This window comes from Ruegeria sp. HKCCD7181 (assembly GCF_057221055.1).
Genome location: NZ_JBWVBC010000004.1, coordinates 1 through 57,671, shown reverse-complemented (window position 1 = coordinate 57,671; position 57,671 = coordinate 1). Strand labels below are relative to the sequence as shown.

Here is a 57,671-nt window from a genome sequence, read left to right as displayed (position 1 = left end):
ATGGTAGGCTCGGATCGGTCGTATTGACCTTGCTCCAGTATGGAATAACACGCTGTGGCATAAGGCGGGATTGTGGAGAGTTCCAACATCAATGCATCCTGAAGCAAACCACACAACCGTTTCCGCACCGCGGACAGTTTTTCATTCGAAGTCATGTCGCGCTCCTCTTCCGAACGGCAGCCTTGATGGCCCTGGCGGCCCTATATGCCAATGCTGACAATGTTAGAGTCGGGTTCGACGTCGCAATCGTTGGCATGGACCCAGCTCCGACCAGCCAAAGGTTGTCATGGTCCCAGGTTTGCATCACATCGTTGGTCACCGAATTGTGCCTGTCCGTGCCAATCCGGTGGGTGCCAACCAGATGGCCCGCACCGAATACCGTGTATCCACGACCGTCATAGGTGAAATACCCGGCATCAGACGGCTCGTAAGCCGAATTATTGCGGATACCCAACCGTTGAAAAATCTGCCCGCATGTGTCGTATGCCGCCGCTAATCCGGCACGCGAGTAATCGTCTATGTCATAACTGATCACCGGGCGATATTCGCCCATCGGCGTACGATAGGCCGGATCAATCGTCACGCGGTTTGTCGCACGTGGCAGTTGTTCGACCAGGGTCCCGATACGTACTTGCCGCTGAACGTCGTGATACAGTTTGTCTCGCAGAGCTTTGCCATAAAGATTCTCTTGTTCCACCAGACGCGCCACATCCGAGTTCGGCGCCCCCGTGGCAAAATTCCAGCCCCAGTTGCCAATCTCCAGCCTGAATGCGGCCGTCCGGTCGCGGAAAACCCCATCCCGGAAATTTGCGTAGCTGGATGTCGAGCCCGGCCCGCGAAACGGGCCGACGGGTTCGGGTGCCGCGCCCCACGTCATCATATAAGGGTGATCCATCAGGTTGCGTCCCAATTCGCCACTGGTTCGGCAAATCTCGGACGCCAGCGCCAGCGTCACATTCTCGACTGCGCCACCTGCAAGAACATATTGTTTGCCCTTGGCCCTGCGCAAATCGTACTGTGCGACACCTGGAAACGGGTATTTCTTGTAGACAATGCCCGATACGCGTCCGTTTTCACCCAGTTCGACCTTCGACGCTACGGCCTGCGTGATCGTCGTCATAAGATGCTTGCCGGTATGTTTGGCGTCCTCCAGCGTCTTCATCGCATTGTATTTTGCCTGAATCGGGCAGATCGGAATACAGCTTGAATTGCCCTCGCATCGCTGGCCCATATACGCAAATGGCCCCGTTGCGCCACGCGGGCGGAACTGACGCCTCGTCTCCCCTCCGACTGGGATCCCTTTGGCAATTTTAGGCTTGCGCGGGGTCGAATTCCGGCCCTGTGGCGTGCGTGAAACCTTTAGCTTGACGGTATTCCTTGCATCCTCGCCAATCTCGATCGGCATTCCATCCGCGCGGGCAAAAAAGTTGTCCACATAAGATGAAGGGACCGAGTGCATTGGAAAATCATAGCCCTTGGCGAAGTATCCTTTTTCGTCATGTGGGCCAGAGGTTCGAATTCCCAGCGCTTTAGGCGTCTGTTCTTCAGCGTCGGCGGAAACCCCGATCTCCCATTCGGCTTTTTCATAATCGGATCGAATTTCCTGATATCCAAACGGCCAATCGACCCCTTTGCCAAAACGGCTCTGCATTTCGAAATCCGCCGGCATCATTCGCAGACTTGTACCCAGCCAATGCAACGACGTACCGCCATAAGCACGCAGATAATTGCTGCCAAACGGCAGGGGACCTCGTTGGACAAAATACCCGTTAGTGTCGGGTTCGGTGCCCCGGACCGCCGTGATGTCCAGAACAGACGGCGATGGCAAAGTGGGCAAGTCCGGATAGGGTGAATTCGGCGTCTTCACCAAGGACAGGTAATACTGATCCAGATAAGATCGGTAGGTTTCCCAAGATTTGCCGTGATCTGCACCTGCCTCAAGGATCAGAACGGAATGACCTGCTGAAACAAGCTCTTTCGCCAAAATTCCGCCGGCAAATCCTGCGCCGACGATCACGACATCATAGGTGACGTCGTCGTCTGATATCGCATTCATTGATCCACCCCCCGTTTCGCCGGAGGTTCAAGACTCCACGCCCCAAAACCCTGTTGTTTTGCACCCATTGGGTGGGCACCGATGGCGTCCCAGACCAACCCTTCCTTGTATGCGCGCGTCGAGATGATCTTGACCACGTCAAACCGCGAGGCCCCGTAACTCTCGCGCCATTCCTGCGAAAGCGGAACCCACTGCCCAATATACCAAAGCTGAATAAGCGAGCGGGCAACCGGGCCAAGACATCTGTCGGATAGGTATATCTTGCGGATAACCCCATCATCATCATTCTGACCAAGCGCCTGAGCATGGGACAGAAACTGGTTCAGTATTTCTGCGGGCAGCACCTGTCGGAACTGATGCCAGTATTCCCCTGCGCAGCCTGTGCCCTGCAACTCGGCGCTGTCATATCCTGTCAACACAGCGCTGATGGTCAAAAAGGCCTGATAATCGGGCGATTGATCATGCGTGGTCATGGCGATCTCCATCGATGGCGTCCACGTAGAACCCGCGCGGCTCGAAACAGGCTGGCGGGCTTTCGAAGACCTGCACCGCGACGGGTGTCATGTCGGTAAACAACCTGCGCATGTCACGCGTCATCGGAAAATCGTTGTCACCAATCCTCAGTTCAAAGGTCTTGGCAACGCGTTTGCCGTCCTTGTTGGTCAGCATCGCGGTTTCGAACAGGCCCGAGATTGTCCATCTGGTCCAGACGGTCCGGCCAAGGCCTGTAGCAAATTCCGGTATTGGGGTGCAGTTTGTCGTCGTCCACTGATGGCCCATCAATTTGCCTAAATCGGCTTTCAGGTCGTAGACCATTGTCTGGGGATCATCGGGGTTCACCAACTGTATCCACCATTTTTTCGGGGAAATTGGCGGATTGCCTTTCATTTGGGCATTCAGCGAGGGAACTTTGTAATTGAACTGCCCCAGAAATTTGGGTTCGCCAAAAGCCTCGCGACCAGCCTTAACTGCCATGGCATTGTCTGCGGCGACGTGAACCCGCAAATGACCTATCGTTTTGGTCTGATCCCGACCGTGCAGGTACTCGGTCAGGGTCATTTTGGGCACACCGGGCACTCGGTTCGAGGGGTAGGCCAGCAGATTGAATTCTACCTCGTTCACAGTGCCCAGCGAATTGTCGTAATGCGCGGTGTAGCGTTGAAAATTCAACAGTATTACGGCCTTGTTCTCGCCGTTTTCATCGGGAAATTCGGCAACACACAGACCTGTACCCTTAACGAAGGGTTTGGCCGCTTCGACGGATGTGTACCAGTACATCCATTGGCATTGCAGTGAGGCGTAATAGAAAGGGAATGTATCGAACTGCTTAGGCAGTTTTGGCATCACACCGGTGACATCAGTCTGATGGCAACGGTCACCTTTTGATTTTTTCTTTGTCATAATGGTTGTGGCCTCCCCACACGCGTTGAATATGTTGATTAATTCAATTTTCTTCCGATGAACTCTCCGTCACTTCTGGCGTCAGTTTTTTTAAAATGGCGTCTGCCTCGAGCAGATCTGGAATGTCGGTCCCTGCATTGTCGACGACACCCTTTACGGCCTCTGCAACCATTCTCAGGCATTCGGGCGTCGAACTGAGTTCGGCCAGTTCCTTGATCGTGCTCAGCAACGGGCCAAAATGCCCAAGATCCAGCGCCAGAGATGCTGCGTTTTTAATATGGCGAATTCCGTCTTCTTCTTTGCCATGGGCAAGTGCCAGCTTACCCCTTAGACGCGTCAGTCCGACGATCCAGAACTGTTCCCCACTGCCCTGTGCGAACTGTTCTGCTTCACTCAGCACCTCTTCCGCCAACTCGAGCTGTCCATGCAAAATGGCGGCATCCGCGTAGAGGCATAGAAAGAAACTCAGACCCAGCCGGCACCCGGTATCCCGCCATTCGCGCAGACCCAGTTCGATTTCATCCAGCGACTTCTCACCCAATTCGTTCCGGCGGGCCCACCCATTCATGATCCGCGCCCATCCACGCCAAAACTGAAACGAATACTCCTCGGACAAAGCAATCAAGGTTGCAGAGCTTTCCTGCACCGTCGCTTCATCGCCGCGGAATTGGGAAATCCAGCCCAGGAAAGCGTTGGCAAAGGATTGGCTAAAGGGATGCGCGGTTTCTTCCGCGTGGATCAGGGCAGCCCTAATCGCATCCAGCGCGCTTGCCGTGTCGCCCGACAACCAGCTGGACAATGCCCGGTACCCCTGTAGCGCGACTGACAGGTCAACAACGTCGTAATCCAGGCCCACGAACCGATGCTCAAGCGATAAGTTGACCTCGATCCCGGCTTCGAGATGTTTCAAGGCATCCAGCGGGTGGCCCAAATAGGTTTGCAGCGCCCCGTGCGACCTTTCAGCGGAAACCAAAGCAAGCGGGCTTTTCAGATCCTGGCACAGCGATACCAGGCGATCCGCATTCTGTTTGGAAATGGCGTATTCCCCGCCCAGCATTGTTGACCGGAACTGCCCGTAGACGACCTTGAACAGACGTTCCGATTCACCGTATTCGCGACACAGCGTCTGCGCCCGGGCATAGGCGGACAGAACAGAAGCGTGCGCATAGCCCTGCACAAAAGCCAAAGGCACAGCGATCGTGATTTGTAGGTCGATCTCGCGCCGATCCCGTTCCTGAGAGGGCGGTAATTCCTGCAAGCATTCCAGCGCGTGTTGCAAATGCGTTATCGCTTCGACATTAGCCGAATGATCCAGAGCCTGGCGGGCGGCGGTCATCAGGCAGCGTTCGGCCGCAACATAATCGCCTGCACGCCGATAGTGATGACCCAGGATTTCCGGCTCGCGCTTGACCGTTTCCTTGTATTTTTCTTCGAGGATTCGAGCGATCTGCCCGTGCCATCTGGAAGCTGTTGAACGCAGCATGGATTGATAGGCCGCATCCTGTACCAGCGCATGACGGAACCGATAAGTGTCTTCATCACCTCGCAGCCCCGCCGGCACGATCAACTCGGTTTCCAGCAGCTGCTCCAACGCACTGGCAATGTCCTCCTCATTCCATTTAAGGACATGGCTCAGCAGATTTCTTTCAAAATTACGTCCGATTGCCGCGGCGACTTGCACGATTTCGCGGCTGGCAGACAACCGATCCAGTCGGGCCATCAATGAATCTTGCAGGGATTCTGGGATTGCCAGGGACAGCTCGGCTTGACTTTGATCCCGGCTGGCCAGCAACCCGGCTTCCATGGCCATTTTTGTCAGCTCTTCGACAAAAAGTGGTACGCCGTCTGTTCGGTCCGCCAGTTGACTCAGGATCTCCTCCGAGGGACGGACACCCGAAATACTCTCAACCAGCTTGAAGATGTCGCGGCGCACCAGGCGGTTCAGCTCAAGAGTTGTGACGTGAGACTGGTTCCGCCAAGGTGATTGAAACTCGCTGCGGGCAGTCATCAGGATCAGGCAGCGCCGGCTTGACAATTGCTCGACCCAGCCGTTGACAAATTCCAACGTCGAGGCATCGAACCAATGCACATCGTCTAACAGCAGCAGCAACGGCCAATTCTGTTCCAGGCCGGCACACAGGCGCAGCAAGGCCTCGATCAGTGCACCTTTTTCCCGCTCCGGAGCCATCGGTTCGACCGGTGCCGAGTTGCCTTTCAAGTCCATCAAACGCAGGATTGGCACAGTGCAGACTTCGTCGTCCAAACCCAGGTTCGCAAGAAAATCGATAACTTTTGCTTTGCTGCTCTCAGGCGTCTCGTTTGGGGACATGCCGGTTAGCGCCGTCAATGCATTTTTTACTGGATAAAAGGCGCTGCTTTGATGAAGCGGGGACCCGAACAAAACGAACTGAGATGAGTTTTCGTCAGTCAAATCATCCCTGAGGCCAAAGGCAATTTTGGATTTGCCGACACCGGCGTCACCGGTCAGCAGCAACACCTGCCCTTCACCTTCCAACGCGCCCTCCCATCTTGACCGAACCAGCGCGATTTCTGCGGCTCGTCCGATGGTCGGCGTCGTATCATGCGAAAAGTCCTTGCGGGCAGATTCAAACCCCGCAACCTTCCGTCGGACCTGAAACAGCTCCAGCGGTGTGCTGACACCCGCCAGTGGCGGGCTGCCAAGCGGGATGAAATCGAGACGCTCGCCGATCAACCGGCGTGTTACCTCAGACACCACCACCTGCCCTACATCGGCAACGGACTGAATTCGCGCAGCCACGTTCGGCGTATCACCAAACAACCACATCTTTTCATCTAGCGAAGAGCTATTGGCAGTGCCGACTACAACGGGTCCGGTGTGGATCCCGATGCGCACATTTGTTGAAACAGACTGGCTTGAGAATCCCGCGTCGATGTCTCGTGCCGTGCAGGCGATATCAAGCGCGCACAGCGCTGCGTTGTAATGACTGCCCTCTTGTGCAATCGGGTAGCCAAAGACAGCGATTACACCATCACCTGCATAGTTCGCTATCTCGCCGCCAAATTTGGCGACCGTGCTTCCGACCAGATCACGATACCGGGTAATGAGATCCCGGTAATCTTCGGGGTCGAATTTTTCGGACAAGGCGGTTGAGCCAACCAGATCGCAGAACAAAACGGTCAACTGGCGCCGTTCAGCAACACTGTCTGAGGCTTGCGTCGGCGGCGCGGCTTTGCTCACTTCCAGTTGGTCGTTGCCCGCTGATCCCACTTTTGACCCAGACAAAGACGACCCGCAGGCCGTACAGAACTTTGCGCCTGGCACGGTCAGTTCTCCGCACGCCCCACACGTCAAGGTCTGGGCGCGTCCACAACTGTTGCAAAATTTTGATCCGGCAGGATTGGCCGAACCACATTCTGGGCAATTGACCTCAGGACTTACCAATCTGGCCGCCTCTATCTTTTTAGACAAAACACGTCTTATCTTGAAACAACAATATGAATATGAAACCTTTGGTAGCATACTATGGACAATACGTCGCCCATCAATTCCAGTTGGTTGTGTCGAACAGTCTTTTATGACCGATACAGGCTGACTATCGGTATGCCCCTTGTCTGGGCATTGGGCGGATCATAGTTTCGAAGTACCGCCGATTATCCCTTCCTCCATTCACCGTGCGATGAGACTAGCGAACGGGCCACACAAATGGTTGTTGCCGCCTGCGCGATCACGCTGGTTCCGGGAGAAGGTAGAATGAACCGCCCAGGTGCAGTCCGAAACCCAACCAACGCCTTCCCGAACGGCAACTCTGGATCGACCGAAGGACGACCAGAAACACGGAGATAAATGTCAGATCTACGAACAATTGACGCTACGCCCCAAATGCTGTGTTGGATATCGTATTTGAGCGAGAACTCAAGAAGCAGCGCCAGTCGCGCTTGGGATGTCCGTCGGCCTAACCACAATTTCACCAGCGGCTTGGGGTTGTGTGCGATCAGCCTTTCTCAGAACCGGCTTGGGGTCGCAGGAAGCCTTGAATGCGGTCAACATTCTGAACCTGGACGAAGGGGCTATCGCCGCCCGGCCCGACTTGGAAAAGATTGCCATGATCTGTCATAAACTTCGAAAAGACCGGGCCTTTCACGTGGTGAAGGAAGGCTTCTTTGTTCTTGTAGATTTCCACAAAAACAATGGTGCCGTCGCTGTTTGGCGGTGAAGAATCCCCGCCGCCGGAATGCACGAGATAACCCCATGTGTCCGGTTCGTTCTCTTCGACATCCTTGGCGAGCCGACGGAGCGCAGCAACGCCTTCAGATTGGCACTCTGGTTTCAAGTACCATGTTGCAATCGTGCTAAACAATTCATCTCTCCTTTCAAGGGTCAGGTCATAAATTCATATTTGTGTCCAACGATTGTGTTGCCTCAGCCTGATGGCAGCTTACCAACGAAGCAGCTTTGTGCTTCAGGTCGTGCAATGTCCGGCCGCAGGCGATTTGGAACAAGCTGGCATGGCTCTGAACAAAAGATAGGGTTCGTCTGATGTTAAGCCTGCATCGCATTCTGAAAATACATTAAGCGACGCTATATTAATCCGGCTTTCAATCTCCTTTGGCCGATGATGGCTGTTGTCTGAAAGTTGGCGGAGTCTCTCTGAGGACGTTTCCGGAGAAGTGACAATTGTCTCTTCAGGATGTCAGGCAACCTAAACCCAGATCAGTCACAGACTGTATTGCGAGGAATTCTAGTGTTGTACGAATTGCCGTAATCGTTACAGAAGCTACCGATCACCTCAAGGGGGCATGGTTGAACAGAACCACCGTCTCAAAAAAACCGGGTGCACCTTTTCGTTTGGGTCAATTGGCGCCCAGGCTCTGTGCGATTCAAAAGTCCACAAAGTTGGCGGCAAATCCAATTCATTCGCAACTTGGGTAAGAACTCATTCATTTCAGCCGCAAGGCTTGTCTTACTTGTCGATAGTCTTGCTCAAAGCTGCGCAACCCTTGCTTCGGATCTGCCTGGGAAGCAGCCACGACGAGGGCACGATCCGGCGAGACATTTATCCTCTGCATACTCAGACCCGATCTGAAAAATCACTGTTCAGAAAAATAGCGTCCCAGTTAGAGGCATAGGGCATACCGCCGCGGGGCAGAGCGTTTACGTGGCCAAGATTCCAGAAAAATTGACGTTCAAGCACGAAACTGGCACATTTATGAAGTCTATTTGACTACCAGCTGCGGGGTTTCTGCGATGCTGTGTGTAAGACCGATTGTTTGCATTCTGATTTGTTTTTTTGCCGGGCAGGCTGCGTCCCAAGACCTGCTGGAACTGCTGGATATCGGGCGAAAGGTCATCGACCTTAATGATCAGCCCCCGCAGCAAAAAGCGAATTCAAAAGCACAAGTTCAGCAACAGTCACCTGCGGCGTCACGCTCTGAAATCAGTGACTTACAGCTGCAGCTCGCAGAGCTCGGCTATGACCCCGGCCCCGCCGATGGCCTCATGGGTCAGCGGACTCGGGGGGCAATATCGGCGTTTGAGCGCGACCATGGGCTTCGGCTCACAGGCCAACCTGGCCAGCAGGTTCAGTCCGAAGTCGCGCAGGCCTGGGCTGCACATGTCGGGACGTATCGGCGTCTGCACGGCGAAACCCTGAGTGAGGAGCCAGTGACCGTGCCCCCACCCACGACGGGCCGAGCGAGTTTTGACTGTGAAAAGGCCTCCAGTCCCACGGAGAATACGATTTGTCAGAATGACACTCTCGCACATTTGGATAGCAGCGTCGCCGGCACCTACACGTCAGCCCTTGAGAGATTGACGCCGATCGAGAAAGACATACTTCGCGAGGAACAAAGGCGTTGGATCAAAGATCAGCGAGATCAGTGTTTTGCGTCCGAAGATTGCCTTGAAGCAACTTTGATTGACCGTCGTTTTTACCTGGCACGTATCGCGGCAGGCGCCCCTCCGGACTTTGGTAAAACGCCTGTCGCAGAGAGTCATTCCGAAGATATTTCCAAGCAGGACGCAGTGGCTGCTACCGAAACCACGTCACCTTCTGCTGAATTGGGCCGCTCTTCCCATAGCGGCTTAATCGACACGAGCTGCGCCGCCATCGCGAAAGACTTGCCTTTCGCGGCTCCGTCAGAAGCGACATCCACCATCGTCGACATTCCCGACCACCTCGAGGTGCCGCAAACGTTAGCACCTATAGAGGAAGGGAAATATCTTGAAGCGATTTGGACAAGTAAAGACGACCGCATTCTGATCGCGCCGGACGAATACGGCATAATGGGAATGGCCGGAGACGGCGATGATCTGATCTTGCTGGTCAATGGCGGGCGCCGCACCGTTGTATCAGGCGGAAATGGAACGGATATTTTGCATATCTGCTCGTTCGAAAGCAACTACGCCAGCCTGACTCTCGGATCTCCGCAGGGTATTGTAGCGGACAGTATACCCGACACACTCGTTATTCATCAGGATGCACTCGAAGACGCTGAGCGTCTCGGTGGGGTGCAACTAATGTTGTCCGATTTTCGCCCGGAAGTTGATCGGATAACAGTACGAAGCCACATTAAACCCGCCATCACCGACCGACCGATGATGGGCAGCAGCAGTGTCGAGATTGGACACATAACGGTCACGAATTTCTCGGCTGATTTGGCAAATGTTCAAGTTCTTTCAAAGGGAATAACCTGGTCGGAAGCTCCCAAAGGGGAAAGCTCGCGTGATTTCAACTTTGAGGCGGCCATGGCGGGTCTGGTTCCGCCAGAAGGTCTTGCCGCTGTTCACTCCGGAACGGGCGAAAGGATTGGGCTTGGCGGCCATGAAGACCACGACGGCAAACATGGAAGTGACAATCTCGGCCACGGTGGCCACGGTACACCGATCGAGATTATAGGGCGGGAAATTGTACCCGGAGTTGATAGTCCCGGAAGCCTGGATCTGATCACGCAGGGAACCGCTGTGCCCGGTTGCGGTGGCTTGGTCGCGCCACTTCGTCCGTGGGCGAGCGGACCAAGTGTTGAGATGATTGATGCCTGGAACTCGGCGTACTGGGGTGCCGGCGACGACATGCTCTTTCATCAGGGTGACGGCGAACAACACGTGATGGCCCTTGGCCAAGGTGACGATATTGTCTTTCTGGCGAATGTGAGTGGTGCCTCCGGAATATATGGTGAAGCGGGAAGTGACCTTTTTGTGCTTTGCTCGCTTGAGGATCTCGAGGCCACGATCATACTCGATCAGCATGCATCACCGGATCTTGCACCGGATACTGTCGTCGTTGCCGATGCCGTTTTCCAGGGCGTGCCAGATGGTCAGGTTCGCCGGATCAACATACTCGGGTTCATCCCCGAGATTGATCGCCTAATCCTGCCACCGGGGACAGATGTTCAGAGTATCGGGGGGTACAATTTCCAGACTACAGTCCGCTTGGATGGCGTCGACATTGTTCTCAACCACCCCTTGGATATTCGCGATCAATCTGATCGGGTTGCCCGCGTCCAGTCTGCAATAGCAGTGCTCGCTCCCAGCATGGATATAGGTCGGCTTGTGACACCGACTAGGCGCACGCCCGAAGTGGGCGCTACGTTAGATGTCACAAGCTTGTGGGAGGCTCGAAGCATGACCGGCAACCCGCCGGACTTTGCGTTGCCGCCACTTTCCTGCGATCCGGCAGAGATGGCGGCGGCGGACGTGCCCGTCGAGCAACCCGGAAAGGTAGTCAACGAACAAGGCTCCGCCGTATACGGTCCGACCGATGATCGTATCGTTCAAGCTGTTCTAGAAGATCGGCCAGAAACCTGGGTCGGATCAGAGGCACGGTTGCTTGCCGGTGCCGGAAATGATCGGATCACTCTTCTTGACAATCAGGCCAGCGTCGAACCTGGTGACGGAGCCGACATCGTCCTGCTCTGTGGTGAGGACGACGCACTTAGCGCAGAAATTTATTCTCCCAACGACGGCGAACCCGATTTGGTAGTCGTGGCGCGCAGCTTTTTTGCCCCTCCCAGCCGCGTCTCTCACATGCGAACTATCTACATCCAGGGCCTTGGAGATGCACAAGATCGTTTGATTTTGGACCTTCCCTTTGACGCAACGGTTCGCGGGGACGACATTTTTGATCTGCTGGTCGGAACCGGAACTTCGATAACGGCAATTAGTTTGAGCCCAGCGGTAACCGTCGGTCCCGAAGAGATCGGGCACGAACAGATTTACCTCTGGAGGCGGCCATGATCAGAATGTTCAGCCTCGTTCTCTTTTTGTTGGCACCTTTCGCGGTACTTGCTGCAGAGGATTGGACCTACGAGGCGCACGCCCCGGCGGGAAAAGCGGTGGTGGTAAGCCCAGGCGGAACGGAACTTGCCGTGGATTGCGGCAACAGTGGCGAAGTCGGCATTGTAATCTCCCCGGATCTTCGCCCGATCGTCGCTCAGAGCGATCCGCAGGCGAATTACGTTATTGTTATTGATGGGCATTCGCGCTTCGACGTTTCCATGTCTTGCCGTGACAACCGTTGCAGCACCGGAGGCCAGCCTGGATTTCTACCCGTAGTCAATGCGTTGCGTGCGGGCAATTGGGTTGAAGTCTGGGACATTCATCGTGGACTGGACGCGTTTACTCTTTCTGGCTCCAGCAGGGCCATAGACGCAATCAGACGAGCCGGTTGCCCCGGTTTCTGATCCGGCCTGCCCAGCTCAGCGAGTGTTCTTCACGTCATGACACACCCTATTGCTCTGGAGGGTACGGCAAGGGAAGCGGGAGTTTCACCTCACAGACTTACAAAGCCGACAATTGATGCAGCGCGAGGTAGTGAATGTCGCAAACCTGTTATTTTGCCCGCCACCGTTCTGATCGCGGTGATCTCTATTTTTGCTGCCCACGCTGCAAGTGCTCTGGAACGCAGAGCAGTCTGGCTGGCTCACGGGTTGCAAATCGAATACCTACTTTTCGCTCATGCTCTCTGCCCCGGAAGGCGAAGTCACTAGGCAACTCGTCGGCGACATCGACGAACAGCAGGTCTCCGGCCGGTTTGTGGACGGTCGAATGGAACTTGGCCCGGGGGGGGTTTGGCTCGCGAAAAGACCACTCCCAAGGGTATTCTGAAGGGCATTACCGGCACGCACCTGAAAGATCGGGAACTGCTTGTCGGGGAATTTACGGGCGGCTTGGAATGCCCGTCCTTTGTTGCGAAACGCATCGAAGTACCAAAATCCGGATCAGATCAAGACTGGCCTTTGTTCCGCCTCGCACCGCGTGGGCGACCAAAAGATGTTCTCAGCGAGGCGGATTGCCAAGCTAATGTCGAATGTCGAATGTCGGGTCAGCGGTGAGCGGGGAAAGGGCATGCGTGGCAGGAACTTCGATACGGCGGCGGAGACTATTCCAGGATGAAAAAGGTGTTCGGGCGAGTGATATTCCTAATGCGTCCATAGCAAGAAACTCGCGGCCTATAACCCGCAGGGGACGCAGCACCCGGATATCATTGTCGTACTAGATATCTCCTATCGATCATGACGTTGCCCGTTACCTGAACGGCCATACCGCACTCGGCCCATTGTTGATACAACCTTTGATGGCCTTCTGTTGGATTGTCGTTCGCATCTGCGAGCGCTTCGATCATGGCGCTTTTGGAAAAACGGTTTTTCAGGCTCGCGCCACAGGGAAGAACCAGCGGCTCGCTCAGTCTGGTTTTCATCACGCGTGTACGCTTTGCAATCAGACAACTGCATCCAATTTCTCAAACTGGACGCGCAAGAATAGCTTGTCACAACATTCTGAACTAAAGCAACGCCTGCAGCGAGCGCAGTCCGGGCATTACACAACATGACATCGATGGTCGCCTTGTGTGCTCCCCCAACCCATCTGCCTCAAAGAAGATTCAGCCTTCCACTAGTCCAGTTATCGACGTTCTGGTAGCGCCTTTCTTAAAAGCGGATTGAAGTAAAAAAGGAAGTTATCCACAGCGCGGCGATCAGGATTGCATACGTGCCGAATATCCAAGCAATCACCCTCCCAACCGATAGGCTTTTCATTTCCATACCGTGATCTGACATTTGACCTTCGCCATTGGCGCCCATCGCGTCAGGCTCGGAAGAGGCATGTCCAAGCGCTGGGGCCGGACCATCCGCTCCGGGTAGCGTCATGCAACCATGTTTCAGGTGATTGGCCACCAACCATCGGTTTATCGGAAAAGCGACTATTGCGCCGACGACAGTTGCAAGGCTCATGCGAAACCAAAACTGTGGGGTCAGCGGATTTTCGGAGCCCGGCCACTCTGCCGCAAGCAGGACCATCGAGGGGATCATCCCCGTCATCACCATATTCATCGAGACCGTTTCAGCAAAAAACGTTTTCCGGACCGCGAGCCTATAGTTTCCAAACATTGGCTTCATCATCAGCGCCTGAAAAATGAACAGCCCGGACACAAAACCGAATGCGTATTCGATCACAATATCCCACCCATTAGAAAGAGCTAGGAAGTGGACGAGAATTGCAGCGAAAATAATCCCGGTGGCATCACCGGCGACGCAATGCATTTCACTGTTGATGCCTTGTTTCCAAATGGGTTGAGTATAGCGGTCATGACCTCCCGGAAATGGGCGACGGCATGCAAGAAGATAAAAAAACAAACCAATCGGGCCGGTATAGAGAGTAACGAGAATCCAGGCCGCCCGCTGCACCCAGCTTGTCACACCATTGCTGATTGAATCCCAAATGACAAAGCCCACACTGGCACCGGTCAAAAGAAACCAGACAAGCATCGCACCGTTGAGCATTTCAACCTCCTCTGAGAAAGGAGCCAAGATTAAGATAAGGGTAGACGGCTTCAGAGGGCGTGTCTAAGGAAAGAAAAAACGTGCTTTGACCCTTAGGTCACCCGTTGTTCCGACCTAGAGACCCATTTAGTATTTTTGCCACTTTAGCGCCGATTTGCGGTGCCTCAGTCTCTCTCGGACCAGCTATGTTCAGCACCGCGATAGATTTCGACGTTACCCAGGATCGTACTTGCCCTGCGCAGGTATCTGTTCCATCTCTGACGTCTACGATCAGGTACGGTTTTCCTATTTCTCTGGCAAAGTCGATTGCAAGCTGTGTTCCTCGGCTTGACGAACCATCAACAAATACAAGCAGCGCATCGCTGTCACGAACGTTTAGCTTCGTTCTTTCACTGACATCGTGAGACTGCGTTTCGATCAAACCTCTATAAATTGAAGGGATTTTGCCAAACTCATTTGTCCGACCTTTCGGGACCCATCCCCCGTAGGAAAAACCGCTCTCATGCGCGAATTTCAGCGCCGCCAAGTCGACACCGGATTGACCGCCCGTTACGATTTTCACCGAGAAATACCTAGCGACACCGGTTTGGTCGACTATTGTTTCGTGCGACCTGATTGCCCCATCTCAGCAAGTTCACGTTGCAGTCGTCGCGATCAATTAGCACCTCAATCAAGCACAAGCCGTCGTGGCCTTGTGCCTTTTCAATTGCCGCGTCCAACTCTCCTTCTGTGGTTGCTTTGCAGCCCGATGCCTTGCCTTCGCCGGCGCCAAATACGTCGATCAGACCAGCGTAATCCCAATTCTTGATAGTGTTGTACGGTCCGTCATGGATCTCTACTTCGATTGTGTAACCGCCGTTGTTAATCAGGAATATGATCGGGTTCGTATCGTACCGGATCATTGTCGAGATTTCCTGCGCGGTTAATTGAAAGGAACCATCACCTATGCAAGAAACCAGCCTGCGTTCACCGTTGCCAAGCGCGTAACCCAACGTTGCACCGACGGACCATCCTATTGAACCATATTGCATCTGGATTTCGAACCGCGCGCCATCAGGCAAATCAACACCCATTCCATTGAACCATGAATCCCCTGTTTCAACGAGCAGAGCACTATCGCCGTCCAGAATCCTTTGAATTCTGGCGAATAGCTGGCGAACAGTGATTGGTGTTTCAGCCTCAGCGGGTTCAGGCAAGCTACTGGTAGTCCTCACGCGTTCAAAAGCCCTAATCGCACCATCGTTGGGCTTCAGCTTGCCGTTCAGCGCATCCAGGAATTCGCTCATGTTCACATTGCTGAAATGAGTCTGTCCCAGCTGGACCGAGTTTGGATGAACCATTACCGCTTTACTGGTGTCAAATCCCAGCTGATGACCAGTTGTAGTGTAATCAGTAAAAACTGGCCCGACGAACAGCAGCCCATCCGCCGCATCGACAATCTCACCGCAACCAGGAGTGCTTACCGGGCCCCAATAAATCCCCATGAAGTTCTCGTGTGCTTCGGACAAAAAGCTTTTGGCGTTGGGCATGGACGCTTGAGCGTAGCCGCAACTCTCAGCAAGAGCACGCAAGGAAGCCTCTGCCTGACCCGCACGTACTTTGCTTCCCGCGACCAGTACGGGCCGCTCTGCGGCATTCAGAAACTCAGAGGCTTGGTCTACTGCCTTTGCCAGCGTGTTTGGATCGCTGCTCGCTCGTCTGGCGAAACTGCGGGGGACGGGCGCAGAGGTGGGCGATCCCGCTATGTTCGAAGCTATTTCGATATACACAGGCTTTCGGCGCAGCATTGCCGTATCGATAGCCCTGTCAATTGCCACGGGCGCGAGTGACGGATGATGTATCATTACAGCTTCCGCCGTGACACGGGCAAACATTTCCCGTTGGTAGCCGTAATCGACCTCGCCCAGCGTATGATGCAAGTATTCCCACTCGGCTTCAGAATTTGTGTTGGGGCCACCGGAAATGGCAATCAGTGGAAGGTCTTCGGCATATGCGCCGGCGACCGCGTTGAGCAGGCTCAAACCGCCTACAGAAAAGGTCACGACTGCTGCCGACGGCCCTCCGGTTGCACGAGCGTATCCGTCCGCTGCATAGCCCGCATTGAGTTCGTTGCAGCAACTGATCATTCGCAGATCCGGGTTGCCCAGCAACTCATCCAGCAGCACCAAGTTGTAATCACCTGGCACCACAAAGTAGTCCTCAATTCCAGCCTCTTGCAAACGCTTCGCCAAATATGACCCGACAGTCCATCGCTCTGTTGCCATGCCAGTTTCCTCGCTATCAATTACTAAAATCAACTATCGCGCATCTTATGCGCGGAGACTGGATTCTCAAAACTACGGGGGTGCGGGCGCTTGTTCGAACAGATCACTGTAGATGTGGAGGAACCTACTAAATCGCTAAAAGGTCGCCCCTTCACTTAGGTTCAGAACGCATGCGAAATACTCCAGAAAATTTACCCGATTACGGCTTTCGACGCTAAGCGCGTCACTCCGCTTCAAAGGCATTCCCGACCAAGGCTGCGACCTGCAAATTACATCCGCGGCATCACGATTGCACTGGAAACAAAAGCTTGGGTGCCCAGCTGATCCCAAGGTTCGCACGACCACGCGATTGATTGTTCACCGGATTGGTTGGCTCAATACATTACGTTGAGCATCAACAAGGAAACAACCAGGAACAGGATGGTCATGACCCCACCTGAACGCACAAAGTCCATGACCTTATAGCCTGCGGGACCCATAATCAGCGCGTTTACCTGATGCGTGGGAATGATAAAGCTGTTTGAAGTCGAAATGGCGACCGTAAGCGCAAAGATCGCAGGGTTGCCACCAGCCGCTACTGCAATCGAAACGGCAAGTGGGACAAGCAACACGGTGGCCCCGACATTTGACATCACGAGCGAAAAAGCAGTGGCCAAAATTGCAACCCCGGCCTGAAGCGCCCAGATCGGCCATCCATTCAGTATGATCATGATTTGCTGCGCAATCCACGCTGCAGTTCCAGTGTTTTGCACGGCTTGCCCCAACGGTATGAGACACGCGAGCAGGAAAACGGTGTTCCACCCGACCGCACGATATGCCTCGTCCACGCTAAGCACCCGGGTGAGCATCATTCCGGCGGCTCCAGTCAACAGACACAGCGATAACCGCACGTCGGTGAACAAAATCAGCGACAGCGAAATCGCGAAAAAGGCCAGGGCCCAGCCGACCTTCTGCGGCCGCAGTTCATCCTGCGGAAAATCCGTTGTTACGACGACAAAATCCGGATCCCGCTTGATCCGCATCAGGTTGTCCCATCTTGTATGCGCAACAAGCATGTCGCCCGCGTGGAAATTCTCGAGCCCGATTTGGGTGGACTCGTGCGTTTCTGTCTCCACATGGCTGAGCGTTTCTTCTCCTCGATGAATTGCAAGTAACGACATGCCATATGTCTTGCGGAACAAAAGCTCGCGCGGGCACTTTCCGATCAGCTTACTGTCAGGTGTTACAACGACTTCGGCTATTCCGGCGTTAGTGGGTGCAAACTCTTCTACAAAAATATCGAGTTCCGGAAGGACAGTCAGACCGAATTTCTGAGCGAATTCTTCCACGGCCCACCGGTTCCCTATGATCGCAAGCCTGCAGGGCGCAGCAATCTCGGCCGTTAAGACCTGTACCATCGAGGTTTTGCCTCGGTAAAAGGTCGAAATGATGTAGAGATGGTTTTCGTGGTTGATATCGGCCAAAATATGCCCCACCAGCGGGCTGTCCGCCGGTACAATCACTTCGAAAACATCCGCCTTAAGACCGTAAACCCGTTGCAGGTACTCTTGTGTGCCCTGTCCGGTGCCTGTGCTATCAGAACCTGCGTCGCCCGGCAGTACCCAGCGTCCAAGTAACAGAAAGTATGCGATCCCGGTTAGAATTAAGGCGGCACCGATTGGAGTCACCGAAAAAAGACCGAACGGCTCGATTTTCTGACCGGCGGGCAACCCTTGATTTGCTGTTAGGATCAGATCATTCAGTAAGATAAGCGGTGACGACCCGACCATCGTCATTGTGCCACCCAAAATGGCACAGAAACCCATTGGCATCAGCAGACGCGACAGCGGAATCCCGGACCTTGACGAAATTCGGCTGACAACCGGCAGGAACAGCGCGGCCGCCCCCACATTCTGCATAAAGGATGAAATAACTCCGACGGTACCTGAAACGATTGGCAGCACTCGGTTCTCGGCTGTGCCACCGTACTTCAGAATGACTGCGGCGACCTTGTTCATGATGCCAGTTTTGTCCAGGCCCGCGCCCACGATCATGACCGCGATGATGGAAATCACGGCATTTGAGGCAAACCCATCAAACAGGTGCGGAACATCTGCGAGGTTTTCAAGCCCGGGCGCGTAGCTCAGAAGACCGACGATAACCAAGACCAGAATGGCAGAAAGATCAATTCTGACAACCTCGGACACGAACAGAAAGACGGTGAAGGCCAACAAAGCACAAACCACCCCCATCTCGAACGTAAAGCCTATATGTTCCACAGAGTTCACCGAAAAATTGTCTTCAATTGATCTAAGGTGAACAACTAAAGTATAGCACCCGCCTTGTCATGAAGTTTCGATTTCCTTCAGTAAAACGAAATAAAGTTTCGCTGAAATGGCCGCCTACCCTCATCGGGACATCTTGTTCGACGAACATTTCTCGGCGCAACACCAAAAACTCGTAACTCCCACGCACTGCTGACGATCCCTACCGAAGGCTCGAACTCCGAAAACCAGGATCGCAAAAATACCTCTGGTCGTACGAGGAACGGCAATTCGAGTATTGGAAGCCAACAGGCGCTAATGTGGAGTTCCGATACGCGCTTCGAACAGATAGCACCCTGAATACAATACGGATACTTCGAAAACATTTGAACGCCCAGCGTTTGCATTTCGCCTGAAAAAACTTATCCCGCCAATTGTCGTAAGCCTGATGTTGTCGCTTCAAGGAACTGCCCCATACGGATCATTTTGGCGACGTCGATATCACCCAACGTGGCCGACACAAATGCGAACCTTCAGCTCGATTACTCAGACCTTTGTTCTGGCGATGTTCGATTCCGGGGGCAATCTCGACTTTGGCTGCGGCATAGGATCGGAGTTTGCATGTCACCTGCACCTAAGGCCTATCCCAACGCCGAAACAACATTCGAAAGAAACGCTTGGCAGCACTCTTGTCCCAGCGCGACTGAACCAGAGCATCGAGCACATCCGCTACCCGGCAGGCGAACACACTGCATTCGCTGAGAGGGGCCATATGAAGCAGCTGCTCGCCAGAGTGCATGTTTCTTACCCTCGATCAGGATTACCACCTCGTCCAGATACCATTTATCCGAAGGCACGGGCCGGCCCCCGGCTACTTTCGCAGCGATCTGACCATCGAAACGCGTAACCCGGATCCTGCGTGACGCAAGAATGTCCTCGACGTCCCTGAGGCTGAGGGAAAATCGGCGATACGCCCATACGGTATAACCGGTCACGGAAGGAGGAAACCGGAGGCCCTTGATGCAGGATGGGTCGGGTAAACCCAGCATGATCCTTCGCTACCCCGCCGTCACCCGGCCTACAACCTGAGAAAGTCTTATCGGCACCAGATCGCTTAATGCCAGCTCCCACACACCAATCGAAGGGATTGATTTCCTAACATGTTTGCTTCACCGAAATGCACCTGAAGATTGGGGCACTTTGTGCATTCACAATAGAACGAACCTCTTCTGACATCATGTCCGACCTGCGCATGAACTCCAGAAAGTTCATGTTCACGTTGTTAAACAAAAGCTGCCCGACCGCGTCTATGTCGATATCGCTTACGACCTGCCCTTGGTCCTGCCGGGTCTTGAGAAATCGACAGAGTTGAGATGCCAGTTGTCGATCAATTTCAAAGTAACGCCGACTGAACTCTGCGTTTGGGTCCAGCAACGTGCGCGCTACGGCCGTGCTCCACGTTTCACGTGAGGTATACTGAAACGAAATGTCGAAATAGCATTTCGCGATTTCGTCAAAGGTGGCTTCAAGGCTCTGATTCCTTTTTTCAATGCAAGCATCGACCGCTGCGATGACAATCTCAGTCTCGGCAACAACCGTCGCCAGCAGAATATCCGCTTTTGAATTGAAGTAGTTGTAGAAAGTCGCCACCGATAGGGAGGCTTCTGCTGCAATGTCCTCAATGCGCGCGGCCTCATAACCGTTCTCACGGAACATCTTGGATGCGCAATCCATGATCTTTCGGCTCGTTTCTTCCTTTTTTTTCTGCCTTAAACCAACCATGCAGCCTCCAAAGTTGTAGTGACTATAAAATCATATTGACTTCAAAATTATGAGTATGCAAGCCTTATAGCATCCACCAAAACAACTATTCCAACTGGGAGGGCGACTATGAAACAAAGTATCCTAACTGTGCTTACCGCCACATCTGCAATGCTGCTTTCCACTACAGCCGTGCTTGCCGAAGGAGAGCTGAATGCTCTTGTCTGGTGTGACCACGCTGATCCTGCCTTGCTCGAACCGTTCGAGCAGGCGCATAACGTGCGGGTCAACATTAAGGAGTATGAAGGTACCGCCGCCGGTCTTGCCATTCTCGATCAGTCGCGCCCCGGTGATTGGGATGTAATGGTGATCGATACAGTCGACGTAGGGCGTGCAATTGACGAAGATCGCCTTGCGCCCTTGCCTGCGGACGAGCTGGCCACTGCATCATTCTTTCCTGAAGTCGTGATGGCCGAGAACAACACCCGTGATGGGGTGACTTACGCCGTAACCGAAAAGTTCGGCTACAACACGATCGCCTATAACAAGGCGAAAGTAGACGTCGCTGATATGAACGACATGAGCAACCTTTGGAGTGGAAAGTATGATGGGCGGATCGCCATCTATGACTACTACCTGCCACTGCTTGGGCTGGTCAGTCTGGAGCAGGGGGTAAACACCTCTGATCTGGATGCCGAGGCTGTCGAAGGACTGCGTGATCGTGTCTATGGCCTGAAGGCCGCATCGCAATCCGTGGCCGATGTGGTCGCCAGCCAGACAGCCCTTGCTACAGGTGAGGTTGATGTTGTCATTGGCGGCGGCGAGTGGCTGACGGCGGTTCTGTCTGCCGAGAACTCTGATCTCGATTGGAGCGTTCCGGAAGAAGGTGCGCTGCGCTGGTCGCAATCCATCGGTGTTCTCGCGGGATCCGAGAACAAGGACCTCGCGGTTGAATTCGTCAAATACATCACCAGCCCTGAAGGACAGGCCCGCCTTGCGACATCGTCTTGCTATTGGGCGATGCCAGCCAATGCAGCAGCTGGTGATCATCTGACAGACGATCAGAAAGTTGCGCTGCGCTGGGACCAGCAGGACGACTACCTTGCCCGCACGCAACTGTACCCGATCCCAAGTGCAGAGCTTGACCTAAAGATGCAGGATTTGTGGACTGACATGCTGCAGCAATAAATCTTGCTGTCAGTCAAATGCTGTGCGGCCTTTCCTGGCCGCACAGCCGATCTGGGAACGCACATGAGTATCGAAAAAATTGAAAGAAAAAGAGCCTTTACGCTTGTCGCTCCAGCTCTGATATGGACAGGTGCGTTCTTTGTCTTGCCCTTTGCGGCGATGATCTTGTTGAGCCTCGCGCATCTGGAAGGCCGAGAGATCGTTCAGTCCTTCGACTTCGGCAATTACGTTAGAATTTTCACGACCCCTTCGCTGTTCAAGGGTATAATCGTGTCTCTGGAAATCACTGCCGTTGTCACGATCCTCTCCGTGCTTCTGGCGTGGCCATTGGCGTGGATTATTGCCACGCAAGTGCCCCAGCGCTGGCAGCGGCTTGCGATCATGTTGGCCGTCTTGCCGTTCTGGACGTCCTACGTGGTACGGTCATACGCTTGGGCCCTCGTTCTGGGGCAAAATGGCGTGTTGATGGAGGCGCTGATCGGCATCGGCCTGCTGGACGAACCGATCAAGATCATGGCGACGCGCAGCGCGACCATTATCGGTTTCGTGCATTTCTTTGTCATGCTTCTGACGCTGACGATCTACTCTAACCTGATCCAGTTGTCGCCCAACTATGCACGGGCGGCGGCTGATCTGGGTGCAAGCGGCTGGAACACTTTTCGGCTCGTGATCCTACCGCTGACCTTGCCGGGGATCATGACAGGGGCATTTCTGACCTTCGTGCTGTGTATCGGCGATTACATCACACCGCAGATTCTGGGCGGCAACAACGAGTTGACGATGCCACAGCTGATCATGCTTCAACTGGGACGGCGCGGTGATTTTCCGATGGCCTCGGCCTTATCCCTAGTCTTGATGGTCATTGTCACGATTGCCTACGCAGCCACGGCGCGTTGGCTGAAAATGGAGCGGGTGTGATGCGGATCATTGGATGGATCTATCTGGCAGCGATCTTCGCGTTCATTTTTCTTCCTGTCGTGGTTCTGGTGCTTTTTTCCTTTCAGGAAAGCCGCTTGCCGGTGCCACCATTCAACGGCCCTTCGCTAGTCTGGTATGTTGAGGTTCTGAACGACCGCGACCTGATGGAGGGTCTTTGGAACTCGCTCAAAGTGGCGCTTCTGTCGGCCTCGGTCGCGCTGTTTCTGGGTTTTCTGGCCGCGCAGGGCCTGGCGCGCGTTTGGCTGCCGGGTTCGGTCATCATGCGCGGCCTTCTGATCGCGCCAATGACGGTCAGCTATCTGATCATCGCTTTGGGGCTGTTGAACATGTTCAATGACATTGGCATCCGGCCTTCGCTCTGGACGGCCGGGATCGGTCACGTCGTTATAAACCTGCCTCTGTGTTTCGCTATTCTGTTTGCGGCGATGGGAGATCATCAGAAAAATGCCGAACGCGCTGCGCGTGATTTGGGAGCGTCCGAATGGCGGGTGTTGTGTCTGGTGACGGCGCCGATGCTTCGCCCGGCCTTGCTGGCGGCGTTTTTCCTGGCGGTCACATTCAGTTGGGACGAGTTTATCATCGCCTTCCTGCTGACCCGGTTTGATGTCACCCTGCCAGTTGAAATCTGGTCGATGCTGCGATCGGGCCTGTCCCCGGCGACCAACGCGATTGGATCGCTCGTTTTCCTTGTTTCCGTTGCGGTGCTTCTGATCCTTGAGGTGGCCGTCTTTAGAAAGTCCAAATCATGACCGCTGACGTATCCTTTCAGTCTGTTCACCAGAAATTCGGCGATTTCACAGCGCTGCACGAAATAAATCTCGACATAGCGGCGGGTGAGTTTCTGGTTCTTTTGGGGCCCTCGGGCTGCGGTAAGTCGACTCTGTTGTTCTTACTGGGTGGCTTCCTGACGCCAACATCGGGTCAGGTGCTGATCGGTGGTAATGACATGACCGGTGTTGCCCCCAAGGACCGCCCGACAACCACCATGTTTCAGGACTATGCCCTGTTCCCGCACATGACCTTGCGCGACAACGTGGCTTTTGGTCTGCGCATGAAGGGAGAGGGCAAAAAAACTCGAAACGACAAAGCGATGGAGATGCTTGAGCTTGTGGGTTTGCCGGACAAATCCGGCCACAAACCGCATGAGCTTTCAGGCGGTCAGCGCCAGCGGGTTGCTCTTGCTCGTGCTCTGGCAGTAGACCCGGATGTCTTGCTGCTTGATGAACCACTCGGTGCGCTTGATCTAAAGCTGCGCCGCCAAATGCAGGAAGAGCTCAAGACCATCCAGCGTCAGGTCGGAACCACATTTGTTCATGTCACCCACGATCAGGAAGAAGCGATGGCTGTGGCAGATCGCATCGTGGTGATGAACCACGGTCAAATCGAAGATGTGGGGCGGCCAGAGCAGGTCTACCTGACACCGCGCACGATGTTTTCCGCCAATTTCATGGGCGACATGAACATCATCCCCGCCACGATAAAAGATGGCACCGCCACCACTACTTTTGGCAGGGTTGAAGGCGTGGAGAACTGCGCCAATCCGCATCTGTGTATGCGTCCCGAGAACATAGGCCTCAGCGGCGCCATCGAACTTGGTAAAGCAGTACTGGAAAGCACGGCCTTTTTCGGAACATATCACCGCTGTCACTTCCGACCGATCCAACAGCCAGATTTGGAGTTCATCGCCCACCTGCCGTTGGGAGAGCTGCCCGAGCTCGGTGGCGAAGTCAATCTTTTCGGGTCGCACCCGCTGGTGCTGGACGGTACAGAATGAAACGGGCCCGCCCGGAAGACTGGTACAGGATACGTCCCCTCTCGGACGGGATAACCTGGATTGACGAGCCGCATATCAAGGAATTCTTCCGCTGCAACATCTGGCATGTACGCGGACGCGACCGAGATATGCTGGTCGATAGCGGCATGGGTGTGTTGTCGCTGCGCAATTGGGTCCCGCTTGTCACCGAGCGGCCTCTCGACGCCGTCGCGAGCCACACCCATTTCGACCATATCGGAACGCATCATGAATTTCCCTGCCGTCTATGCCACACTGCTGAAGCAGATATTCTTGCGCAGCCCAGCCGCGTGAACACCCTGGCCGAAGACTATGTCAAAGACGACATCTTCCATCAGCTGCCCCCTGGGCGGTACGAGTCTTCGACCTATGGCGTAAAGGCGGCTCCGGCGACACGTATTCTGGAAGATGGCGATGTCATCGATCTGGGCGACCGCCATTTTGAAGTTATCCATACGCCAGGTCATTCGCCCGGTGGAATTGCGCTGTGGGAGGCTGCGACAGCAACGCTGATCAGCGGTGATATCGTCTATGACGGACCTTTGATTGAAAGCGACGACGCTAACGACATGGCGGACTACATCAAAAGTATGAAGCGACTATTGGAACTGCCCGCGCGGATTGTGCACGGCGGCCATTTCCCATCCTATTCTGGTGACCGCCACGTCGAGATCATTTCCAGCTGGTTGCGAGAGAGGGACAGGTAATCTTTAGCAGCAGCGCCCGGTTTTGGCGTGACTTGTACTATCCCGTCGCAAACCCTGACAGACTATCCGGCTGACCGAGGATTTGACAAAGGCACGATGAAAGAATCGAAACTGCTCTGTTTGCCGCGCAGGGTCAGCGCGTCACTGGTTGCAAGGTCCGGGCATCGGGTTTTGTGATTGATTTTTCAAAACGTCGGCGGAGTACAGGCGCTGATGATCCTGCACTTCTCAGGGCCGACCTGACGAAACCGGTGCGGAGTGCGGCTATCGAAGTAGTACGCGTCGCCCGGCCCCAGCATCTTGCGCTGTTCACCCACAGTGACCTCGATCCGGCCCGCGACGACGATGCCGCCCTCTTCGGCCTCATGCCCGTACATCACCCGGCCCGTGTCAGCACCCAGGTCATAGGTTTCCTGCAAAATCATCATCGCACGGCCATGCAAGTTTGTTCCCACCTGCCGCAGCGACAAGCCGCCTTTGCCGATCTCGGTCAGGTCCTCGGCGGCGTAGAACACGGTTTGCTCGGGTTCGATCTCGTATGAGAAGAAATCGGACATGCCAATCGGGATACCTTGCAAAATGCGCTGCAACGCACCCACCGACGGGTTCGTTTTGCCTGACTCGATCAGTGAGATGGTCGAGTTCGGCACATTCGCCTTTTTAGCCAGCGCCCGCTGTGACAACCCGGCACGTTTGCGAAGTGAGCGCAGGCGCAGGCCAAGGTTCAGATCATCCTGATCAGTGTTTCTCATGTTCAATATCCGCATCATTCGCCAGGTGCGAGAACGTTAAATCAAGGGCTTATGATTCACAAGAAACAGGCTTTTACTTTGGACAGCGGGCACTAGTGTTGCGCAATCAGACATACGGGCACAGCGCCCGGTAACCGGAAAGGACGCAAGATGCTGAACGCTCAGATTGCTGAACGCCGCAATGCCTCGATCGCTAAGGGCGTGGGCATGCAAACACAGGTCTACGTCAATCGTGCTGCAAACTCCGAAGTGTGGGATGTCGAAGGCAAACGATATATCGACTTCGCCGCAGGCATCGCCGTTGTGAACACCGGACACTGCCACCCCAAGGTGATGGAGGCCGTGCAGAAACAGGCCGCCAGTTTCACCCATACCTGCCATCAGGTTCTGCCTTACGAAAACTACATCCGTCTGGCCGAACGCCTGAACGAGAAGGTGCCCGGCGATTTCGCAAAGAAAACCGTCTTTGTCACGACCGGCGCTGAGGCAGTCGAGAATGCCGTCAAGGTTGCCCGTGCCGCAACCGGGCGCCCGGCTATTATCGCCTTTGGCGGCGGGTTTCATGGCCGAACCTTCATGGGTATGTCGCTGACAGGCAAGGTGCAGCCCTATAAGGCAGGGTTCGGCGCGATGATGCCAGACACCTATCACGTCCCCTTCCCGGTTGAGCTTCACGGCACTTCGACCGCGGATTCGCTGGGCGCTCTCACCAAGTTGTTCAAGGCCGATCTGGATCCGGACCGCGTTGCCGCAATCATAATCGAACCGGTCCAGGGCGAAGGCGGATTCTACTCCGCGCCTGCCGAACTGATGCGCGGCCTGCGCACGCTGTGTGACGAACACGGTATCGTTCTGATCGCTGACGAGGTGCAGACGGGTTTCGCTCGCACCGGCAATCTGTTTGCGATGGACGCTTATGACGTGGCTGCTGACATCACTACCATGGCCAAGGGTCTGGCGGGTGGTCTGCCTTTGGCAGCTGTCACCGGGCGCGCCGACCTGATGGATGCAGCGCAGCCCGGCGGTTTGGGTGGCACCTATGGCGGCAACCCTCTAGGCATCGCAGCCGCCCATGCGGTGATGGACGTCATCGAAGAAGAGGACCTGTGTGCTCGCGCCAATGAGCTGGGCTCGCGTCTGAAACAGCGTCTGGAATCGATCCGCGCCCGCACACCCGAGATCGTCGACATTCGCGGCCCCGGCTTCATGGTGGCAGCTGAATTCAACACTGCCGATGGCAGCGCCCCGAACCCGGACATGGCTAACGCCGTACGGGCCGAAGCGCTGAAGCGCGGATTGATCCTGTTGACATGCGGCGTATATGGAAACGTAATCCGTTTTCTCGCACCGCTGACGGTGCAAGACGACATCTTTGCCGAAGCCATGGATATTGTGGAAGCCTCGGTTGACGCTGCCAAAGGAGCCTGAACATGCTGGATACCAAAGTGACCAAGCTGGAGTTGAAAGATCCCAGCCTTCTGGAAACCCGCGCCTATATCAACGGTGAATGGGTTGAAGGCGAAGCGACGTTCCCCGTCCACAACCCCGCCAACGGTGATCTGATCGCCAACGTGACCGATGTCAGCATCGATGGCACCGTAGATACCATTGATGCGGCCTATGCCGCCAAGAAGGATTGGGCCGCCCAGACCGGTAAGGAACGCGCCGCAATCCTGCGCAAGTGGTTCGACCTGATGGTCGAAAATGCCGACGATCTGGCCACCATCCTGACCGCCGAGATGGGCAAGCCGTGGGCAGAAGCGCGCGGAGAGATTCTGTATGGTGCATCTTTCATCGAGTGGTTCTCGGAAGAGGCTAAACGCGTGTACGGTGACATCATCCCCGGCCACCAACGCGACAAGCGTATCGTGGTGCTGAAACAGCCCGTTGGCGTTGTCGGATCGATTACCCCATGGAACTTCCCCAACGCAATGATCGCGCGCAAGGTTGGACCGGCGCTGGCCGTGGGCTGTACCTTTGTAGCGCGCCCAGCGACACTGACGCCGCTCTCGGCATTGGCCATGGCAGTTCTAGGTGAACGCGCGGGCATCCCCGCAGGCGTGTTCAACGTGATCCCGGGCACCGACAGTTCGGGCGTCGGGAACGAGTTGTGCACTAACGACAAAGTCGCCAAGATCACCTTCACCGGCTCGACCCGCGTGGGCCAGATCCTGATGCGCCAGGCTGCGGGCACCATCAAAAAGATGAGCCTTGAACTGGGCGGCAACGCGCCCTTCATCGTGTTCGACGACGCTGATGTGGATGCCGCAGTTGACGGCGCGATGATCGCCAAGTTCCGCAACAACGGTCAGACCTGCGTCTGTGCTAATCGTATCTATGTGCAAGCAGGCGTCTATGACGAGTTCGCCGCCAAGCTGGCGGAAAAGACCAAAGCGCTGAATGTGGGCGACGGCTTCGGTGACGGTGTTACGACCGGACCGATGATCAATCAGGCGGCGGTCGACAAGGTGGAAGAACACATCTCAGACGCGGTTTCCAAAGGTGCGACTGTAACGCTGGGCGGTAAACGTTCGGATCTGGGCGGCACCTTTTTTGAACCCACAGTTCTGACCGGCGTGACCCGCGACATGGTGGTGGCGAAGGACGAAACCTTTGGCCCCGTAGCTCCTCTGTTCAAGTTTGATGAGGAAGACGACGTCATCGCCATGGCCAATGACAGCGAATTCGGTCTGGCCTCTTATTTCTACAGCCGCGATCTGGCGCGCGCATGGCGCGTGGCCGAGGCTCTGGAATCGGGCATGGTGGGTGTCAACACCGGCTTGATCTCAACTGAAGTCGCGCCCTTTGGTGGCGTCAAACAATCCGGTCTGGGTCGCGAAGGCTCGAAATACGGGACGGAAGACTTCCTGGAGATCAAATATGTCTGCATGGGGGAGATCGCCTGATCTGTTCAGGTCGACGCGCCTGGAATGTGCGGTACTACCTATTCAGCGGCCCAGAGACGGGCCGCTTTGCGTTTCTGCCTCGTAGGAATGTCGACCAGAAACACCTGGCGCTTCCGACGTTGAGCATTGGAATTTCCAATCTATTGACTGCGCATATTCTCTCTGAGAAACGATCTAAACAGTTCGACCATATCCGGCTGTTTTCCTGATCGCGACACAACCTGCATCTGGCAACTATAGTCAGCCATTGTTACAGGCAGTTTTACCAGCCGGTTGCTGGATACGAATTGGGCCGCCGCGTGCTCTGGGAGCAATCCCAGGTATTGATTGCTCAGCAATAGGAAAATCTGCGCCTCGATATCGTTGACGACACTGTCCAACTCGTTTTGTCTGACCTGCCTCAGACGCTGCCGGTTCCAATATCCCCGATGCGCCCAGGGGTACTCGCGAAGGTTTGCAAGCGTCAGACCATTCAAGTCCTGCGACAGCAGGATGTGATTGGTGCCGCAGTAAAGTGAATGCCTCTCTTCATAAAGATCTTCATAGGACAGTCCATTGATTTTATTATCAAAGCTGCCAATTCCTACATGATAGTGCCCGTTGGACAAGCCGTTCATAATCTCCTGAGGTTGCTTTACTTCGATCGAAAAATGCACATCAGGAGCCTCTTGCGTCATTTCCGAAATGGCTTGCGACAGCCTCAGGTTTTCGTCTGTCGCCGAGCAATCGACAACAGCGATCGAAAGCCGTCCGGTCAGGCTACTTTTCAGCGCGGAAAGCTTGTCGGACTTGTCCTCCAAGGATTCAATCAGCGATTTGGACAAGTCATATACAACCTGCCCCTTATCGGTCAGCAAAAACCCTCGGCGTCCGCGTTGGCAGAGTTTCACACCGAGCCGTTCCTCCAAGGCCGTAATGTGATTGGAAATTGTCGGCTGACTCAAGCCAAGCTCGGCCTGCGCGGCGGTGAAGCCTTTGCTTCGCGCGACGCATTCAAAAATTGACAACAGGTGGATGTCTGAACCCGAGATTCGCATTGATAGATTGAAATCAACAAATGTAAGAAATTGCAAAACCAAATTTTTGAGAATTGCTCTGGCTTGTAAGGTATCGCGAGCCTTGCGCTGTGTTGCCCTGAACGACATTTCGCTGGCTGGTTGGCGACAGCTTCGTAATCAACAAAGGGTGGTGCAGAGAGTTTCGGGTAAACGAACAGTTCAAGAAATACTTCGTACTGGCCGCATAATACCGTCGGTGGCCACGCAGTGGCTTGGGATCGTCTAAAGAATAGAATGGAGTTAAGCTATGTATAATCAACCCCTTGGCGGAAACGAAATGCCACGTTTTGGGGGGCCGGGCACCTTCATGCGCCTACCCGCAGCTGAAACGGCCGAGGGGCTTGATGCCGCGTTTATTGGTATTCCGATGGATATCGGGGCCAGTTTGCGGTCAGGCACCCGTTTCGGGCCCCGCCAGATCCGCGCCGAAAGCACGTTGATCCGGCCCTATAACATGTGGACCACTGCGGCACCGTTTGAGGGGCTTCAGGTGGCGGATATCGGCGATGTCCCGATCAACACTTTTGATCTTAAGGACAGCGTGCGACGGATTACTGCCTTTTATGACGACGTTCTCAAAAATGATGTGATCCCATTGACCCTGGGTGGGGATCACACGCTGTCCTTGCCGGTGCTGCGTTCAATCCACAAGAAACATGGGCCAGTCGCGTTGATCCATGTGGATGCGCATGCTGACATCAATGACCATATGTTTGGCGAAGAGATCGCCCACGGCACTCCGTTCCGCCGCGCCTATGAGGAAGGTCTGATCATACCTGAAAAGACCTTCCAGATTGGGTTGAGGGGCACCGGATACGAGGCCGACGACTTTGATATAGCCCGCAAGTGGGGCTTTACCGTCGTGCAGGCAGAAGAGCTATGGTTCAAATCCTGCGCCCCGCTAATGGACAAAATCCGCGACGCGGTTGGAGACACTCCGGTCTATCTGACATTTGACATCGACAGTCTGGACCCGGCCTGTGCCCCGGGAACAGGAACGGTCGAAATGGGTGGTTTGATGACCAATCAAGCCCTTGAGATTGTCAGGGGTTGCAAGGGGCTTAACCTTGTCGGCTGCGATCTGGTCGAGGTCTCACCGCCCTTCGATCCCTCGGGCAACACCGCCGTCATCGCGGGCAACCTGCTGTACGAAATGCTCTGTGTGCTACCGGGCGTTCCATACGGTAAAGAATGACTCCCCCGAAAACTGGCGGCCACTTGTTGGCCGCCTTTTGTTGCCTGCACTATAGTTTGCAGCACGTTAACAAATTAATCCGCCGTTACAGCTGACTGCTCACATTGGTCTGACAATCTAAGTCCAGCTTAAGACGGGTCTCAGAAGTATAACGGCCAAAGATCGGCGTGCGGCCCTCTGTCTGTGACGCGCACGCCCCTGATCCAGACATCCGCGCGCTAGGAAACCGGTGATAGAATGTGCTTGACGCCCTGGTATCCGGACAAGCCCCAAGGACCCAGTTCGCGCCCAATCCCGCTGGACTTGAACCCGCCCCAGGCGCTGTCGGGATAGACAATTTGCGGTGTAATGATCCAGATTTGACCAGCCGTAATCTGATCCGCGACACGCTTGGCCCGATCCCAATCTCCGCTGACGACAGACCCTACCTGCCCCTAATCCGTGGCAATTGCCAAAGCAACGGCCTCTGCTTCATCGTCTAAGGCTGTGGTAGCGAGGGGTTGGCCCGAAAATCTCTTCGATCCAGACAGGATTGTCGTGTGCCACATTACGATAGATCGTAGGTTCGACAAAGTTTTCGGTCTCACCATGGGCAGTACCGCCCGTTACGCAGTCCAAACCGTCTACCTGAGCCTGTTCCAGATATCTCTGGATCTTCTCGAATTGTTGCCGGGTCGTAGTTGGCCCCATGTCAGCACCGTCATCTTTGTCGGGTCCGTGGCTAAGTGCTTGGGTTCCGGAAATCAGGGCGTCCATCAGTTCTGACTCGATAAACTTATCCACGAGAAGCCGCGAGGTTGCGGAACAGATTTGACCTGCATTGAAGAAAATGCCGCCAATAATGCAGTCAACAGCTTGATTGACATCCGCATCCGCTGTGGCCACGATCGGAGACTTTCCGCCCAGTTCCAATGCAACCGGCAGGCAGCGGCGCGAGATAGCCTTCATGACCTGACTGCCAACCATATTGGAGCCGGCAAACGAGATCTTGCGGAAAAGGGGATTGCCGGTCAGTGCTATACCTGTCTCTGCATCTCCGGTCAGCAGGTTCAGCACGCCGACCGGAAGCCAATCTCTTGAGCGATGTCGCCATAAACCAAATCGGCAAACGGCGTCATTTCCGACGATTTCAGAACTGTGGTGCAGCCAGCTGCAAGCGCCGGGCCCAGTTTCCATGCAGCTGTAACTAGCGGGAAGTTCCAGGGCACGATCATTCCGACAGGACCGACCGGTTCATGTCGCACAAACCCGAAATGCACCTTACCCGCATGGGTGACCCGTGCGCCCTGAGCGGCATCAAGGCCATCAGCGAGCTCAGCGTAATACTCGAAGGTGGCAATCGCGTCCCCGACGTCGATTTCGGCTTCGATCTGGGGCTTGCCGCTGTTTTGCGTTTGCAGGGCGATCAGGCGCAGGATATCTGGATCTGTCGCAAGGTTTCGCCCGTCTTTCCTTTGGATTTTACTAGGTCATAGAAGACTGGTGTTCAAAGGAAGCCGAGTAGAAAGCATGACGGTGGACTTCAAAGGCGCGCATTATCCGAAAAACGTGATCCTGTACGCCATTTTCTTCTGTATTCGGTATGGGGTTTCGTATCGCGATCTCGACGAAATCATGGCCGAACGTGGCGTTGCGGTTGACCACGCCGCATTGAACCGCTGGGTCGTGAAATTTGCCCGATCAGGTCGCCAGATCGAGATCCGGCAGGTCAAATATTTGAACAACGTTATCGAACAGGATCATCGGTTTATCAAACGCTTGACCCGGGCGATGCTCGGCTTCGGGGCCTCCATTCAGCAGTAGCGACCCTGGAAGGTATCGAGGTCGCTCACATGATCCGAAAAGGGCAATTTGGTGCAAACGGTGAACCCGGTTTCAGGCAGCTCGCGGCACTCGCAGGATAACTGTGTCCGACGGCAAACTGATTTAGACCATCCTAAATTTTCGCGACAGAACCAAAGGGAGCGGTTCACGTGATTGCGATAGGAGAAGCTTCCCGTCAAGGCGCCGTCGGAACTGAAACCATCCGTAATTACGAACACGAAGGAATCGTGCCGAAACCTGCACAAGCTCTGAGCAATTCTCACTCTATTCAGCAAGCATTGTTGGCAGTCTTCGATTTCTAAAGCAGTGCCGTGATATGGAATTTCCACTCTCAGACGCAAAGGTGCTTTTGTATCTGCCGAAGGAAGGTGACGAAGATTGCCGATCCGTGAAAGAACTTCCTTGGGCTCATATCGCTAACGTACGAAGCAAGATCGATGAATTAAGACGCATGGAGGACGTATTGAGCGAGCACACAGCCAATTGTGACAGCGGGATTGTTCGCTGACCGATGCTGTCACGTTGAGAATGATGGAGGGCGTCTAAGTCTCGCAACTGGGGCATAACTCAAGCTCCGGTTTTTAGACCAGATCGCGTCAGACTAAGGTCGGTGGTGCGTTAAGAATTTGTAGTACATATTCAATTTCACGATGAGAGCGAAAGTAGCTGACCTGACGATTGGCAATTGGCCGTTGTCGCGAGTTTTTCTCGCGGCCAGTATTGTCGTGATGGGGTCTGCTACTGCAATTGTCGGGATTTGGGTGTCAAATCGTATAGAGAACGCCGTCGTACAGAACTCCGCCAACTCTGCGGCGCTGTATATGGAGAGCATCGTATCCCCCCTCAGTCAGGAATTGGCACATGGCGACCGTCTTTCAGAGCAGGCGAGCCGGGCACTGGATGAGATTTTCATGACCCAACCAATGCGTGACCGCATTGTCTCTTACAAATTTTGGAAAGAAGAAGGGTTGATTGCGCATGCTTCCGATACAGCCGCAATTGGTAATCGTTTCAATCCAACTGAAGATCTGAAGCGGGCATGGAGCGGAGAGATCTCCGGCTCTTTCGAAGAGCTCGATCATGCCGAAAGCGCCGCGGAAGCGGCACTAGGGATACCGTTACTGGAAGTCTACAGCCCTATTCGCGAACTCTGGTCCGGCGAAATCATTGCAGTCGCCGAGTTCTATGAGAGAGCTGATCAACTGAAACTGGACATGGCCAGAGCAAGAAGAACAAGCTGGCTGTTCGTCGGCTCGGCATTTGTGGCAAGTACGATTGTGCTGTTTTCTATCGTTGCAATTGGCGACAACACAATTCGACGGCAAGGGCGTCTCCTAAAGGAGCGTCTTTCTGAAAGTGAAAAGATGGCCGAGCAGAATGCCATGCTGCGGTCGCGCGTAATCGAAGCATCTGAAAGATATTCCGCTCAAACAGATCGGTTTCTTAGAAAACTTGGTAGCGAGCTGCATGATGGTCCCGCTCAATACCTCTCACTCGCCGCCCTTCGATTGGAGGCCGCGTTTCCCGAAGGGGCCGAAAAGCCTAAAGAGGCAGAGGAAATTCAACAATCCTTGCAAAAGTCCCTGGCTGAAATTCGTGCATTGTCGCGGGGGCTGTCTGCTCCGGACATCGACAACCTGGCACTCATCGATGTCGTGAAAAGAGCCATAGAAGATCACTCGGAACACAGCCCATTGCGACCGGAAGTTTCGTTTCAAGGAAGCCAGGCACCCGGGTTGTCAGTGTCCGACAAGTTGTGTGTGTTTCGGTTTCTCCAGGAAACGCTTTCCAATGCCGCGAGATATGCGCCAAGTTCCCGATGCACAGTCACCTGTGAGGTGCAAAGTGATCGCATCGTCATTGATGTCAACGACGACGGACCCGGATTTGATCCTACAAACGGCGCGGTTTTACGGGACGATGGAGGCCAGGGGTTGATGGGTTTGCGAGATCGGGTCGAAAGTATCGGTGGCCGGTTCGAGGTATCGTCGAGCCCTGGCAAAGGAACCACCATCACGATGACACTATTTCCCAGAAAGAACATTACATCATGACAACATCTGTCGTTATAGCGGATGATCATCCGATTTTCAGGGACGGTTTGCAGCGTACGTTAGAAGAAGCCGACGGGTTCGAAGTTCTCGCTGCCGGTTCAAATGCAGACGAGGCGATTTCACTTGTTGGAAAGCATCAGCCTGACATAGCTATTCTCGACCTCTCGATGCCGGGTGGTGGGATAAGCGCTACACGTAAGATTGCGGCGATGGCGAACCCTCCCTTCATTGCAATTTTGACAGTCTCAGAGAACAGCAGTGATGTCGCGGATGCTTTGGAGGCAGGAGCGATAGGGTACATTGTAAAGGGCGTGACAGCTAGCGAATTGACAGGTTCACTGCGCAACATTGCCGCGGGAGAGGGGTTCGTTTCGCCAGGTCTGGCGTCGCGCGTACTGCTTCAGATTAACAGCGATGCCGACACTTCCAAAAAAGATGACATCCTCAATGATCTTACGCATCGAGAGGAAGAAATACTTCGACGTGTGGCCAAGGGGTTAAGCAACCGGGAAATAGCGGAGGACCTAGACCTTCAGGAAAAAACCGTGAAGCACTATATGACGGCAATCCTGTCCAAACTTCATGCGCGAAATCGGGTAGAGGCAGCTCTGATAGCGCACGATGTTTGGAACAAAGCAGACTAGTTGCGGTGTCTTTGATGACTCTGGCGGTCTCTCACTAAAAGAAACCACCAGCGGAACATTGACCAGAGTTATTGTTTAGTTGGCAACCGACTGTAGTCTCCGGCGATCAGAGGCAGTTGCGTTTCTCTCAACAACAGTGCGGTTGAACGGGTCTTTCAACTCGTAGCGCCCAAACTCAATCTCTTCTTTCCAACCATTTGCGTAGTTTACTTCGATGTTGTTGCCCTGGCGTTCTATTTTCGTGGGCCGGCTACCAGCAGTGCCCCCTTGTCCGGATGAGCGCACGTTATCGATTGAGATACCATTTGCCAAAGACCGGAGCCTTGAGACATCGGCGCCAGTCGCGGGGCGCTCCTCGACGGTTCGGTTCTGAGCATTCTTTCTCTCATACTTGCCGTTTTCGATCTCTTCTTTGGTTCCGTCGGCGTAACGCACTTCGATGCCGTTAGCGCTTGTTTCGACCTTTGTTATCCCGGCCGAACCTGAAGCCTTGCCCCCAGCATGAGACCGATCCTTTTTTCCGCTGCCCCTGTTGGCGCGTTTCGAGTCATCGTCATCGTCATCATCATCGTCGCGACCGCCTTTGCCTGATCCTGAACTGTCATCACGGTCATCATCACGGTCGTCGCGATCATCATCACGGTCATCGTCGCGGTCGTCGTCGCGATCATCATCACGGTCATCGTCGCGGTCGTCATCCCGATCATCATCGCGACCATCCCCATCTTTACCTTTACCACTCTTGGCAAAAGCGTAGGTTGGCTCAAGTTGCAGACGACCGTCAGCGTCAAACTTTGGCACGTACGGCGCCACTGCAATCAACGAAGCCAGTGCCGCTGTGCTGAGAAGTTGGCCTAACTTTCTTTGAACTTTCATCTTCGCCTCCAATACTGTTCGACGCGTTTCATGAACTGGAGACAGGTTATCGTGGCCCCTGTTTCCCCACATCGGGCTTAGGTCTGATTAATTGCAGGCCGAACGTCTTAGGCAGAAACGCGAAACCAACTGAAATTGCTTTCACAGGGCCTTCGAAAGATTTCAGTGTGCACCAACCCTGTCACCTTGCAACTCTTCGTCAGGTTCGAGGTGAATGACAAAGACAGAACCCGGATACAAATGCTCCAATTCTTCTTCGATTTCATTGCATATGTCATGAGCCGCGCTGACAGACATTGACCCGTCCACAACAAGATGAAATTCGACAAATATGACATTCGCGGATCTACGCCCTTTGAGGTCGTGATACTCCAAAGCTGATCCGAGATTTGCTTCAATAGCAGCAGAAACGACCTGTAAGTCATGGTCGGAAAGGCTCACATCCATCAAACCATCCACGGATGCCCGGATAACTTTCCATCCTTCCCACAAGATGTTTAGCGCAACAAGAATTGCCAGGATCGGATCAAGGATCAGCCATCCCGTGACGAGAGCCAATAAAAGCCCCGCCACGACGCCAACTGATGTCATCACGTCCGTGAAAATGTGTCGGGAACTTGCTTCCAAGGCAGGCGACCCCTCGCGCCTGCCGATTTTAAGCAACAGATAGGCCCAAGCACCATTCACACCAGTCGCAATGATATTGATGGCGATACCAAGCAGCGGCGCATCATCAAGATGTGGATTAGGAAGTGCCAACACCGCTTCTCTGATGATCAAAAAGGCCGCGAGCACAATCAGTATGCCCTCCACAACCGCAGATAGGTACTCGGCTTTTTTGTGACCAAATGGGTGGTTTTTATCCGGCGGCTTACTGGCAACCCGCACCGCGAAATACGCGAGCAGAGCGGCCATGACGTTCACGGTGGACTCCATTGCGTCCGAAAGCAAAGCCACTGAGCCTGTCAACCACCAAGCCAGCAGCTTTAGGACCAGTACGGCGATTGAAATTGGAATGGACCAAAGCGCGAATTTCTGTGTCATTTGGCCACGATCCTCGATCAAACGTCAATGAAAACTCGGGCTATAGGAGAGTTCCCATGCTCGAAACGTAAACAGGTGTTTCGTAAAAATGGAATAGGGTTTTATGGCCGGATACCTAGTTCTGTCGCAAACTTCTGACCATTAACGCTCTTGGAGCTTGTGTGTGAATGACTGTCTGTCTTTTCAGGTCGAAAGCGAGCTCAAATATTCCTTCAAAGACAAACAATATCCGAGGGATGTGATCCTGTTCACCGTTTCTTCAATGGTCGCTAAGGAGTGTCATATCGCGATGATGAGGAGATCATAGCCGAACGCTGCGCTTTTGTGGATTTCACCACGCTAAACCGCAGGGTAACACGACATTCTGGCGGAATTGCCGAAACGTGATTGCCAACATGTTTGCGCTTTCTGAACTGGTAAAGCGCCACGCATGAAGATTCCGCCCAAAGTGCTGCACCTGATGAGGTTTCGTTTTCCGCGCGAGATCATCGGCAATGCCTTCTGAGCCTATCATCGCTTTTCGCTCAGTAAAGCCGATGTTGACGATCTTCTCGCTGATCGCGGAGTTACGGTCAGCCGGGAAACTGTCCGACAGTGAGTTAACCGTTTTGGTGGTCATTTCGCCAATTGCATCAGGCGAAACCGGCCAAAGGCGCCCGACAAATGGCATTTGAACGAAGTGGTCATCCCGATCTACGGCTGAAAACGCTGGCACTGGCGGGCGGTGGATGCGAACGGGGATGCCTATGATATTCTCGTCCAACTACAGCGGAACGCCAAGGCGGCCCGGCGCTTTTTGAAGCGGTTGATTTCGCAATACTACGAACCCCGTGTCGTGATCACGGATAAGTTGCGAAGCTATTTCAGGCCGATCCGCGATCTTGCGGTGGGTGCAGCTCACCGAGCACATAAAGGGTTAAACAATCGGATCGAAGGATGAAGGATCACGCAGGCCCACTCGAAAGCGCGAGAAGCTGATGGGACGTTTCAAGTCCGCAAAGCAGGCGCAAAGGTTTTTTGCCGCTCACGATCAGATCAATACTGTCTTTCGCTCTTGCCGCTATCAATTCTCCGCCATCTCACTCCGTCACGCCAAGACCAATTCTTTCCATCTTTGGGATGGCTACGCTCTCGAAATGACCTCGTGGCGGGTACAAACCAGATCGCATTCAGTCGCGGCAAACAAATTGGAATGCCTTATTCATTTATTAGTTTGGCCAGCCTTCCAGCAGCTGGCTTTAGGATCGCAAGAAAGTCTATCAATCCATTGATATCATGGCGTTGGATAGGTGCATGGACTGACAGTGTTGCAGTGATGCGGTCGTGTTCGTCATTGATCGGCACGGCAATTGCGGTCATGCCGATCATGAACTCTTCATTGTCGGTAGAATACCCTCGTTCGCCAATAGTTTTCAGCTCGGCACGTAATGCCTTTGTGTCAATAGACCTGTGATCTGAGTGTTGCTTTAAAGGCCCTGCTTCCAGCACGCCATCCAATGTTTTCTGACGCAGCGTGGACAGGTACATTTTACCGCTGGCGGTGCAGTGAAACGGCACCTGGGTCCCGATTGGCAGCTGAATCCGCAACGGCCATTTGGTTTCCACCCGGTCCAGATAGATCATGCCCTCGCGGTCGGGGATGGCGAGGTTGCATGTCTCGCCGATTTTGTCCGCGACGCCTCGCAAGATAGCAAGCCGTGCGGTCCGCAAATGTTCGGAAGACATTATGTTGACCGATAGTTTGCGCAATCGGGGACCCGGACCATAAGAACGACCGTCCAGATCACGCTGTAGGAAACCCTCGACCTCGGCTGTCTGAAGCAGCCTGTGAACGGTTGGCTTAGCCAGGCCGAGGGCATCGATCAATTCAGCGGGTTTTACCGCCACACCACGCCGCGCCACCTCTTCCAGAATAAGAAGCAAACGCAGATTGGTCGGAATCTGGGTTTCTTTGTCTTGTTTTTCCGTCTCGGCCATCCTGCAACATTCTAGTTATTTGGCAGCAGGATCAAGGCCAGATCAGGCACCAACGCCACCAAAATCCAGACCGACAGAAGCGCCACCAGATACGGCACCGTGTACCGCAACAGACGGAAGTAAGGCACGCCCGTTACACCCGACGCCACATAGAGGTTCAACCCATACGGCGGCGTGATAAAGCCGATGGATGCACCCACAAGGAAGATCACCGAGAAATGGATCGGATCAACACCGACCGAGGCTGCGATTGGTGCAAGGATCGGCGCCAGAATGATCGTCACCGGCAGGCTTTCCAACACCATGCCCGAGAAGAACACAATCACCATCGAGGTGAACAGAACGGCGTAGTAGCCACCCATCGAAGTCACGAAATCTCCGATGGTTTGTTGTGCGCCCAGCAAAGACAGGATTTGTTGCATAACGACTGAAATTGCGATCAGCGGCGCAAGAATCCCGGTGATCTGCGCCGAGCGAATGACGATCGATGGAATCTCGGGGACAGTGAACCCTTCGACGACCAACATTTCAGCAAAGCTCTTGTCAGTTGGCAGGATATCGTCGCGCGCGCCCATGATCCGGTTGATTGGGTAGCTGACAAGACCAGCTATCATACAGAACCCAACGGTGACGCCCGCTGCCTCGGTCGGGGAAAACTTGCCTGTATAAATGCCCCATAACACCAGCCCGATCGCAAAGAATCCAAGCCATGCACCAAAAGCGGTCTTCAGGACACGATTCAATTGCAACGGAATGAGATGCCCCCAGCCGTTGATCCGGCAAATGATCCAACACGCGAACTGCATGCCAATTACCATCAGTGCACCGGGAAGAATGCCTGCCACGAACAGTTCGGAAATCGGCAGATTCATCAGGAAACCATAGACAATGAAGATAATCGACGGAGGAATGATGATCCCCACAGTACCACCTGCTGCGGCAGTGGCCGCGCTAAAGCGTTCGTCATAGCCACCTTTGACCATTTCCGGATGCAGCATCGACCCGATTGTTGCCGTCGTGGCTGAGTTTGAGCCTGAGATTGCAGCGAATAATCCGCACGCCCCAAGTGATGCCATAGCTAACCCGCCGCGTATCCAGCCCAGACAGGCATAGGCAAAATCGCTGAGCCGTCGGGCAATCCCTGATCTGTTGATCAGGTCCCCGGTCAGGATGAACAGTGGCATCGCGAGCAGTGCAAAGCCCTTGTTGAACACGTTGAGCAACTCGGCGCCCATATTGTCCAGCGTCAGGCCGAGGACAAACGAACAGCCTATCACCCAATACCCGATAACAAGTAATACCGGTACGCCTAGCATGAACAGGAACGTGACGCCCAGCGAGATCAGTGTAACCCAAGTTCCGTCAGCCATCAGTCCGCTCCAATCACGGCCTGCTTGATCAGCGGCTCGCCAGTTTTCCAGTTGTGCAAGTCGTCGGCCAGATTCTGAAACACCCGCCCGACCATTAGGAAGAAGGAAAGTGGTGCTGCAAGAAGGAACCACCATTGCATAATGTTGTCTGTCCCCAGAACAATCTGAAAGTTCGAGGCCGACAGCGCCACCAGCCGCGTCGTCGTGACAATAACGATAACGGCAAATATGAACCAAAGGACAGCGTCCAGAAACAGGCATGCCAATTGTCCTGCACGCGGCATGGCTGTGCGGAACTCGCTGAAACACAGGTGGGTGCGTAAGCGCACATTATAGGACGCGCCGAACCAGGCCATAACCATGAACAACAGCGGGGGAATGGTGGTGGACCAGGGTTCCTGATTGTTAAAGACAAACCGGTCAATCACTCCCCAGAAGATGATCATAGAGATGGCCAGGTACGAATAAACCATCACAGCCCGTTCAAAGTGTCGTTCAATGAACGGCACTGTCCGATAGATCAACATGATGAGTAAGCCACCCAGGGCCGAAACTACAGTGCCGACGACCCAAGTTGCGTCAGACGCCAATGCGGATTGTATCTCGAACGAATCCTGGCTGAGTAAGGCGCTGAAAATTGCACCGAGATCTGCCCAAAATGACATGAACCCCGTCCTCCCTGTTGGTGTTTGATTGACCCAGCCCGATTGGGGCTGGGTCTCAAAGTTGTATCAGGCCTCACCTTTCCACCAGCGGCGCGGTTCGACATTCTCTGGAAGAGTGTCTGCTGGAATCTCGCGCGCGACGTCGTAAATTTCCTGATAGGTGTCGATTCCGCCAGACCACTTGTTCAACCGCTCGCGCCATTGTGCCCAAGGTTCGGGGTTGTAGTTGGGGGCGCACATCTCTTCGGCCAGTTTGATCTGATCGTTCGCCAGGAAGGCCGGGCGCACGCCGTTTTCCGCGAAGATCGTGTTGGGCAATTGCGGATCCGAGAAGCCAACCGTGTTCAAAAGCGCGGCTTCGTTTGCACCCTGGATAAGCGCCTGTGTGAAGTAAGACGATTCCATGACGGCGTCTTGCAATTCGCCACTCAGCCCATCAAAGACCTTGGCGGACATTGAGGTGTGCTCGGTTCCGCAGAAGAACTTTAGGTTCACCGATTGGGATACGACTGGTGACATATTGGCGTAGGCGACGGCTGACGCCCAGGTTTCCGCCCCGTCGATCAGACCTGTTTTCAGGGCGTCCAACGTTTCTTCCCATGCCACCGGTACCGGGTTCAGGTTCAGCAGTTGCATGGCGATCCGGCCTAGCTGTGTGCCTGTTACGCGGTTTTTAGTACCGAACAACTCTTCCAGTTTGGTGACGGTTGGTTTGTCGGCAAAGGTAGACCCCATTTGCAGACCACGCAGTTCGCAATGGGTGAAAAGGAACTTCAGCCCGTGCCGTTTTTCCAGCGGTTCGCGGAGAATGCGCTGGCTCGCGGGACTATAAAAGAAATGATACTGCGCCGCGCGGCTGGGGAACATGTAGGCATAGTCCAACACGTTCAGATATGGCGCGCCACCCGCCGAGTTCTGGGTCGAAGCCGCATAGATGTCGACGATCCCCTGCTGGGTTTTCTCGACACAGCTCAACTGACCACAGATCTGGTTGTCGCCGATGAACTCGATGCGAATCTCACCGTCGGTCCGTTCTTCCAAGTCGCGCGCAAACTCAATCGCACCTGCGCGTTCAATCAACAGGTTGCGGGTGTTGAACCCCGAAGCGCCGAATTTCAAAGTATGCTTGGGTTCTTTTGAGAACCGCTTTTCATATGTCGATTCAGCGGCTTGCGCTAGATTCGCAAGGCTCATCGCGCCCCCGAAGCCTCCTGCAGCCAGTAGCGTGGAACTCATACCATACCGGCCAGCCACGCGGAAAAAATCCCGCCGTGAAATACCCGTTAGTTTTTTGCCGATCTCCATTGCTTACCTCCCTGTTCGCAAAAAATGAGACGTTTCGTATCAAAAAAGACTAGAATAATTGCAGCAATTTGTATAGACCTTTTTTCAGCAACTTTGGGAGGAGACCAGTATGGAAGTAATTTTCGCCATTGTCCGACCACGTTCTTTTGGATGTCTGATGGCCGGTCAGCACAGCCGTCACCCCGAGTTGATTCGTGATCCCTTAGTTGACCAGCGCCATCTCTCCGAAACCGGTCCAGGCCCGTGCTGCAGCTCCAGACACAGACCCTCTCGCATGGTGCCAGAGGGAAATTCGCTACCGGTCAAGATTCCTAAAATGCACGGATTTGCACCCAGGTGCGCAGGCGGGTTTGGCCACAGCCATGACGCGGGCACATCTTTCACACGTGGCGCCAGCCAGACATAACTTGGGGTAGAAATGAACTTTGATTACATAATCGTCGGAGCGGGTTCCGCAGGCTGCGTCATCGCCAACCGTCTGTCTGCTGACCCGAGTATCAATGTCCTTTTGCTGGAAGCTGGTGGAAAGGATTCAAATCCGTGGATTCACATTCCTGTTGGGTATTTCAAAACACTGCACAACCCGAATACGGACTGGTGTTACAAGACCGAGCCCGATCCTGGGCTGAATGACCGTTCGCTGGATTGGCCGCGCGGGAAAACTCTGGGCGGATCAAGTTCAATCAACGGGTTGCTCTACGTGCGTGGCCAGAGAGAAGACTATGATCGCTGGGCTCAATTGGGGAACACCGGCTGGGCATGGGATGACGTGTTGCCGTTGTTCAAACGTTCGGAAAACCACGAGGATGCAGATTCCGAGTTGCACGGTAAGGATGGCGAACTGGCGGTATCTCTGATCCGCGCCAAGTCGAAAATATCCGAAGCGTTCATTGACGCCGCCGTCGAGATGGGCGTGCCCCGGACAGATGACTATAATGGCGAACAACAGGAAGGTGTCGGCTACTTTCACCAGACTGCCCGCAAAGGGTTCCGTTGTTCGTCCGCCAAGGCATTCCTGTCACCGATAAAGGGCAAGCGCAACAATCTGGAAATCGTCACCCATGCTCATACCAAAGGTCTGATATTCGCCGCCGATGCGCCTAAACAGGTGACCGGGGTCGCATATGACCGCAAAGGCTCGCCGCAAAAAGCGATGCTAAAGCCTGGCGGTGAGGTCATCCTGTCCGCCGGGGCGATTGGCTCGCCGCAATTGCTCGAAATTTCGGGCATTGGTGACCCTGACATCCTGAAAGCCGCCGGCGTCGAAGTCCGACACGAATTACCGGGTGTGGGCGAGCATCTTCAGGATCACCTTCAAATCCGCCTTGTTTATGAGGTCAACGTCCCAACACTGAACGATGCGATCAATAATATCTTTCATCGCGCGGGCATAGGTATCGAATACGCTTTGCGTCGCACAGGCCCCATGAGCCTGGGTGCTTCTCAGGTTGCCATTTTTGCCAAGTCTATGGAGGGGTTGGAAACTCCTGATATCCAGTTCCATTTCCAACCGCTTTCGGCTGACAAACCCGGGATCGAAATGCATCCGTTCTCAGGGTTTACGTCCTCGGTATGTCAACTGCGCCCCGAAAGCCGTGGGCACATTCACATTGCGGCACCAGATGCGCATGTCTATCCCAAGATTGTGCCAAACTATCTGTCGGCCACCGCGGATCAGCTTTGTGCTGTTCGGGCCGTGAAATTCGCACGGGCCATGACCAAGACCAAGGCACTGTCGCCCTTCGTCGTACGTGAACACGAACCGTCCGGCACAATTGAAACGGACGATGATTACCTCGAAGCCGCGCGCAATATGGCCCAGACGATCTATCACCCAACATCTACCTGCAAAATGGGTGTCGATGACTTGGCGGTCGTCGACCCGCGTCTTCGAGTGCGCGGTGTACAAGGTCTGCGCGTCGCAGACGCATCGATCATGCCGGACATCGTCAGCGGCAATACAAATGCACCCGCCATCATGATCGGAGAAAAATGCAGCGATCTGATCTTAGAAGATCGCAACATGACCGCTTAAAGCCACCCCCCATTTTACCCTGTCCAGGAGACAAACACATGCAGATGACGACCGAAGAAGCTTTTGTTAAGACGCTGCAGATGCATGGCATCAAGCATGCATTTGGGATCATTGGCTCGGCAATGATGCCAATTTCGGATATTTTTCCTGCAGCCGGAATCACGTTCTGGGACTGCGCGCATGAGTGCACTGGCGGGATGATTGCCGATGGCTATACCCGGGCAACTGGCGAGATGTCGATCATGATTGCCCAGAACGGCCCCGGCATCACCAACTTTGTGACGGCTGTTAAGACGGCCTACTGGAACCACACGCCGCTGTTGCTCATAACACCGCAGGCCGCGAACAAGACTATTGGTCAGGGCGGTTTCCAGGAAATGGAACAGATGCGCATGTTTGCAGACTGCGTTGCCTATCAGGAGGAACTGCGTGACCCGACCCGCGTGGCCGAGGTTCTGAACCGTGTGATCATGCAGGCCAAGCGGGCATCGGCCCCTGCGCAGATGAACATTCCGCGCGACATGTGGACCCAGGTTGTCGACATCGAATTGCCAAAGATCGTTGATTTCGAACGTCCCTCGGGTGGCACGAAAGCCGTTGCGGACGCGGCAGCACTTCTGTCGAAGGCGAAGAAGCCGGTAATTTTGAACGGCGCGGGCATTGTTCTGTCGAAAGGCGGGATTGCTGCGTCACAAGCGTTGGCCGAGCGTCTGGATGCACCGGTTTGTGTTGGATACCAGCACAACGATGCCTTCCCGGGCAACCACCCACTATTTGCTGGTCCGCTGGGCTATAACGGCTCGAAGGCGGGCATGGAGCTGATCTCTGAAGCGGATGTGGTTCTGTGTCTCGGCACCCGCCTGAATCCGTTCTCGACCTTGCCTGGCTATGGCATTGATTACTGGCCGACCGAAGCCAAGATCATCCAGGTGGATATCAATCCGGACCGGATCGGCCTGACCAAAGACGTTACTGTTGGTATTGTCGGCGACGCGGCCAATGTGGCAAACGGAATTTTGGGTCAATTGGCGGATGACGCCGGTGACGCAGGCCGGGACGCACGCAAGGCCCATATCGCGCAGACCAAGTCGGCTTGGGCACAAGAGCTGAGCTCGTTGACGCATGAGAACGATGATCCGGGCACCACCTGGAACGAGCGTGCACGTGCAGCCAAACCAGATTGGATGAGCCCGCGCATGGCTTGGCGCGCGATCCAGCAGGCACTACCGCGCGAGGCGATTATATCGTCCGACATCGGCAACAACTGCGCCATCGGCAACGCCTATCCCAGCTTTGATGAAGGCCGCAAATACCTGGCGCCGGGCCTCTTTGGTCCCTGCGGGTACGGCCTGCCCTCGATCATTGGCGCCAAAATTGGGTGTCCGGATATTCCGGTTGTGGGCTTTGCTGGCGACGGTGCCTTTGGCATCTCGGTGAATGAGTTGACTGCAATCGGCCGCGAGGAATGGCCCGCGATTACCCAGATCGTCTTCCGCAACTACCAGTGGGGCGCGGAAAAGCGCAACTCAACCCTGTGGTTCGACGACAACTTCGTGGGCACCGAACTGGATCAGCAGGTTTCGTATGCCGGTATCGCCAACGCCTGTGGACTGAAGGGCGTTCAGGCTCGTACGATGGACGAGCTGACCGCAGCGCTGAACCAGGCGATCATCGATCAGGAGAATGGCATAACCACCCTGATCGAGGCATTGATCAACCAGGAACTGGGCGATCCATTCCGTCGCGACGCAATGAAAAAGCCGGTTCGCGTGGCAGGCATCGACGCTGCAGACATGGCACTGTCGCAAGTGTAAGTATCAGGATAAAGACCGGGACACATGACCAAAACACCGATTGAACTGTTGCGCGATTGCGCCCCGGCGACCCATCCTGTTGTCGCTCTGAGCGAAGGCAGCGATCCCCGTATCGTAAAAGGGGCGCTGGCCGCTCAGGCGGCGGGGTTGGCTGATATCATTCTGGTCGGCCCTCATGCCGAAGTTGAAGCGGAGTTGAAATCAGGTTCGGCCCGGATTGGAAAAGGGGTGTCAATTCACGACCCCTCTACATCCGAACTGGCCCCAGAGTTTGCCCGCGAATACTACGAACTGCGCAAACACAAAGGCATAGATGAGGCTGCTGCGCGAAGGGCCGTAGAAACACCGCTGGTTTATGCGGCGATGCTGGTTCGTACAGGGTACGCCACGGGCACGGTTGGCGGTGCAGTTCACACAACAGGCGACGTGGTGCGCACCGCGATCCAGGTCGTTGGGGTGAAGCCGGACGCGGGAATGGTCTCGTCGTTCTTTCTTATGTACCCACCCGAGGATACGCAGCCGGGCGCACGAGCCATGTTGTATTCCGATTGCGGTCTCGTGATTGATCCCACCTCAGAAGAATTAGTGAATATTGCAGTCGCATCGGCAGGCTCTGCACGGGCGCTGCTACAGGAAGAACCGAAAATCGCGATGCTGAGTTTTTCGACAAAAGGCAGCGCGAAGCATCCCGCCGTCGATAAAGTGCAAGACGCGACAAAAATGCTGCACGCGAACCATCCGGAGCTGAATGTGGATGGTGAACTGCAATTCGATGCGGCATTCGACCCGTCGATCAGTGAACGAAAGTCACCCGGCTCGACAGTTGCGGGCCAGGCAAACGTAATGATCTTTCCGAACCTGGATGCAGGGAACATCGGATACAAAATGACTCAGCGTTTAGGAGGCTATGCTGCGATTGGTCCGGTGATGCAGGGGCTGGCCAAGCCTGCCAACGACCTATCACGTGGGTGTAGTGCGGATGATGTGACACAGATCATCGCCGTCACCGTATTGCAATCGCTCGTCACCTAACACTCTTGGCACTGGCCCTCGCGTGGCGTGTATCCCAGTTCGATTCCGACAAAGGATAAATGAAGATGATTGCCGCAGACGAAGTGATGTCAACTTTGCGCCAACGTTATAGTCGGCATGCCCGCATTCTTTTTCCCGGCGTGATGGTGGCGATCACTGTTGCGGTAACTGCCAAGTTCCTGTCTGAGCACTACGCGACCCCGGCAATGCTGCTGGCGCTGCTGTTAGGTATTGCGGTGAACTTTCTGAGTGACGAAGGTAAGACCGTCGAAGGCATCGACTTTGCCGCGAAATCCCTTCTCCGGGTAGGAGTAGCCTTGCTGGGAGTCAGGGTGTCGATGACGCTGATGCTCGGGCTCAGCTGGAATCTTATCGCGCTGGTGATTGGTGGTGTTCTGGCAACTATTGTTTTCGGCCTGCTTATTGCTCGCTTCTTTGGCCACAAGTGGCGGTTTGCATTCCTGACCGCCGGTTCGGTTGCGATCTGCGGTGCATCGGCGGCCATGGCGATCAGCGCCATTCTGCCTAAGGACGAACGCTCGGAAGAGAGACTGATTTTTACTGTATTGGGTGTCACAGTCCTGTCGACCATCGCCATGATTGCGTATCCCATTCTGGTGCGTGCATTCGGGATGAATGAAATTGCCGGCGGCATATTTTTGGGCGGAACTATCCACGATGTTGCACAAGTCGTTGGTGCAGGTTTTTCGATTTCGGAACAGACCGGCGACACTGCAACGCTGGTGAAACTGTTTCGCGTGGCGATGCTGGCCCCAGTGGTTCTTGTTGCCTCTTTGATTATTCGCAACTTTTCCGAAATTGACAGTGGTGGAAAACGCCCTCCTATCCTGCCTGGTTTTGTCGTCGGATTTCTGATCCTGGCAATTGTCAGTTCGTTCGGGCTAATCCCAACTCTAATTGCAGAATTTCTGAGCCAAACCTCACGCTGGTTGTTGCTGATTGCCATCGCGGCAGTTGGCATGAAGACAAATCTGAAACAAGTTTTGTCGGTCGGAGCCGCCGCCATCGCACTTATTGTCGTAGAAACTCTTTTCATAGCAGGAGTTATCCTCGTCGGTATAGGCTTCCTGACTTGATCCGCAGCGCCAACGGCATGGCCAACTTGTATTCCCGCGCCTGAATGCGGCCTGATTTGTGTTCGTCAGGCGGTCATTTCGAAAGCCTAGCCGTCCCAAAGGTTGAAAGTACCGGTCCTGGCGTGACGGAATGAGATGGCGAAGAGTTGATAGCGGCGGGCCGCAGCGATTGGACGAGAATATCAAGGGCATCCCCGTTCGCATCCACTGCCCGCCAGAGCCAGCATTTTCGGCTGTTGATCGGGATGACCACTTCATCCAAATGCCGTTGGTCGGCCGCCTTGGGCAGGTCTCGCCTGATGCAATTGGCGACGTGATCACCAAAGCGGTTATTCCATTGCCGGACAGTTTCCCGGCTGACCGCAACTCCGCGCTCAGCAAGAAGATCTTCAATATCGGCTGTGGTGAGCGAAAAGCGATGATAGGCCCAGACGGCATTGGCGACCTCGCGCGGGAAACGAAACCCATTCAGGCGCAGCACATTGGGCAGTATCTTCATTCACGACGCTTTACCATTCCAGAACGCGCAGACAAGTTGGCAATCACGAATGCAGTCATTCGAACAAGAAAGAAACGCCCGACAACCCCAGAAAAAACCGGATTGATGCCCAAGAAATTTGTTGGGATTGATGGCCCGTCTTACTCCTGAAACAAGGCCGCTTGCTGCACCAGCGACAGGACCTTTTCCGTACTGTCGATTTCGTGGCTTAGAAGCAGGGCAAGTCTGGCGAGAAATTGCTCGGATTGCTGCGGGCCGACCAGATCAATGGATTTGGCAATTGCCTCATAGATTGTTTCGATGTTGACTTGCGACATCAGATATTTCCTCACTTGCAAACCGCAGTTTTGTAGGCCGTCAGCACACCGGCCGGCGTGGCGGTATTCCAGCGAGCGGCGACATGCCGGTCGGGCCGGATAAGATATACCGTGTCTTTTGTCGCGCCATAGAACTCCGCGACTGGACCTTCTAACGGCTGCACAAGGATGCTTAAGGGTTCACATGAAGCCGCAGATTGGATGGCATCAGCAAGTGCGTGATCAAAACACAAAACCGTAAAACCATGGACCAACTGGTCGGACAAATAGCCTTGATCCAGCTTGACCTCAGACAGAACCTTTCCAACCTCGGGGCCCGCCGTAAACACATCGGCACACGGTGTCACAACCGGGCTGTCAGCATAGATATAGGGGCGCATCTGGCGTGGATTGGCCAGTTGCCCTGCGAATTCGTGGTCCATTGCCAGCGACAAAGCGGCATTACGCATCACTTCCCACCCATGTGTCGGCGGTGTCATAAAACGTGCGCTTTTGGAGGCCTTCGCAAACACGTCCATCGTCGCGCCGCGCCGCTCGGGCGTGTAGCTGTCCAGCAACGCTGGTCCCGCCTTTCCGTTCAGAACCCAGCCCAGTTTCCAACCGATATTGATCGCATCGGCGAAGCCGTTGTTCAAACCGCGCACGCCGAAGATCGGTACGACATGGGCGCTGTCGCCCACAAAGAACACCCGGCCGTCGCGGTAGTCATCCAAGGCCAGCGTGTTGGCGGTGTAAACGCTCCACCATTCCAGGTTCCACGGACCTTCATAACCAATTTCATGCAACACACCTTGCACACTAGCCCTGATCTGGTCTTCCTGCATGGCTTCTTCCGTCGCCTCTTCTTCGAACAACTGGTAGTCGATCCTCCAGATGTTGTCGGGCTGCCGGTGGATCAGAACCGTACCGCCGCGACGGCAGGCCGGGTCGAACAGAGCCCGCCTGATCGTGGGATAATCATGATCCAACTGCACGTCTGCAATGACATAGCGACCTTCATAATTCTCGCCCTTGAGCCGCAACCCGCGCATTTTGCGGATCGGGCTTTTTCCCCCATCGCAAGCCAGCACCCAATCGGCGCAAAGGTCATAGACGTCCTCACTGTCCTTGACAGTCAGCTCCACGCCAACCGCCAGATCCTCGATTGCAACGACCTCGCTCTGCCAGCGCATGTCGATCAGATCATTGCGGGCCACGGCGTCATGAAGATATTCTTCGATATATTGTTGCTGGATATTGTACATCGGACGGTATTTTTCGTTCTCCCCATCCGGCATCTCGAACTCGAGGATTTGCTGATTGCGATAGAATGACCGGCCTGTCGTCCATCCCAGCGACTTCTCCAGAAACGGGTCCAGTGCGTCAATGCTATCCAGCATGTAGTAGCTCTGACGCTCGATGCAGATCGCGCGGCTGCCATCATTGAACGTCGGCTTGTTGTCGAGCAATACTGACGGAATGCCTTCTTTTGCCAATGCCAGCGCCGCGGTCATGCCCACCGGTCCGGCACCGACGATGGCGACTTTTACCCGACTTGAAAGTCCTCGCCGTTCAGCACCTTTCGGGGCATCAAAGTGCGGATATGTGAAGTACAGCGAGTCCAGTTGACCTTTTCCTGCGGGTCTCATGCCGTCCACCTTTTGAATACTGCGCGTTCCTGCGCAGTCTTTCATTGCAGCGGCGCTCTTGTCTGTCCTCTGGGTTAAGGGACAAGGCAGAATGAACTGGTGACCATTGTACTGCTGTCAACAACCTCACGCGCACAAGGCAAAGAGAGCGGATTTCGAATTGATGCCCAGTTTTTCATAGGCCCGTTTTCGGTAGGTATTGACAGTACTGGCGGCCACATCAAGTTCCCAGGCGATGGCGTCTGTTGTCAGGCCTCTCAGGATGGCCTCACAAATCTCCTTTTCGCGGCCTGACAGTGAATTGAGCGGGCTTTGCAGCTGTGCAGGCTGGTTTCCGGAATAGTGCAGCAATACGATTTTCGACACGAGGGTCCAGAAGTCGCGGCGGAGTTCATCTTCGCTGATGATGAACGGCCCGTTTTCTTGAAAACGGTAGAAGTTCATACCAACCACCTCGTCGTCGCTCCGCGCAAGCACCGTGATCTTGTCGACAATTCCTGTCTTCTCAAAAAACTCCTGCCTATAATCTGGCGACATCCGATCGGAAAGCTCTCTCAGAGTGAAAATACGCATCTCTCCGTCTTGTTTTGTCGCCTCGATATCTGTGCGCAATGGGTCGCGCAGATACCCGTCTCGAAGGTATTTGTGCGCCATGTTCTTTGCAGTCTGCTTCTGCCGTTCATTAAACGAAAGATAGCAGTGCGGACGGTCGTGCTTGTACGAGAAGATCATGCATTGATCGGCCTTGATGACATATTCGATCATGTCCAGAAAATGTACATTAAAGTCCGCAGAGCCGACAGACGCCAAACAAGACGACAATATTTTCAGGAACTCCGGAGCCCCTTTACCGCTGAAGAAATTTTCAAGTGTCATGATCTCATGATGAGTAGATTTCGTGGCGTTGGCAACTTGGGGACTTAACGGAGACCAAGCTGTCGGACCTGTCCCCTGCAACACGGGACATAATTCTCCAAGCTTGATGCCTATCGTCACGGGCAGATTTCGACCGGTTCCCTGAATATGGCGAAACGACACCAACACTCAAGGAGCGCCTGAAAACTATCAGTGAAGCAACGCAGATGGAATACAAGGCCGACCTTTCTGTACATAACGTCAACGCCTTTTCCCAGGGTCGCCCTGTGACGAAACCTTCGTGGAACAAAACCCGTTTGGCCCTTCGACCAAGGCCGTGGCCGCGGCACAGTCGGTAACGCTTTGGCGCAAAGCTTCGATTTGGCGCCGACATTCCCGGAATTAGCAGGCGGCAAGTCACATCCTCGAAGGAGAATCCCTGCTGCTGGTTCTGTATGGCAAAAAGTCAGATACGGATCGTGGGGCGGTGTTTTGCGGGGTCGATTTCACAACCAACAACGAGGGCGTCCTTATTGGGCCCCGCCCGCGGGAGGCCGTGGTGTTCATGGTTGCGACATGCCGATGGAAGCTTATCAATTTCGAAATGGGGCATCGGCGTGATGATCGGAGATTAGGATGAAAACGATGTCCCAGCCAAGCTGACGGCAAAAGGCACCGGTCACCGTGTGAAGGACATGCGGCAGCCGAAATAGAAGCCTTCTTGTCATATGTTTCAGTGGACAGCCATGAAGCCATTCACACGTTAACTTGTTTGCCAACCAATCCTAGTTGCGGATAGCGACGAGTTGGGAGACAAGGCATGGCACTGAAAAATCTGCTGGTCGCCTATAACGGTGGCGAGGCGTCAGACACCGCCTTGCATCTGGGCGTACAGATGTCGCGAAAATACGATGCCCATCTGACTGGCATCGTCGCGCATGGCGTGTCAAACGCCGTGCAGAATTTCCCTCCGTGGCTGGCGCGGCAAGTTTCTGCCTCTCTGGATGACATCATTGCGGGTCGGGTGGCGGAACTCGAAGGCAGGTTTCGCGGTTACCTCGATGGCAAAGTCGATTCCGACAAACAACACTGGATCGATGTTCACGCCGATCCGGACCGGACTATTTCCTATTACACGCGGATGTTTGATGTCACGGTTCTGGGACAATATGAAAACCTGCCGGCAGCCGATGAATACGCTCTGCACCCAGATCGGATTGCCCATGCAAGCGGCCGTCCGATCCTGGTTGCGCCCAAGCATTTTCGCCCGACCGAAATCAACGAAAGCGCGGTGATCGCCTGGGACGGCAAGCGCAATGCGTCCCGTGCCCTGTTCGACGCCATGAACATCCTGGAAACCAAGCAGATGGTCACAATCGTCACGGTGGGGGACAAAGGCGCCCGACAGGAAACCAAAGGCATCAATCTGCCAACCCTGCTGGCACGCCATGGGGTCGAGGCAAAACACGTCGTGGTACCGAAAGGACCTGGCGGAACTGCCCGGACGATCCTCGACTTCTGCATGGAACGGAAAACGGGCCTCTTGGTCATGGGCGCCTACGGACACTCGAAACTATCCGAAGACCTGTTCGGCGGAGTTACAAAGCACATTCTCAGAGAGGCCGAAATACCCGTTTTTGTCTCTCACTGACACAGACGGGCAGGATGATCCGGAGGGGCATCAACCATCTGCCCTGCACGCAAGATCCAAAGACAGATTAAAAAGGAGGAAACCATGAACTTGAAACGGACAATCACCGGGCTTGTGTCCGGCGCGTTGATGGCCTTTGCCGGAGCCGCAATGGCCGAAGATTGGAAACCAAATGGCACACTTCGCCTGCAGATCGGTTTCGCCGCCGGTGGATCGACCGACACAATGGGCCGTGTCATCGCCAAGGTAATGAAAGAACAAACCGGCTGGAACATCATCGCCGAGAACAAGACAGGCGGCGGTGGTGTCGCCATGTTCACCGGCATCGCAAATATGCCGCCAAAGGGGAATGTCATCGGTCTGGGCGTCAACATGCCTATCCTGATCAACCTCGTAAAGCGCGGCGACCAACTTGGTTTCGATCTCGACAGTTTCGATTACCTCGGCACTATTTCGCGAGCCCAATTGGCGCTGATCGCCCGGGCTGATGCGCCGTTCGATGACCTTGCCGGTATGATCGAGTATTCTAAAGCCAATGACGGGTTGGCCATCGGCTTCGGCGCTCCGCCACAAAAGCTGCTAATGGAAGTCGTGAACCGAGAGACCGACTCAGATTTCCGTTTTGTGTCGACCAAGGGTGAGGCGGAAACCCAAAAGCTGATCCTTGGCGGCCAGGTGATGGCGGGGTTCTCGGCTGGTACCCACATCAAATATCTCGAGTCGGGTGACTTCAAGATGATCGCCAGCGCTAATGACGCTCGTCATGACTATGCGCCGGACGTGCTGACGGTGCGTGAAGCAGGGATCGACGCCTATCTCGACCCCTACTTTTATTTTGCCACAACTGCAGGCACCGATCCTGCCGCTGTCGCTGCCCTGACCAAGGCGCTTGAAAACGCACTGGCCACGGATGAAGTGGCCGAGATCGTTCGCAACGCCGCAACAACCGAAGTCCTGAACCTCGGCGCCGAGGGCACCGAGAAGATGATGGTCGACGGTGTAGAGAACGTCAAAGTCCTGTTTGGGCAGTAATCGACTTCCCCCGCCGGACAGGTTTCGGCGGGGGGAAATTCAGGAGGCCATCATGAAGATCAACGCAGACCGTGCGTCCGGACTTTTCTTTTTGCTGTTCGGACTGGCGCTCTATCTGTTCATCATTCCGACCTTCGTCGAACAGGTGGAAGATGGCTGGGTCCACCCCGACACCATTCCCAATGCCATATCTATCGTACTGAGTCTCTGCGGTGCCTTGCTGATGCTGCGTCCCACGAAACACCACACGCAAGAGGTCAGCGAATTCGTCCGGGCGGGGATCTACTTCGGCCTACTCATGGTCGGGCTCGTTCTCATGGGCCGGTTTGGATTCGTCTATGTCGCCCCCGTGATCGCCCTGGTCATCATGCTGCTGATCGGTGAACGGCGTCCCTTCTGGTTGATGGGCGGTGTTGTAGGAATGCCCGCGGCGATCTGGTTTCTGGTCGCGCAGGTCCTCGACCGAGCCTTGCCCTGAGGAGAGCGGACATGGTTGATCTTTCCACAATTCTGTCCGGTTTTTCCGACGCCTTTACGCTCTGGAACCTGGCATTTGTGCTGTTCGGCGTCGTCGTCGGCCAATTCGTTGGCGCCGTTCCCGGAATCGGCCCGGTGATGGCTATGGCAATCGCCATCCCGTTTACTTTCGGCCTCGATCCGCTGCCGGCCATCGCTTTTTTGGTCGGCGTAAACAAGGGGGGGCTGGTTGGCGGTGCCGTGCCAGCGGTACTCATGAATACACCCGGCACTCCTGACGCGGCCGCAACGGCCATGGACGGCTACCCGCTCGCACGGGACGGTAAACCATTGAAAGCCACAAAGATGGCGCTGTTTTCTTCGGTAACCGGGGACACCTTCAGCGACCTGGTCCTTATTACCGTTTCGGCTCCCTTGGCAATCCTGGCTCTGCGCATGGGGCCTGTCGAAGTCTTCGCACTGATGGTCTTTGCGTTTTCGGTGCTTTCCGGGCTGATCGGCAATTCCTTGATCAAGGGGGTTATCGCCGCGGCCCTGGGGTTGCTTTGCGCCTCGGTCGGAACCGACCCGGAAAACTACACCCCCCGTCTGATCTTCGGCATGTTCGAATTCTACGACGGGCTGCCTCTGGCATCGGTCGCCATAGGAACGCTGGCCATCGCGGAAATCCTGCGCCGTCTGGCACAAATGTCCGGCGAGGTGAAATCTGCGGTCGAGGTCAAGGACACTGGAAACCCCCAGGACCGGCGCGTCAGCTGGGCTGAATACTGGGCCTGCCGGTTCACCATGCTCCGAGGTGCGGTGATCGGAACCATTCTGGGTGCGCTGCCCGGGATCGGATCAACGGCGGCGGCGTTCATGTCCTATGCCTCTGCCAAAAGCGCTTCGAAAAATCCCAGTTCGTTCGGCAGAGGCAATCTCCACGGCATCGCGGCAGCGGAATCCGCTAACTCTGCGGTTGTGGGTTCTAACCTCATTCCCCTACTGACGCTTGGCATTCCCGGCAGTGTCGGCGCGGCCCTGATCATCAGTGCTTTCATGATCCATGGAATTCAACCGGGACCGCTGCTGTTCCAGGATCAGGGCCGCCTGATCTATGGGTTGTTTGGTGCCATGATCATGGCGAATTTCCTGAATCTTTGGGTTGGTCAAGTGGGGTTAAGATTTTGGGTGAAGGTCGTTTCGGCGCCAGAATCCATTATCTTCGCTTCGGCCTTGTTGCTCTGCATCGTCGGGGTTTCCTTGGCGACAGGTGGAATATTCGGCGTGATCGTAATGCTGGTCTTTGCCGGTGTCGGCTATCTGATGAGCAGCTTCGGTTACTCGGTCGTCATCTTTATCATCGCCTTCTTTCTGGGCCCGCGCTTCGAGATGTCGCTGTCGCAAAGCCTTGCTTTGATGAACGGCGATTTGGCACGGATCGTCGAATATCCGATCGCGCTCCTCTTGCTACTGGTATCGATCATATCGATATGGTGGTTCCTTAGGCGTGCCGGACCAGACAACACCACCTCATCGCAAGTTACAATCGAGGACTGAGATCAAGTCATAGGTGTTAATGTTGAACATGCCGCAGAACTTGTTGAAACTGTACTCTGTGGCCTGAAGCGACGGTCATATAATGCCCAGTTTACCGAAAGGCTGGTCCTATAAAGTTCGCCGCAGTGCTTCGTTGGGGCACCAGGGTCCGCAATGGGCCGGTCTGACACTTGGAGGGAGCGAGATCGTGTGATTGCGCCACTGCATTCGTGGTCGGTTAGAGCCCCTTGTAATCAGCTTTGCATAGTGCACAAGAAATTGCGAACCGAGAACGGCAGGCATTGAGACCGATACACACTGGACTACGATAAACAATCGTTGGCCATAGAAGTCGGGCGTCCGGACCTCTCTTGAAAAAAGGGAGCAATTTTTGACGACACCAAAGAAAACACGCCGCAGCGTGTTCGCTGGAATTGCGGGGCTGGTGGGAAGTAGCGCCCTTGCGACCAGCGCCATTGCTGCTGTCCTGACCCCACGAGCTGCAGAAGGGCTGTTCTATCCCAAGCCCTCTATGCGGATGCCTGATATCGGCAATGACTTGGTCAAAATCGCAGGGCTGGTTGAGGAGGCTGGCGGCGAAATCTTCACCCTGCGTGGCATCATCGTGGATCGCGACAGGCGGCCGCAAGTTGGGCGCCGCGTCGAAATCTGGCAATGCGGCATGAACGGCAAGTATCTGCATCCCGGCGATAACCGCAAAGTGCCATTTGATCGGGCTTTCCAAGGCTTTGGCCATGACATAACGGATGAGTTCGGAAGCTACGTGTTTCGCAGGCATTGCCAACTTGTTTGCGCGTGATTGAGAAGGGCAAGTCCTCGGACTTTCAAGCGCGCATTTGGGCGGCATAGTCGTTCCAGAGGTTGAAAGCATCGGCCCCGGCATGACGGTATGAGACGGCGGAGATTTGATAGCGGC

General features: G+C 54.6%; 46 protein-coding genes and 6 pseudogenes (1 of these 52 running past the window's edge). 25 read left to right on the top strand and 27 right to left on the bottom strand.

Features of this window, described 5'->3' with window-relative positions:
- From AC2TCY_RS09485 to AC2TCY_RS09460, 6 genes are all read right to left on the bottom strand, one after another.
- Positions 1–155 carry the 5' end (the start) of a ferritin-like domain-containing protein gene (locus AC2TCY_RS09485; protein WP_480847050.1) on the bottom strand. Its footprint begins 934 nt before the window's first position, so the window shows 155 of its 1,089 coding nt (coding positions 1–155); it begins with the start codon at positions 153–155; its stop codon lies beyond the left edge, outside the window.
- Positions 152–2,056: a GMC family oxidoreductase gene (locus AC2TCY_RS09480; protein ID WP_480847048.1), complete on the bottom strand. Its 1,905-nt coding sequence runs from the start codon at positions 2,054–2,056 to the stop codon at positions 152–154. Before AC2TCY_RS09480 ends, AC2TCY_RS09485 begins: the two co-directional genes overlap by 4 nt.
- Positions 2,053–2,529 (bottom strand): hypothetical protein, encoded by a 477-nt coding sequence (locus AC2TCY_RS09475; RefSeq protein WP_480847046.1) that lies wholly within the window; start codon positions 2,527–2,529, stop codon positions 2,053–2,055. The genes AC2TCY_RS09480 and AC2TCY_RS09475 overlap by 4 nt, the downstream gene beginning before the upstream one ends.
- Positions 2,516–3,457, bottom strand: coding sequence for a hypothetical protein (locus AC2TCY_RS09470; RefSeq protein WP_480847045.1), 942 nt, complete (start codon positions 3,455–3,457; stop codon positions 2,516–2,518). Before AC2TCY_RS09470 ends, AC2TCY_RS09475 begins: the two co-directional genes overlap by 14 nt.
- 43 nt (positions 3,458–3,500) lie before the next feature.
- Positions 3,501–6,959 carry an adenylate/guanylate cyclase domain-containing protein gene (locus tag AC2TCY_RS09465; protein ID WP_480847043.1) on the bottom strand — a complete coding sequence of 1,153 codons (3,459 nt, stop codon included), beginning with the start codon at positions 6,957–6,959 and terminating at the stop codon, positions 3,501–3,503.
- Between the two features lie 472 nt (positions 6,960–7,431).
- The gene (locus tag AC2TCY_RS09460) at positions 7,432–7,797 is read right to left on the bottom strand and encodes a putative quinol monooxygenase (protein WP_480847042.1); all 366 of its coding nucleotides are present in this window, start codon (positions 7,795–7,797) and stop codon (positions 7,432–7,434) included.
- Positions 7,798–8,684: 887 nt separating this feature from the next.
- On the opposite strand from AC2TCY_RS09460, the gene AC2TCY_RS09455 reads away from it, so the two are divergent.
- The 3 genes from AC2TCY_RS09455 to AC2TCY_RS09445 all read left to right on the top strand — a co-directional run bounded on the left by AC2TCY_RS09455 (position 8,685) and on the right by AC2TCY_RS09445 (position 12,769).
- Positions 8,685–11,672 (top strand): peptidoglycan-binding protein, encoded by a 2,988-nt coding sequence (locus AC2TCY_RS09455; RefSeq protein WP_480847041.1) that lies wholly within the window; start codon positions 8,685–8,687, stop codon positions 11,670–11,672.
- Positions 11,669–12,118: a hypothetical protein gene (locus AC2TCY_RS09450; RefSeq protein ID WP_480847040.1), complete on the top strand. Its 450-nt coding sequence runs from the start codon at positions 11,669–11,671 to the stop codon at positions 12,116–12,118. Before AC2TCY_RS09455 ends, AC2TCY_RS09450 begins: the two co-directional genes overlap by 4 nt.
- Before the next feature lie 387 nt (positions 12,119–12,505).
- Positions 12,506–12,769, top strand: a complete 264-nt coding sequence (locus AC2TCY_RS09445) for a hypothetical protein (protein ID WP_480847039.1) — start codon at positions 12,506–12,508, stop codon at positions 12,767–12,769.
- 149 nt (positions 12,770–12,918) lie between these two features.
- Here the strand turns inward: AC2TCY_RS09445 and AC2TCY_RS09440 are convergent, their stop codons facing one another.
- The 6 genes from AC2TCY_RS09440 to AC2TCY_RS09415 all read right to left on the bottom strand — a co-directional run bounded on the left by AC2TCY_RS09440 (position 12,919) and on the right by AC2TCY_RS09415 (position 20,456).
- Positions 12,919–13,134 (bottom strand): hypothetical protein, encoded by a 216-nt coding sequence (locus AC2TCY_RS09440; RefSeq protein ID WP_480847037.1) that lies wholly within the window; start codon positions 13,132–13,134, stop codon positions 12,919–12,921.
- Positions 13,135–13,363: 229 nt separating this feature from the next.
- Entirely contained in the window at positions 13,364–14,215 is an 852-nt protein-coding gene (locus AC2TCY_RS09435) for a DUF4396 domain-containing protein (RefSeq protein WP_480847035.1), read from the bottom strand.
- A 97-nt stretch (positions 14,216–14,312) separates the two neighbouring features.
- On the bottom strand, positions 14,313–14,777 hold the full coding sequence (locus AC2TCY_RS09430) for a putative molybdenum carrier protein (RefSeq protein WP_480847033.1): 465 nt from the start codon (positions 14,775–14,777) through the stop codon (positions 14,313–14,315).
- A gap of 10 nt (positions 14,778–14,787) precedes the next feature.
- A complete protein-coding gene (locus AC2TCY_RS09425; RefSeq protein WP_480847032.1) occupies positions 14,788–16,479 on the bottom strand; it encodes a thiamine pyrophosphate-binding protein in 1,692 nt (563 codons plus the stop codon).
- Between the two features lie 374 nt (positions 16,480–16,853).
- The gene (locus AC2TCY_RS09420) at positions 16,854–18,710 is read right to left on the bottom strand and encodes an SLC13 family permease (protein WP_480847498.1); all 1,857 of its coding nucleotides are present in this window, start codon (positions 18,708–18,710) and stop codon (positions 16,854–16,856) included.
- A gap of 1,167 nt (positions 18,711–19,877) precedes the next feature.
- Complete coding sequence (locus AC2TCY_RS09415; RefSeq protein ID WP_480847030.1) at positions 19,878–20,456, bottom strand: TetR/AcrR family transcriptional regulator; 579 nt, start codon at positions 20,454–20,456, stop codon at positions 19,878–19,880.
- 156 nt (positions 20,457–20,612) lie between these two features.
- Here AC2TCY_RS09415 and AC2TCY_RS09410 point away from each other — a divergent pair, with 156 nt between their 5' ends.
- The 5 genes from AC2TCY_RS09410 (at position 20,613) to AC2TCY_RS09390 (ending at position 25,109) form a co-directional block, all read left to right on the top strand.
- Positions 20,613–21,671 (top strand): ABC transporter substrate-binding protein, encoded by a 1,059-nt coding sequence (locus AC2TCY_RS09410; protein WP_480847029.1) that lies wholly within the window; start codon positions 20,613–20,615, stop codon positions 21,669–21,671.
- A 63-nt stretch (positions 21,672–21,734) separates the two neighbouring features.
- Positions 21,735–22,589, top strand: coding sequence for an ABC transporter permease (locus AC2TCY_RS09405; protein ID WP_480847028.1), 855 nt, complete (start codon positions 21,735–21,737; stop codon positions 22,587–22,589).
- Complete coding sequence (locus tag AC2TCY_RS09400) at positions 22,589–23,359, top strand: ABC transporter permease (protein ID WP_480847026.1); 771 nt, start codon at positions 22,589–22,591, stop codon at positions 23,357–23,359. Before AC2TCY_RS09405 ends, AC2TCY_RS09400 begins: the two co-directional genes overlap by 1 nt.
- The gene (locus AC2TCY_RS09395; protein ID WP_480847025.1) at positions 23,356–24,384 is read left to right on the top strand and encodes an ABC transporter ATP-binding protein; all 1,029 of its coding nucleotides are present in this window, start codon (positions 23,356–23,358) and stop codon (positions 24,382–24,384) included. Before AC2TCY_RS09400 ends, AC2TCY_RS09395 begins: the two co-directional genes overlap by 4 nt.
- Positions 24,381–25,109, top strand: a complete 729-nt coding sequence (locus AC2TCY_RS09390; protein ID WP_480847024.1) for an MBL fold metallo-hydrolase — start codon at positions 24,381–24,383, stop codon at positions 25,107–25,109. Before AC2TCY_RS09395 ends, AC2TCY_RS09390 begins: the two co-directional genes overlap by 4 nt.
- Before the next feature lie 185 nt (positions 25,110–25,294).
- Here the strand turns inward: AC2TCY_RS09390 and AC2TCY_RS09385 are convergent, their stop codons facing one another.
- Positions 25,295–25,861, bottom strand: a complete 567-nt coding sequence (locus AC2TCY_RS09385) for a cupin domain-containing protein (protein WP_480847023.1) — start codon at positions 25,859–25,861, stop codon at positions 25,295–25,297.
- A 150-nt stretch (positions 25,862–26,011) separates the two neighbouring features.
- Here AC2TCY_RS09385 and AC2TCY_RS09380 point away from each other — a divergent pair, with 150 nt between their 5' ends.
- Together AC2TCY_RS09380 and AC2TCY_RS09375 are read left to right on the top strand one after the other, a co-directional pair.
- Entirely contained in the window at positions 26,012–27,289 is a 1,278-nt protein-coding gene (locus tag AC2TCY_RS09380; RefSeq protein WP_480847021.1) for a 4-aminobutyrate--2-oxoglutarate transaminase, read from the top strand.
- 2 nt (positions 27,290–27,291) lie between these two features.
- The gene (locus AC2TCY_RS09375; RefSeq protein WP_480847019.1) at positions 27,292–28,767 is read left to right on the top strand and encodes an NAD-dependent succinate-semialdehyde dehydrogenase; all 1,476 of its coding nucleotides are present in this window, start codon (positions 27,292–27,294) and stop codon (positions 28,765–28,767) included.
- 140 nt (positions 28,768–28,907) lie between these two features.
- On the opposite strand, the gene AC2TCY_RS09370 is transcribed toward AC2TCY_RS09375, so the two are convergent.
- Positions 28,908–29,912 (bottom strand): LysR family transcriptional regulator, encoded by a 1,005-nt coding sequence (locus tag AC2TCY_RS09370; RefSeq protein ID WP_480847017.1) that lies wholly within the window; start codon positions 29,910–29,912, stop codon positions 28,908–28,910.
- Between the two features lie 160 nt (positions 29,913–30,072).
- Here AC2TCY_RS09370 and speB point away from each other — a divergent pair, with 160 nt between their 5' ends.
- On the top strand, positions 30,073–31,020 hold the full coding sequence (speB, locus tag AC2TCY_RS09365; protein WP_480847015.1) for an agmatinase: 948 nt from the start codon (positions 30,073–30,075) through the stop codon (positions 31,018–31,020).
- Between the two features lie 218 nt (positions 31,021–31,238).
- Here the strand turns inward: speB and AC2TCY_RS09360 are convergent.
- Positions 31,239–31,442 (bottom strand): annotated as a pseudogene (locus AC2TCY_RS09360) (aldehyde dehydrogenase family protein); the annotation flags it as partial.
- Between the two features lie 49 nt (positions 31,443–31,491).
- Positions 31,492–32,378 (bottom strand): annotated as a pseudogene (locus AC2TCY_RS09355) (aldehyde dehydrogenase family protein).
- 151 nt (positions 32,379–32,529) lie between these two features.
- Between AC2TCY_RS09355 and AC2TCY_RS09350 the strand changes: the two are divergent.
- The 4 genes and pseudogenes from AC2TCY_RS09350 (at position 32,530) to AC2TCY_RS09335 (ending at position 35,542) form a co-directional block, all read left to right on the top strand.
- Positions 32,530–32,924, top strand: a pseudogene (locus AC2TCY_RS09350) (DDE-type integrase/transposase/recombinase).
- Between the two features lie 236 nt (positions 32,925–33,160).
- Complete coding sequence (locus AC2TCY_RS09345; RefSeq protein ID WP_480847014.1) at positions 33,161–33,352, top strand: MerR family DNA-binding protein; 192 nt, start codon at positions 33,161–33,163, stop codon at positions 33,350–33,352.
- Positions 33,353–33,767: 415 nt separating this feature from the next.
- Positions 33,768–34,898, top strand: a complete 1,131-nt coding sequence (locus AC2TCY_RS09340) for a sensor histidine kinase (protein ID WP_480847013.1) — start codon at positions 33,768–33,770, stop codon at positions 34,896–34,898.
- Positions 34,895–35,542, top strand: a complete 648-nt coding sequence (locus AC2TCY_RS09335) for a response regulator (RefSeq protein ID WP_480847012.1) — start codon at positions 34,895–34,897, stop codon at positions 35,540–35,542. The genes AC2TCY_RS09340 and AC2TCY_RS09335 overlap by 4 nt, the downstream gene beginning before the upstream one ends.
- Positions 35,543–35,617: 75 nt before the next feature.
- Here AC2TCY_RS09335 and AC2TCY_RS09330 read toward each other — a convergent pair whose 3' ends face one another.
- Together AC2TCY_RS09330 and AC2TCY_RS09325 are read right to left on the bottom strand one after the other, a co-directional pair.
- Complete coding sequence (locus tag AC2TCY_RS09330) at positions 35,618–36,418, bottom strand: hypothetical protein (protein ID WP_480847010.1); 801 nt, start codon at positions 36,416–36,418, stop codon at positions 35,618–35,620.
- Between the two features lie 162 nt (positions 36,419–36,580).
- Entirely contained in the window at positions 36,581–37,462 is an 882-nt protein-coding gene (locus AC2TCY_RS09325; RefSeq protein WP_480847009.1) for a cation diffusion facilitator family transporter, read from the bottom strand.
- A 430-nt stretch (positions 37,463–37,892) separates the two neighbouring features.
- Here AC2TCY_RS09325 and AC2TCY_RS09320 point away from each other — a divergent pair.
- Positions 37,893–38,607, top strand: a pseudogene (locus AC2TCY_RS09320) (IS6 family transposase); the annotation flags it as partial.
- 52 nt (positions 38,608–38,659) lie between these two features.
- Here the strand turns inward: AC2TCY_RS09320 and AC2TCY_RS09315 are convergent.
- The 4 genes from AC2TCY_RS09315 to AC2TCY_RS09300 all read right to left on the bottom strand — a co-directional run bounded on the left by AC2TCY_RS09315 (position 38,660) and on the right by AC2TCY_RS09300 (position 42,779).
- Positions 38,660–39,439, bottom strand: coding sequence for an IclR family transcriptional regulator (locus AC2TCY_RS09315; protein ID WP_480847008.1), 780 nt, complete (start codon positions 39,437–39,439; stop codon positions 38,660–38,662).
- An 11-nt stretch (positions 39,440–39,450) separates the two neighbouring features.
- Complete coding sequence (locus AC2TCY_RS09310) at positions 39,451–40,809, bottom strand: TRAP transporter large permease (RefSeq protein WP_480847007.1); 1,359 nt, start codon at positions 40,807–40,809, stop codon at positions 39,451–39,453.
- Positions 40,809–41,474 carry a TRAP transporter small permease gene (locus tag AC2TCY_RS09305; protein WP_480847006.1) on the bottom strand — a complete coding sequence of 222 codons (666 nt, stop codon included), beginning with the start codon at positions 41,472–41,474 and terminating at the stop codon, positions 40,809–40,811. The genes AC2TCY_RS09310 and AC2TCY_RS09305 overlap by 1 nt, the downstream gene beginning before the upstream one ends.
- Before the next feature lie 66 nt (positions 41,475–41,540).
- Positions 41,541–42,779 carry a TRAP transporter substrate-binding protein gene (locus tag AC2TCY_RS09300; protein ID WP_480847004.1) on the bottom strand — a complete coding sequence of 413 codons (1,239 nt, stop codon included), beginning with the start codon at positions 42,777–42,779 and terminating at the stop codon, positions 41,541–41,543.
- Positions 42,780–43,197: 418 nt separating this feature from the next.
- Between AC2TCY_RS09300 and AC2TCY_RS09295 the strand changes: the two genes are divergently transcribed.
- The 4 genes from AC2TCY_RS09295 to AC2TCY_RS09280 all read left to right on the top strand — a co-directional run bounded on the left by AC2TCY_RS09295 (position 43,198) and on the right by AC2TCY_RS09280 (position 48,757).
- On the top strand, positions 43,198–44,814 hold the full coding sequence (locus AC2TCY_RS09295; RefSeq protein ID WP_480847003.1) for a GMC family oxidoreductase: 1,617 nt from the start codon (positions 43,198–43,200) through the stop codon (positions 44,812–44,814).
- A gap of 38 nt (positions 44,815–44,852) precedes the next feature.
- On the top strand, positions 44,853–46,628 hold the full coding sequence (gene xsc / locus AC2TCY_RS09290; RefSeq protein ID WP_480847002.1) for a sulfoacetaldehyde acetyltransferase: 1,776 nt from the start codon (positions 44,853–44,855) through the stop codon (positions 46,626–46,628).
- A gap of 24 nt (positions 46,629–46,652) precedes the next feature.
- A complete protein-coding gene (pta, locus tag AC2TCY_RS09285; RefSeq protein ID WP_480847000.1) occupies positions 46,653–47,660 on the top strand; it encodes a phosphate acetyltransferase in 1,008 nt (335 codons plus the stop codon).
- 65 nt (positions 47,661–47,725) lie between these two features.
- Positions 47,726–48,757, top strand: coding sequence for a YeiH family protein (locus AC2TCY_RS09280; protein ID WP_480846999.1), 1,032 nt, complete (start codon positions 47,726–47,728; stop codon positions 48,755–48,757).
- Positions 48,758–48,911: 154 nt separating this feature from the next.
- On the opposite strand, the pseudogene AC2TCY_RS09275 reads toward AC2TCY_RS09280, so the two are convergent.
- The 4 genes and pseudogenes from AC2TCY_RS09275 to AC2TCY_RS09260 form a co-directional block, all read right to left on the bottom strand.
- Positions 48,912–49,256 (bottom strand): annotated as a pseudogene (locus AC2TCY_RS09275) (DDE-type integrase/transposase/recombinase); the annotation flags it as partial.
- A gap of 140 nt (positions 49,257–49,396) precedes the next feature.
- A complete protein-coding gene (locus AC2TCY_RS09270; RefSeq protein ID WP_480846997.1) occupies positions 49,397–49,573 on the bottom strand; it encodes a hypothetical protein in 177 nt (58 codons plus the stop codon).
- Between the two features lie 11 nt (positions 49,574–49,584).
- Entirely contained in the window at positions 49,585–51,201 is a 1,617-nt protein-coding gene (locus tag AC2TCY_RS09265; RefSeq protein WP_480846996.1) for an FAD-dependent monooxygenase, read from the bottom strand.
- A 126-nt stretch (positions 51,202–51,327) separates the two neighbouring features.
- Positions 51,328–52,077, bottom strand: coding sequence for a helix-turn-helix transcriptional regulator (locus tag AC2TCY_RS09260; RefSeq protein WP_480846995.1), 750 nt, complete (start codon positions 52,075–52,077; stop codon positions 51,328–51,330).
- Positions 52,078–52,876: 799 nt separating this feature from the next.
- Between AC2TCY_RS09260 and AC2TCY_RS09255 the strand changes: the two genes are divergently transcribed.
- The 5 genes from AC2TCY_RS09255 (at position 52,877) to AC2TCY_RS09235 (ending at position 57,554) form a co-directional block, all read left to right on the top strand.
- The gene (locus AC2TCY_RS09255; protein WP_480846993.1) at positions 52,877–53,707 is read left to right on the top strand and encodes a universal stress protein; all 831 of its coding nucleotides are present in this window, start codon (positions 52,877–52,879) and stop codon (positions 53,705–53,707) included.
- A gap of 84 nt (positions 53,708–53,791) precedes the next feature.
- Positions 53,792–54,739, top strand: coding sequence for a tripartite tricarboxylate transporter substrate binding protein (locus AC2TCY_RS09250; RefSeq protein WP_480846992.1), 948 nt, complete (start codon positions 53,792–53,794; stop codon positions 54,737–54,739).
- A 52-nt stretch (positions 54,740–54,791) separates the two neighbouring features.
- Entirely contained in the window at positions 54,792–55,217 is a 426-nt protein-coding gene (locus AC2TCY_RS09245; RefSeq protein ID WP_480846991.1) for a tripartite tricarboxylate transporter TctB family protein, read from the top strand.
- A gap of 11 nt (positions 55,218–55,228) precedes the next feature.
- Positions 55,229–56,755 carry a tripartite tricarboxylate transporter permease gene (locus AC2TCY_RS09240; RefSeq protein WP_480846990.1) on the top strand — a complete coding sequence of 509 codons (1,527 nt, stop codon included), beginning with the start codon at positions 55,229–55,231 and terminating at the stop codon, positions 56,753–56,755.
- A 370-nt stretch (positions 56,756–57,125) separates the two neighbouring features.
- Positions 57,126–57,554 (top strand): dioxygenase family protein, encoded by a 429-nt coding sequence (locus tag AC2TCY_RS09235; protein ID WP_480846989.1) that lies wholly within the window; start codon positions 57,126–57,128, stop codon positions 57,552–57,554.
- A gap of 25 nt (positions 57,555–57,579) precedes the next feature.
- Here the strand turns inward: AC2TCY_RS09235 and AC2TCY_RS09230 are convergent.
- Positions 57,580–57,671, bottom strand: a pseudogene (locus tag AC2TCY_RS09230) (IS6 family transposase); the annotation flags it as partial.

Excerpts from the sequence above, each read along its gene's own strand:
- AC2TCY_RS09480 (WP_480847048.1), bottom strand. The coding sequence starts at position 2,056 with ATGAATGCGATATCAGACGACGACGTCACCTATGATGTCGTGATCGTC.
- AC2TCY_RS09475 (WP_480847046.1), bottom strand. The coding sequence starts at position 2,529 with ATGACCACGCATGATCAATCGCCCGATTATCAGGCCTTTTTGACCATC.
- AC2TCY_RS09470 (WP_480847045.1), bottom strand. The coding sequence starts at position 3,457 with ATGACAAAGAAAAAATCAAAAGGTGACCGTTGCCATCAGACTGATGTC.
- AC2TCY_RS09465 (WP_480847043.1), bottom strand. The coding sequence starts at position 6,959 with ATGCTACCAAAGGTTTCATATTCATATTGTTGTTTCAAGATAAGACGT.
- AC2TCY_RS09455 (WP_480847041.1), top strand. The coding sequence starts at position 8,685 with ATGCTGTGTGTAAGACCGATTGTTTGCATTCTGATTTGTTTTTTTGCC.
- AC2TCY_RS09450 (WP_480847040.1), top strand. The coding sequence starts at position 11,669 with ATGATCAGAATGTTCAGCCTCGTTCTCTTTTTGTTGGCACCTTTCGCG.
- AC2TCY_RS09440 (WP_480847037.1), bottom strand. The coding sequence starts at position 13,134 with ATGAAAACCAGACTGAGCGAGCCGCTGGTTCTTCCCTGTGGCGCGAGC.
- AC2TCY_RS09435 (WP_480847035.1), bottom strand. The coding sequence starts at position 14,215 with ATGCTCAACGGTGCGATGCTTGTCTGGTTTCTTTTGACCGGTGCCAGT.
- AC2TCY_RS09425 (WP_480847032.1), bottom strand. The coding sequence starts at position 16,479 with ATGGCAACAGAGCGATGGACTGTCGGGTCATATTTGGCGAAGCGTTTG.
- AC2TCY_RS09420 (WP_480847498.1), bottom strand. The coding sequence starts at position 18,710 with ATGGGGGTGGTTTGTGCTTTGTTGGCCTTCACCGTCTTTCTGTTCGTG.
- AC2TCY_RS09415 (WP_480847030.1), bottom strand. The coding sequence starts at position 20,456 with ATGGATTGCGCATCCAAGATGTTCCGTGAGAACGGTTATGAGGCCGCG.
- AC2TCY_RS09410 (WP_480847029.1), top strand. The coding sequence starts at position 20,613 with ATGAAACAAAGTATCCTAACTGTGCTTACCGCCACATCTGCAATGCTG.
- AC2TCY_RS09405 (WP_480847028.1), top strand. The coding sequence starts at position 21,735 with ATGAGTATCGAAAAAATTGAAAGAAAAAGAGCCTTTACGCTTGTCGCT.
- AC2TCY_RS09400 (WP_480847026.1), top strand. The coding sequence starts at position 22,589 with ATGCGGATCATTGGATGGATCTATCTGGCAGCGATCTTCGCGTTCATT.
- AC2TCY_RS09395 (WP_480847025.1), top strand. The coding sequence starts at position 23,356 with ATGACCGCTGACGTATCCTTTCAGTCTGTTCACCAGAAATTCGGCGAT.
- AC2TCY_RS09390 (WP_480847024.1), top strand. The coding sequence starts at position 24,381 with ATGAAACGGGCCCGCCCGGAAGACTGGTACAGGATACGTCCCCTCTCG.
- AC2TCY_RS09385 (WP_480847023.1), bottom strand. The coding sequence starts at position 25,861 with ATGAGAAACACTGATCAGGATGATCTGAACCTTGGCCTGCGCCTGCGC.
- AC2TCY_RS09380 (WP_480847021.1), top strand. The coding sequence starts at position 26,012 with ATGCTGAACGCTCAGATTGCTGAACGCCGCAATGCCTCGATCGCTAAG.
- AC2TCY_RS09375 (WP_480847019.1), top strand. The coding sequence starts at position 27,292 with ATGCTGGATACCAAAGTGACCAAGCTGGAGTTGAAAGATCCCAGCCTT.
- AC2TCY_RS09370 (WP_480847017.1), bottom strand. The coding sequence starts at position 29,912 with ATGTCGTTCAGGGCAACACAGCGCAAGGCTCGCGATACCTTACAAGCC.
- speB (WP_480847015.1), top strand. The coding sequence starts at position 30,073 with ATGTATAATCAACCCCTTGGCGGAAACGAAATGCCACGTTTTGGGGGG.
- AC2TCY_RS09345 (WP_480847014.1), top strand. The coding sequence starts at position 33,161 with ATGGAATTTCCACTCTCAGACGCAAAGGTGCTTTTGTATCTGCCGAAG.
- AC2TCY_RS09340 (WP_480847013.1), top strand. The coding sequence starts at position 33,768 with ATGCGTGACCGCATTGTCTCTTACAAATTTTGGAAAGAAGAAGGGTTG.
- AC2TCY_RS09335 (WP_480847012.1), top strand. The coding sequence starts at position 34,895 with ATGACAACATCTGTCGTTATAGCGGATGATCATCCGATTTTCAGGGAC.
- AC2TCY_RS09330 (WP_480847010.1), bottom strand. The coding sequence starts at position 36,418 with ATGAAAGTTCAAAGAAAGTTAGGCCAACTTCTCAGCACAGCGGCACTG.
- AC2TCY_RS09325 (WP_480847009.1), bottom strand. The coding sequence starts at position 37,462 with ATGACACAGAAATTCGCGCTTTGGTCCATTCCAATTTCAATCGCCGTA.
- AC2TCY_RS09315 (WP_480847008.1), bottom strand. The coding sequence starts at position 39,439 with ATGGCCGAGACGGAAAAACAAGACAAAGAAACCCAGATTCCGACCAAT.
- AC2TCY_RS09310 (WP_480847007.1), bottom strand. The coding sequence starts at position 40,809 with ATGGCTGACGGAACTTGGGTTACACTGATCTCGCTGGGCGTCACGTTC.
- AC2TCY_RS09305 (WP_480847006.1), bottom strand. The coding sequence starts at position 41,474 with ATGTCATTTTGGGCAGATCTCGGTGCAATTTTCAGCGCCTTACTCAGC.
- AC2TCY_RS09300 (WP_480847004.1), bottom strand. The coding sequence starts at position 42,779 with ATGGAGATCGGCAAAAAACTAACGGGTATTTCACGGCGGGATTTTTTC.
- AC2TCY_RS09295 (WP_480847003.1), top strand. The coding sequence starts at position 43,198 with ATGAACTTTGATTACATAATCGTCGGAGCGGGTTCCGCAGGCTGCGTC.
- xsc (WP_480847002.1), top strand. The coding sequence starts at position 44,853 with ATGCAGATGACGACCGAAGAAGCTTTTGTTAAGACGCTGCAGATGCAT.
- pta (WP_480847000.1), top strand. The coding sequence starts at position 46,653 with ATGACCAAAACACCGATTGAACTGTTGCGCGATTGCGCCCCGGCGACC.
- AC2TCY_RS09280 (WP_480846999.1), top strand. The coding sequence starts at position 47,726 with ATGATTGCCGCAGACGAAGTGATGTCAACTTTGCGCCAACGTTATAGT.
- AC2TCY_RS09270 (WP_480846997.1), bottom strand. The coding sequence starts at position 49,573 with ATGTCGCAAGTCAACATCGAAACAATCTATGAGGCAATTGCCAAATCC.
- AC2TCY_RS09265 (WP_480846996.1), bottom strand. The coding sequence starts at position 51,201 with ATGAGACCCGCAGGAAAAGGTCAACTGGACTCGCTGTACTTCACATAT.
- AC2TCY_RS09260 (WP_480846995.1), bottom strand. The coding sequence starts at position 52,077 with ATGACACTTGAAAATTTCTTCAGCGGTAAAGGGGCTCCGGAGTTCCTG.
- AC2TCY_RS09255 (WP_480846993.1), top strand. The coding sequence starts at position 52,877 with ATGGCACTGAAAAATCTGCTGGTCGCCTATAACGGTGGCGAGGCGTCA.
- AC2TCY_RS09250 (WP_480846992.1), top strand. The coding sequence starts at position 53,792 with ATGAACTTGAAACGGACAATCACCGGGCTTGTGTCCGGCGCGTTGATG.
- AC2TCY_RS09245 (WP_480846991.1), top strand. The coding sequence starts at position 54,792 with ATGAAGATCAACGCAGACCGTGCGTCCGGACTTTTCTTTTTGCTGTTC.
- AC2TCY_RS09240 (WP_480846990.1), top strand. The coding sequence starts at position 55,229 with ATGGTTGATCTTTCCACAATTCTGTCCGGTTTTTCCGACGCCTTTACG.